This is a genomic window from Rhodococcus aerolatus (assembly GCF_054783215.1).
Genome location: NZ_BAAGQZ010000002.1, coordinates 57,096 through 111,422, shown reverse-complemented (window position 1 = coordinate 111,422; position 54,327 = coordinate 57,096). Strand labels below are relative to the sequence as shown.

53 protein-coding genes and 1 pseudogene (1 of these 54 cut by a window edge) are annotated in these 54,327 nt (G+C 75.6%); 21 read left to right on the top strand and 33 right to left on the bottom strand.

All coding sequences use genetic code 11. The features are described from left to right. From ACYVOF_RS01580 to ACYVOF_RS01555, 6 genes and pseudogenes are all read left to right on the top strand, one after another. Positions 1-310, top strand: a pseudogene (locus ACYVOF_RS01580) (PPE family protein); the annotation flags it as partial. Continuing rightward, positions 310-1,050, top strand: coding sequence for an ESX secretion-associated protein EspG (locus tag ACYVOF_RS01575; protein ID WP_460863665.1), 741 nt, complete (start codon positions 310-312; stop codon positions 1,048-1,050). The pseudogene ACYVOF_RS01580 and the gene ACYVOF_RS01575, both read left to right, overlap by 1 nt. Before the next feature lie 104 nt (positions 1,051-1,154). Continuing rightward, positions 1,155-2,036, top strand: coding sequence for a pyruvate, water dikinase regulatory protein (locus tag ACYVOF_RS01570; protein ID WP_460863655.1), 882 nt, complete (start codon positions 1,155-1,157; stop codon positions 2,034-2,036). Beyond that, positions 2,033-4,441: a phosphoenolpyruvate synthase gene (ppsA, locus tag ACYVOF_RS01565; RefSeq protein WP_460863653.1), complete on the top strand. Its 2,409-nt coding sequence runs from the start codon at positions 2,033-2,035 to the stop codon at positions 4,439-4,441. Before ACYVOF_RS01570 ends, ppsA begins: the two co-directional genes overlap by 4 nt. Positions 4,442-4,564: 123 nt before the next feature. Continuing rightward, positions 4,565-5,074 carry an LppA family lipoprotein gene (locus tag ACYVOF_RS01560; RefSeq protein WP_460863651.1) on the top strand — a complete coding sequence of 170 codons (510 nt, stop codon included), beginning with the start codon at positions 4,565-4,567 and terminating at the stop codon, positions 5,072-5,074. 23 nt (positions 5,075-5,097) lie between these two features. Next, complete coding sequence (locus ACYVOF_RS01555; protein WP_460863649.1) at positions 5,098-6,267, top strand: GDSL-type esterase/lipase family protein; 1,170 nt, start codon at positions 5,098-5,100, stop codon at positions 6,265-6,267. On the opposite strand, the gene ACYVOF_RS01550 is transcribed toward ACYVOF_RS01555, so the two are convergent. The 26 genes from ACYVOF_RS01550 to ACYVOF_RS01425 form a co-directional block, all read right to left on the bottom strand. After that, positions 6,268-7,701: an NADH-quinone oxidoreductase subunit N gene (locus ACYVOF_RS01550; protein WP_460863647.1), complete on the bottom strand. Its 1,434-nt coding sequence runs from the start codon at positions 7,699-7,701 to the stop codon at positions 6,268-6,270. Then, positions 7,698-9,197: a complex I subunit 4 family protein gene (locus ACYVOF_RS01545; protein WP_460863645.1), complete on the bottom strand. Its 1,500-nt coding sequence runs from the start codon at positions 9,195-9,197 to the stop codon at positions 7,698-7,700. The genes ACYVOF_RS01550 and ACYVOF_RS01545 overlap by 4 nt, the downstream gene beginning before the upstream one ends. Continuing rightward, on the bottom strand, positions 9,197-11,071 hold the full coding sequence (locus ACYVOF_RS01540) for a proton-conducting transporter transmembrane domain-containing protein (RefSeq protein WP_460863643.1): 1,875 nt from the start codon (positions 11,069-11,071) through the stop codon (positions 9,197-9,199). The genes ACYVOF_RS01545 and ACYVOF_RS01540 overlap by 1 nt, the downstream gene beginning before the upstream one ends. Further along, the gene (locus ACYVOF_RS01535) at positions 11,068-11,373 is read right to left on the bottom strand and encodes an NADH-quinone oxidoreductase subunit NuoK (RefSeq protein ID WP_460863641.1); all 306 of its coding nucleotides are present in this window, start codon (positions 11,371-11,373) and stop codon (positions 11,068-11,070) included. Before ACYVOF_RS01535 ends, ACYVOF_RS01540 begins: the two co-directional genes overlap by 4 nt. After that, the gene (locus ACYVOF_RS01530) at positions 11,370-11,927 is read right to left on the bottom strand and encodes an NADH-quinone oxidoreductase subunit J (protein WP_460863640.1); all 558 of its coding nucleotides are present in this window, start codon (positions 11,925-11,927) and stop codon (positions 11,370-11,372) included. Before ACYVOF_RS01530 ends, ACYVOF_RS01535 begins: the two co-directional genes overlap by 4 nt. An 11-nt stretch (positions 11,928-11,938) precedes the next feature. Further along, complete coding sequence (locus ACYVOF_RS01525; RefSeq protein WP_460863638.1) at positions 11,939-12,850, bottom strand: NADH-quinone oxidoreductase subunit H; 912 nt, start codon at positions 12,848-12,850, stop codon at positions 11,939-11,941. Continuing rightward, the gene (locus ACYVOF_RS01520) at positions 12,847-13,743 is read right to left on the bottom strand and encodes a hypothetical protein (RefSeq protein WP_460863636.1); all 897 of its coding nucleotides are present in this window, start codon (positions 13,741-13,743) and stop codon (positions 12,847-12,849) included. The genes ACYVOF_RS01525 and ACYVOF_RS01520 overlap by 4 nt, the downstream gene beginning before the upstream one ends. Continuing rightward, entirely contained in the window at positions 13,734-14,084 is a 351-nt protein-coding gene (locus tag ACYVOF_RS01515) for an NADH-quinone oxidoreductase subunit A (protein ID WP_460863635.1), read from the bottom strand. Before ACYVOF_RS01515 ends, ACYVOF_RS01520 begins: the two co-directional genes overlap by 10 nt. Next, complete coding sequence (locus ACYVOF_RS01510; RefSeq protein WP_460863633.1) at positions 14,081-16,300, bottom strand: heavy metal translocating P-type ATPase; 2,220 nt, start codon at positions 16,298-16,300, stop codon at positions 14,081-14,083. Before ACYVOF_RS01510 ends, ACYVOF_RS01515 begins: the two co-directional genes overlap by 4 nt. Beyond that, the gene (locus tag ACYVOF_RS01505; RefSeq protein WP_460863632.1) at positions 16,300-16,500 is read right to left on the bottom strand and encodes a heavy-metal-associated domain-containing protein; all 201 of its coding nucleotides are present in this window, start codon (positions 16,498-16,500) and stop codon (positions 16,300-16,302) included. Before ACYVOF_RS01505 ends, ACYVOF_RS01510 begins: the two co-directional genes overlap by 1 nt. 25 nt (positions 16,501-16,525) lie before the next feature. After that, positions 16,526-16,828 carry a metal-sensitive transcriptional regulator gene (locus tag ACYVOF_RS01500; RefSeq protein WP_460863631.1) on the bottom strand — a complete coding sequence of 101 codons (303 nt, stop codon included), beginning with the start codon at positions 16,826-16,828 and terminating at the stop codon, positions 16,526-16,528. Between the two features lie 167 nt (positions 16,829-16,995). Beyond that, positions 16,996-18,624, bottom strand: coding sequence for a nuclease-related domain-containing DEAD/DEAH box helicase (locus ACYVOF_RS01495; RefSeq protein WP_460863629.1), 1,629 nt, complete (start codon positions 18,622-18,624; stop codon positions 16,996-16,998). Between the two features lie 79 nt (positions 18,625-18,703). After that, on the bottom strand, positions 18,704-19,192 hold the full coding sequence (locus ACYVOF_RS01490) for an HD domain-containing protein (RefSeq protein WP_460863628.1): 489 nt from the start codon (positions 19,190-19,192) through the stop codon (positions 18,704-18,706). A 23-nt stretch (positions 19,193-19,215) separates the two neighbouring features. Then, positions 19,216-20,901: an ADP-ribosylglycohydrolase family protein gene (locus ACYVOF_RS01485; protein ID WP_460863626.1), complete on the bottom strand. Its 1,686-nt coding sequence runs from the start codon at positions 20,899-20,901 to the stop codon at positions 19,216-19,218. Then, positions 20,898-21,686 carry an ARPP-1 family domain-containing protein gene (locus ACYVOF_RS01480; protein ID WP_460863624.1) on the bottom strand — a complete coding sequence of 263 codons (789 nt, stop codon included), beginning with the start codon at positions 21,684-21,686 and terminating at the stop codon, positions 20,898-20,900. Before ACYVOF_RS01480 ends, ACYVOF_RS01485 begins: the two co-directional genes overlap by 4 nt. A gap of 120 nt (positions 21,687-21,806) precedes the next feature. Beyond that, a complete protein-coding gene (gene larC / locus ACYVOF_RS01475; protein ID WP_460863622.1) occupies positions 21,807-22,940 on the bottom strand; it encodes a nickel pincer cofactor biosynthesis protein LarC in 1,134 nt (377 codons plus the stop codon). After that, the gene (gene larB / locus ACYVOF_RS01470) at positions 22,937-23,587 is read right to left on the bottom strand and encodes a nickel pincer cofactor biosynthesis protein LarB (protein WP_460863620.1); all 651 of its coding nucleotides are present in this window, start codon (positions 23,585-23,587) and stop codon (positions 22,937-22,939) included. Before larB ends, larC begins: the two co-directional genes overlap by 4 nt. Beyond that, a complete protein-coding gene (larE, locus tag ACYVOF_RS01465) occupies positions 23,587-24,384 on the bottom strand; it encodes an ATP-dependent sacrificial sulfur transferase LarE (protein ID WP_460863618.1) in 798 nt (265 codons plus the stop codon). Before larE ends, larB begins: the two co-directional genes overlap by 1 nt. Next, positions 24,381-25,676 (bottom strand): nickel-dependent lactate racemase, encoded by a 1,296-nt coding sequence (gene larA / locus ACYVOF_RS01460; RefSeq protein ID WP_460863616.1) that lies wholly within the window; start codon positions 25,674-25,676, stop codon positions 24,381-24,383. Before larA ends, larE begins: the two co-directional genes overlap by 4 nt. 47 nt (positions 25,677-25,723) lie before the next feature. After that, complete coding sequence (locus tag ACYVOF_RS01455) at positions 25,724-26,236, bottom strand: O-acetyl-ADP-ribose deacetylase (protein WP_460863614.1); 513 nt, start codon at positions 26,234-26,236, stop codon at positions 25,724-25,726. Beyond that, a complete protein-coding gene (locus ACYVOF_RS01450; RefSeq protein ID WP_460863613.1) occupies positions 26,233-26,784 on the bottom strand; it encodes a hypothetical protein in 552 nt (183 codons plus the stop codon). The genes ACYVOF_RS01455 and ACYVOF_RS01450 overlap by 4 nt, the downstream gene beginning before the upstream one ends. Positions 26,785-26,937: 153 nt before the next feature. Then, complete coding sequence (locus ACYVOF_RS01445; protein WP_460863611.1) at positions 26,938-27,747, bottom strand: SDR family NAD(P)-dependent oxidoreductase; 810 nt, start codon at positions 27,745-27,747, stop codon at positions 26,938-26,940. Positions 27,748-27,760: 13 nt separating this feature from the next. Then, complete coding sequence (locus tag ACYVOF_RS01440; protein ID WP_460863610.1) at positions 27,761-29,212, bottom strand: flavin-containing monooxygenase; 1,452 nt, start codon at positions 29,210-29,212, stop codon at positions 27,761-27,763. 70 nt (positions 29,213-29,282) lie between these two features. Then, the gene (locus ACYVOF_RS01435; protein WP_460863608.1) at positions 29,283-29,912 is read right to left on the bottom strand and encodes a TetR/AcrR family transcriptional regulator; all 630 of its coding nucleotides are present in this window, start codon (positions 29,910-29,912) and stop codon (positions 29,283-29,285) included. Positions 29,913-29,959: 47 nt separating this feature from the next. Beyond that, positions 29,960-30,763: an Fpg/Nei family DNA glycosylase gene (locus tag ACYVOF_RS01430; RefSeq protein ID WP_460863607.1), complete on the bottom strand. Its 804-nt coding sequence runs from the start codon at positions 30,761-30,763 to the stop codon at positions 29,960-29,962. A 37-nt stretch (positions 30,764-30,800) separates the two neighbouring features. After that, complete coding sequence (locus tag ACYVOF_RS01425) at positions 30,801-31,631, bottom strand: DUF1206 domain-containing protein (protein WP_460863605.1); 831 nt, start codon at positions 31,629-31,631, stop codon at positions 30,801-30,803. A gap of 107 nt (positions 31,632-31,738) precedes the next feature. On the opposite strand from ACYVOF_RS01425, the gene ACYVOF_RS01420 reads away from it, so the two are divergent. From ACYVOF_RS01420 to ACYVOF_RS01380, 9 genes are all read left to right on the top strand, one after another. After that, entirely contained in the window at positions 31,739-32,272 is a 534-nt protein-coding gene (locus ACYVOF_RS01420) for an LppP/LprE family lipoprotein (protein WP_460863604.1), read from the top strand. A 40-nt stretch (positions 32,273-32,312) separates the two neighbouring features. After that, entirely contained in the window at positions 32,313-33,011 is a 699-nt protein-coding gene (locus tag ACYVOF_RS01415; protein ID WP_460863602.1) for an NUDIX hydrolase, read from the top strand. Further along, positions 33,008-35,149 (top strand): hypothetical protein, encoded by a 2,142-nt coding sequence (locus tag ACYVOF_RS01410; protein WP_460863600.1) that lies wholly within the window; start codon positions 33,008-33,010, stop codon positions 35,147-35,149. Before ACYVOF_RS01415 ends, ACYVOF_RS01410 begins: the two co-directional genes overlap by 4 nt. Beyond that, positions 35,146-36,102: a uridine-preferring nucleoside hydrolase UriH gene (gene uriH, locus ACYVOF_RS01405; protein ID WP_460863599.1), complete on the top strand. Its 957-nt coding sequence runs from the start codon at positions 35,146-35,148 to the stop codon at positions 36,100-36,102. The genes ACYVOF_RS01410 and uriH overlap by 4 nt, the downstream gene beginning before the upstream one ends. Beyond that, a complete protein-coding gene (locus tag ACYVOF_RS01400; protein WP_460863597.1) occupies positions 36,099-36,980 on the top strand; it encodes a ribokinase in 882 nt (293 codons plus the stop codon). The genes uriH and ACYVOF_RS01400 overlap by 4 nt, the downstream gene beginning before the upstream one ends. Positions 36,981-37,057: 77 nt before the next feature. Continuing rightward, positions 37,058-37,717, top strand: coding sequence for a dimethylsulfonioproprionate lyase family protein (locus ACYVOF_RS01395; protein WP_460863595.1), 660 nt, complete (start codon positions 37,058-37,060; stop codon positions 37,715-37,717). 67 nt (positions 37,718-37,784) lie between these two features. Then, on the top strand, positions 37,785-39,089 hold the full coding sequence (locus tag ACYVOF_RS01390; protein ID WP_460863593.1) for an HNH endonuclease signature motif containing protein: 1,305 nt from the start codon (positions 37,785-37,787) through the stop codon (positions 39,087-39,089). Positions 39,090-39,138: 49 nt separating this feature from the next. Then, positions 39,139-39,771 (top strand): pyridoxamine 5'-phosphate oxidase family protein, encoded by a 633-nt coding sequence (locus ACYVOF_RS01385; RefSeq protein WP_460863592.1) that lies wholly within the window; start codon positions 39,139-39,141, stop codon positions 39,769-39,771. After that, positions 39,768-40,628: an MOSC domain-containing protein gene (locus ACYVOF_RS01380; RefSeq protein WP_460863590.1), complete on the top strand. Its 861-nt coding sequence runs from the start codon at positions 39,768-39,770 to the stop codon at positions 40,626-40,628. The genes ACYVOF_RS01385 and ACYVOF_RS01380 overlap by 4 nt, the downstream gene beginning before the upstream one ends. Here ACYVOF_RS01380 and ACYVOF_RS01375 read toward each other — a convergent pair. Continuing rightward, a complete protein-coding gene (locus ACYVOF_RS01375) occupies positions 40,615-41,241 on the bottom strand; it encodes a class I SAM-dependent methyltransferase (RefSeq protein WP_460863588.1) in 627 nt (208 codons plus the stop codon). The two genes, ACYVOF_RS01380 and ACYVOF_RS01375, sit on opposite strands and share 14 nt — an antisense overlap. Before the next feature lie 87 nt (positions 41,242-41,328). Here ACYVOF_RS01375 and ACYVOF_RS01370 point away from each other — a divergent pair, with 87 nt between their 5' ends. Together ACYVOF_RS01370 and ACYVOF_RS01365 are read left to right on the top strand one after the other, a co-directional pair. Then, positions 41,329-41,844 carry a GtrA family protein gene (locus ACYVOF_RS01370; protein WP_460863586.1) on the top strand — a complete coding sequence of 172 codons (516 nt, stop codon included), beginning with the start codon at positions 41,329-41,331 and terminating at the stop codon, positions 41,842-41,844. A gap of 32 nt (positions 41,845-41,876) precedes the next feature. Beyond that, entirely contained in the window at positions 41,877-43,826 is a 1,950-nt protein-coding gene (locus ACYVOF_RS01365; RefSeq protein WP_460863584.1) for a DEAD/DEAH box helicase, read from the top strand. Here ACYVOF_RS01365 and ACYVOF_RS01360 read toward each other — a convergent pair. Further along, a complete protein-coding gene (locus ACYVOF_RS01360; protein ID WP_460863582.1) occupies positions 43,823-45,049 on the bottom strand; it encodes a cation:proton antiporter in 1,227 nt (408 codons plus the stop codon). The genes ACYVOF_RS01365 and ACYVOF_RS01360 overlap by 4 nt on opposite strands. Positions 45,050-45,090: 41 nt before the next feature. Continuing rightward, complete coding sequence (locus ACYVOF_RS01355) at positions 45,091-46,035, bottom strand: quinone oxidoreductase family protein (protein ID WP_460863580.1); 945 nt, start codon at positions 46,033-46,035, stop codon at positions 45,091-45,093. Positions 46,036-46,105: 70 nt separating this feature from the next. Between ACYVOF_RS01355 and ACYVOF_RS01350 the strand changes: the two genes are divergently transcribed. Beyond that, positions 46,106-49,081, top strand: coding sequence for a DEAD/DEAH box helicase (locus ACYVOF_RS01350; protein ID WP_460863663.1), 2,976 nt, complete (start codon positions 46,106-46,108; stop codon positions 49,079-49,081). Beyond that, positions 49,074-49,796: an SWIM zinc finger family protein gene (locus ACYVOF_RS01345; protein WP_460863578.1), complete on the top strand. Its 723-nt coding sequence runs from the start codon at positions 49,074-49,076 to the stop codon at positions 49,794-49,796. Before ACYVOF_RS01350 ends, ACYVOF_RS01345 begins: the two co-directional genes overlap by 8 nt. A gap of 145 nt (positions 49,797-49,941) precedes the next feature. Here the strand turns inward: ACYVOF_RS01345 and nicT are convergent, their stop codons facing one another. The 3 genes from nicT to ACYVOF_RS01330 form a co-directional block, all read right to left on the bottom strand. Continuing rightward, positions 49,942-51,069 carry a Nickel transporter NicT gene (gene nicT, locus ACYVOF_RS01340; protein ID WP_460863576.1) on the bottom strand — a complete coding sequence of 376 codons (1,128 nt, stop codon included), beginning with the start codon at positions 51,067-51,069 and terminating at the stop codon, positions 49,942-49,944. 124 nt (positions 51,070-51,193) lie between these two features. Beyond that, the gene (locus ACYVOF_RS01335; RefSeq protein WP_460863575.1) at positions 51,194-51,712 is read right to left on the bottom strand and encodes an LppU/SCO3897 family protein; all 519 of its coding nucleotides are present in this window, start codon (positions 51,710-51,712) and stop codon (positions 51,194-51,196) included. Positions 51,713-52,209: 497 nt separating this feature from the next. Beyond that, the gene (locus ACYVOF_RS01330) at positions 52,210-53,184 is read right to left on the bottom strand and encodes a helix-turn-helix domain-containing protein (protein ID WP_460863573.1); all 975 of its coding nucleotides are present in this window, start codon (positions 53,182-53,184) and stop codon (positions 52,210-52,212) included. 121 nt (positions 53,185-53,305) lie between these two features. Between ACYVOF_RS01330 and ACYVOF_RS01325 the strand changes: the two genes are divergently transcribed. Beyond that, positions 53,306-53,692: a hypothetical protein gene (locus tag ACYVOF_RS01325; protein ID WP_460863571.1), complete on the top strand. Its 387-nt coding sequence runs from the start codon at positions 53,306-53,308 to the stop codon at positions 53,690-53,692. After that, entirely contained in the window at positions 53,689-53,892 is a 204-nt protein-coding gene (locus ACYVOF_RS01320; RefSeq protein WP_460863570.1) for a hypothetical protein, read from the top strand. Before ACYVOF_RS01325 ends, ACYVOF_RS01320 begins: the two co-directional genes overlap by 4 nt. A 6-nt stretch (positions 53,893-53,898) precedes the next feature. On the opposite strand, the gene ACYVOF_RS01315 is transcribed toward ACYVOF_RS01320, so the two are convergent. Next, positions 53,899-54,327, bottom strand: partial view of an iron-containing alcohol dehydrogenase family protein gene (locus tag ACYVOF_RS01315; protein ID WP_460863568.1) — the 3' portion only. The gene runs 717 nt beyond the window's last position; 429 of the gene's 1,146 nt are visible here — the last part of the coding sequence; its start codon lies off the right edge, out of view — the gene reads right to left on this strand; the stop codon is at positions 53,899-53,901.

Here is a 54,327-nt window from a genome sequence, read left to right as displayed (position 1 = left end):
CAGCGCCGGCGGGCGCGGCTCTTTCGGCCCCGGGGGCTCGGGGACGGGCAGCGGCTCGTCGGGCACGCGGGCGCGCGGCGGCTTCGGCCCCGGCGGCTCGGCCGCGGCGGGCGAGGGCGCAGTCGGCGGCGGAGGCACGGCCGCGGGTGGCCGCGGAGCCACCGGTGCCCCGATGGGCATGGGCGGCGGACGCCGCGGCGGCGGGGACGACGACGAGCACCAGACGCCGGAGTTCCTCAAGACCGTCGACGCCTTCGGCGTGGAGCAGCTGGTCAGCCCGCCGGTGATCGGTGGGGACCCGCCGCGGTGATGCTCCCGCCCGCGCGGATCAGCCTGCTCGCCCTCGACGTCATCTGGGAGCACCTCGACCTCGGGGAGCGGCCGACCCCGCTGATCACCGCCTCCCCGGGCGCCACGTGGACCGAGCGCAACGCCCTGGTCGAGCAGACGTGGGACGAGCTGGCCGGCATCGGCTGGGTCCGGCAGGGCCGGCTCACCGGCGAGGTGTGCGACCTGTTCGCCCTGCTCGCCCGTCCGGCCCGGGAGCTCTACGGCTGGGCCGGCACGCAGGACGGACCGGCCACCGCGCGGCTCGTCGCCAGCCGCGGTGAGGACGCGGTGCTAGCCGACGTCGGACCCGAGACCGTCGAGATCCGCGGGATCCGGGTCGGGAACGCCGCCGAGTCGCTCGTGGACACCTTGCCCGTCCTGCGCAAGGCCTCGGGCTCACCGCTGAACTTCCCGGCCGACGCCCTCACCCAGGCCCCCGCCCCCACCGGGATCCTCAGCACCAACCACGGCTCCACCACCCTCGACCGGGTGCACGCCGTCTTCGCCCGGCCGCGGCTCGGCGGCGCCCAGCTCTACGCCGCGCACCGCGACGACCTGGGCAAGCGCACCCGCAACCCCCGCAAGATCACCGTCCTCGACACCGTCGACGGCCGCTGGAGCATCCGGGAGCGCAACGGCGACGGCGAGCTGTGGCTCTCGCTGGTCCCCACCGACCGCGACAGCCTCGTCCGCGCCGTCGTCGAGCTCGGCGCCGGCTGACCCGTCGCCGACGTACGTCCTGCACAGACCCTCCGGGAGACACCACCACGAGCCCCGGCCGCCGGCCCTCCCCGACCACACACCCGCGCGGCTAAGGTCCGGTCGTGGACAACGGGAGCAGCAGCGTCATCCCCGTGTTCTTCCTGTCCGACTCCACCGGCATCAGCGCCGAGACGATGGGCAACGCCCTGCTCATCCAGTTCCCCGAGCTGCAGTTCGACCGCACCCTGATCCCGTTCATCTCCACCGTCGAGCAGGCCCGCGAGGTCGTCGCCCAGCTCGACGAAGCCATGGCCGGGCCGGTCCAGCCGCTGGTGTTCACCACCGCCGCGGTCGACGAGGTGCGCGAGGAGCTGCTCAAGACCACCGCGCCGATCATCGACTTCTTCGGCCTGCACATGGGCAAGGTCGAGGCCCAGCTCGGCGTCCGCGGGCTGCACGAGTCCCGCCGGCTGCACGGGGTCGGCGACGTCCGCCGCTACAACGACCGCATGGCCGCCATCGAGTTCGCCATGGAGCACGACGACGGCCTGGGCACCCGCGGCCTCGACCGGGCCGACGTCGTCCTCATCGCCCCCTCGCGCTGCGGCAAGACCCCCACCGCGATGTACCTGGCCCTGCAGCACGGGCTCTTCGTCGCCAACTACCCGCTGGTCGACGAGGACCTCGAGACCACCGACCTGCCGCGGCCCATCCGGGACCTGCGCAGCAAGTGCTTCGGCCTCACCACCACCGTCAGCCGGCTGCACCGCGTCCGCCAGGAGCGCCGGCCCGACTCCCGCTACGCCTCGGAGCCGCAGGTCCGCGCCGAGCTGCGCGCCGCCGACGCCATGTACTCCCGCCACCGGCTGCCCGTCGTCAACACGTCCGCGTCCTCCGTCGAGGAGATCGCGGCCGTCGTCATCCAGACCCTGTCCCGGGAACGTCGGCTCGCCGCCGAGGCCACCGCGGCCAGGACCCGCTCGAGGAAGGACCCCACCCCATGAGCACCAGCACCGACAGCACCTCGGTCACGCCGCCGCCGGACGACGCCGACAACGTCCGGTGGTTCTCCGAGATCGGCCTCGCCGACCTCGAGGACGTGGGCGGCAAGAACTCCTCGCTCGGGGAGATGATCTCGAACCTGGCCGACGCCGGGGTGAGCGTGCCGGACGGCTTCGCCACCACCGCCGCCGCGTACCGCCGCTTCCTGGGCGACACCGGCCTGGCCGAGCGCATCTCCGAGCGGCTGCGCGCGCTGGACACCGAGGACACCCGAGCCCTGGCCGAGGCGGGCAAGGAGATCCGTGAGCTCGTCGTCGCCCAGCCGTTCCCGGAGGCGCTCGAGGCCGACATCCGTAGCGCCTACGAGCAGCTCGTCGGGGGCGACGAGGAGGCCTCGTTCGCGGTCCGCTCCAGCGCCACCGCGGAGGACCTGCCCGACGCCTCCTTCGCCGGGCAGCAGGAGACCTTCCTCAACGTCCGCGGCATCGACGCGGTGCTCCAAGCCATCCGGGAGGTCTTCGCCTCGCTGCACAACGACCGGGCCATCGCCTACCGGGTGCACCACGAGTTCGACCACGACGCCGTCGCCCTGTCCGCCGGGGTGCAGCAGATGGTGCGCTCCGACGTCGGCGCCTCCGGGGTCATGTTCACCATGGACACCGAGTCCGGCTTCCCCGACGCCGTGTTCATCACCTCCGCCTACGGCCTCGGCGAGGGCGTGGTGCAGGGGGCGGTGAACCCCGACGAGTTCTACGTCTACAAGCCCGCCCTGCGCGCCGGCCGCCCCGCCGTGCTCAAGCGCAGCGTCGGGGAGAAGGCCACCAAGATGGTCTACACCGACGACGCCGCCGTGGGCCGCTCCACCGCGTTCGTCGACGTCGACCCCGCCGAGCGGGTGCGGCTCTCGCTGACCGACGACGACCTCACCGAGCTGGCCCGCCAGGCGCTCAAGATCGAGGAGCACTACGGCCGCCCCATGGACATCGAGTGGGGCAAGGACGGCCGCGACGGGACGATCTACATCCTGCAGGCCCGGCCGGAGACGGTGCAGTCCCGCGTCGGCACCACCTCCGAGCGCTACAAGGTCACCGGCAGCGGCACCACCATCATCGAGGGCCGCGCCATCGGGCAGAAGGTCGGCGCGGGCGCGGTCAAGGTGATGACCGACCTCGGGCAGATGCACGAGTTCGACAAGGGTGACGTGCTCGTGGCCGACATGACCGACCCCGACTGGGAGCCGATCATGAAGCGGGCCAGCGCGATCGTCACCAACCGGGGCGGGCGCACCTGCCACGCCGCGATCATCGCCCGCGAGCTGGGCATCCCCGCCGTCGTCGGCACCGGCTCGGCCACCCGCGAGCTGGCCGACGGCCGCGAGGTCACCGTCTCCTGCGCCGAGGGCGACACCGGTCTGGTCTACGACGGCCTCGTCGACTTCGAGGTCACCGAGACCAAGCTCGACGACATGCCCGAGATCCCCACCAAGATCATGATGAACGTGGGCACCCCGGAGCAGGCGTTCTCCTTCTCGCGGCTGCCGCACAACGGCGTCGGCCTGGCGCGGCTGGAGTTCATCATCAACCGCCAGATCGGCATCCACCCCAAGGCGCTGCTCGACCTCGACACCCTCGACGGCACGCTGCGCCGCGAGGTGGAGGAGCGCATCGCCGCCTACCCGTCGGCGCGGGAGTTCTTCGTCGACCGCGTGGCCGAGGGCGTCTCGATGATCGCGGCGGCCTTCGCGCCGGAGCCGGTGATCGTGCGGATGAGCGACTTCAAGTCCAACGAGTACGCGAACCTGCTCGGCGGCGAGGTCTACGAGCCCGACGAGGAGAACCCGATGCTCGGCTACCGCGGGGCGTCGCGGTACCTCTCGGAAGACTTCGCCGAGTGCTTCGCCATGGAGTGCGAGGCGCTCAAGCACGTGCGCGACGACATGGGCCTGACCAACGTCAAGATCATGATCCCGTTCGTCCGCACGGTGACCGAGGCCAAGGGCGTCATCGAGCTGCTGGGGAAGAACGGCCTGGTCCGCGGGGAGAACGACCTGCAGGTCGTCATGATGTGCGAGCTGCCCTCCAACGCGGTGCGCGCCGGGGACTTCCTGGAGCACTTCGACGGCTTCTCCATCGGCTCCAACGACATGACCCAGCTGACCCTGGGCCTGGACCGCGACTCCGCCCTGGTCTCCGCCGGGTTCGACGAGCGCGACCCCGCGGTGCTGCGCATGCTCGAGCTCGCCATCACGGCGTGCCGGGAGCGCGGCAAGTACGTCGGCATCTGCGGGCAGGGTCCGTCGGACCACCCGGACCTCGCGGAGTGGCTGCTCAAGCAGGGCATCGAGTCGATGTCGCTGAACCCGGACACCGTGGTCGACACCTGGCTGGCGCTGGCCAAGCTGGGGTGAACCGGCCGGGGATGGTGCTGTGAGCAGTCTGTACAGAACGTACGTTCGGTACATCGTCGTCTGACACGCCCGTGACGCGGGCCCGCCGGCGCCGTACGGTCTCCCCACCCCCGGGAGGTCCGGATGCCGATCCCAGCCGCGCGCGCTGCCGTCGCGACCTGCTGCGCGCTGGGCCTGCTGGCCGGGTGCGACACCGCGACGCCGGACCCGCGGACGGCGGACCGGTCCGCGCTGGCGTCCCGCACCCCCGTCGACCAGGCCGCCGCGACGATGAACGCCACCCGCCGCGAGCTGCTCGCCGTCGTGGCCACCACCGCGGGCGGGCTGGACTGGACGGTCACCGACGGCGGCCGCTCCCTGGAGTGCCTGCCGCCGCTGGACGGCCTGGGCGGGCTGGCCCGCGAGCTGGGTGACAGCACGAGCGCGGCGGTGCTCACCGTGTGGCCGGCGGTGCTGGCCTCCGCCGAGCACTCCGCGGCGTCCAACGGCTACGACGAGGTGGAGCTGCTCGTCGACCGCGCCGACGCCCACCGGGTGCGGTTCACCGCCGCCGACGGGGGCTGGCTCGACCTGGCCACCGACGCGTCGGGCACCACGGTCCGCGCCACCACGGGGTGCCACCCCCTGGGGTGAGCAGGTCCTGCGAGCATGACGCGGTGCGCGCGCTGCTGGTCCTGCTGGCCGCGGTCCTCGTCGGCTGCAGCCCGGCCCCCGCACCCGCACCGCCGGTCCCCGCCGCGGCCCCGGACACCGCGGGGTGGACGGGCAGCTGGGCCACCGCGGCCACCGTCCCGGGCGACGACGGCCTCGCCGCCGACGGGTTCAGTGGCACGACGCTGCGCCAGGTGGTGCAGCTCTCCCTGGGCGGGCCGACGCTGCGGCTGCGGCTGACCAACGCGTTCGGCACCACCCCGCTGTTCGTCGCCGCAACCACCCTCGGCCTCGCCGCCGGCGGCCCGACCGTCGCGGCCACGTTCGGCGGGTCCGGCGTGGTGACGGTGCCCGCCGGCGAGGAGATCGCCTCCGACCCGGTGCCGCTGCCCGCCCCCGACGGCGCCGACGTCCTCGTCACCACCGCCCTGCCCGGCCCCACCGGCCCGGCCACCCAGCACCCGGGGGCGGCGGCGACCACCTACGCCGGCACCGGGGACGGGTTCCGGCCGGTCAGCACGTCCTGGTACTTCCTGGCCGGCATCGACGTCCCCGCCCCGGGCACGGCCGGCGCCGTCGTCGCCCTGGGGGACTCCATCACCGACGGGGTGGGCTCCACGGCCGGAGCTGACCGCCGCTACCCCGACGCGCTCGCCGCCCGGCTGCGGGCCGCGGGGCTGCGCCTGGGGGTGCTCAACGCGGGCATCGGCGGCAACGAGGTGCTCGCGGACCGGGGCACCGCCGGGGAGGCGCTCGGGGAACGGCTGGAGCGCGACGTGCTCGACGAGCCGGGGGTGCGCACGGTGGTGCTGGTGGAGGGCATCAACGACATCGCCCGCTCCCGCGGCGCGGTCGACCCGGACGCGCTGACCGACGCCTACACCGCCGTCGCCGCCCGGCTGCACGAACGCGGGGTGCGCCTGGTGCTGGGCACGCTGACGCCCTACGGCGGCGCGGCCGTCGCGACCCCGGAGGGCGAGGCGGTGCGGCAGGCGGTGAACACGTGGATCCGCGGCTCCACCGTGGCCGACGCGGTGGTCGACCTCGATGCCGCGGTGCGCGACCCGGCCGACCCGACGCGGCTGGCCTCCGCCTACGACTCCGGCGACGGCCTGCACCCCGGCGACGCCGGGTACGCCGCGATGGCGGCCGCGGTGGACCTCGCGACGCTGTAGCTACCGCACGAACGGCGGGGTGCCGCCGGCCACGTCGAGCACCACGCCGCCGGCCAGCCCGAGCAGCACCGACACCACCGCGCCCAGCAGCGCCGCGGCCCGCGCCCACGGCAGCGGGGTGCCGACCACGGCGGCGTCGCTGGGCCCGGGCCGGAACACCGGCACCAGCCACCGCAACGTGTACCCGAGGCTGGCCACGGTGGCCACGGCCGCGACGACGACGAGCCAGCCGAGCCCGCCGTCGGCCGCGGCGGTGAACACCGCGACCTTGCCCGCGAACACCGCGGTGGGCGGGGTGCCGACCAGCCCGAGCAGACCCACGGCCAGGGCCAGGGCCAGCCACCGGTGCTCGCGGACCAGGCCCCGGTAGTGCGCCAGGGTCGTCGCCCGCGGCAGGGCGCACACCACGGCGAACACCGCCAGGTTGGTCACCGCGTATGCGGCCAGGTACAGCGCCAGCGACGGCAGGGCCTGGCCCGTCCGTCCCGCGACCGCCACGGCCATGAGCACGAAGCCGACCTGGCTGACGGTGGAGTAGCCCAGCAGCCGGCGCACGTCGTCCTGCCCCAGCGCGGCCAGCGCCCCCAGCAGCATGCTCGCCGCACCGACGACCGCGACGGCCAGCGACCAGTCCACACCGGACTGTCGCAGCGGGACGGCCAGCAGCCGGGCCAGGGCCACGGCGGCCCCGAGCTTGGGCACGGTGGAGGTGAACGCGGCGACGGGGGCGGGGGCGGCCTGCACCACGTCGGGCACCCAGAAGTGCAGCGGCACCGCGCCGAGCTCGAAGGCCAGAGCGGCGAGCACGGCGACGACCCCGACCACGACCGTGACCCGCGCCGCCCCGGGCAGGGTGGTGGCCAGGGTGGCGTAGTCGGTGCCGCCGCCCGCCCCGAGCAGCAGCGCCACCCCGACGAGCAGGAGCACCCCGGCGAGCGCGCCGAGCAGGTACTGCTTGAGCGCGGCCTCGGTGCCGGCGGACGTCCCCCGGTACCCCGTCAGGGCGTAGAGCGGGACGCTGAGCAGCAGGAACGCGGCCACGACGACGAGCAGGTCCGACGCCCCGCCGAGCACGATCGTGCCCAGTGCGGCGAGCAGCAGCAGGACCACGACCTCGGTCTCGCGGCGGTCCCCGGCGATGGTGTCCCCGGCCAGCAGCAGGGTCAGCGCGAGCGAAGCCAGGACGACGAGCCGGGTGACGCCGAGGCCGGGGTCGATGGCGTAGGTGCCCTCGTAGACGTACCGCGCGGGCTGGGTGAGGGCGACCGCGGACGGCACCGCCGCCCCGGCACAGATCGCGACCCCCCAGATCCGCACCCAGTACTGCCGCTGCCGGGGCAGGAACGAGCCCGCGAGCAGCCCGGCGACGGCGCCGAGGACGAGGACGAGCTCGGGCAGCAGCGCCGAGACCACCTCGGGGGCGTCGGGTCTCACCGGCTCACCAGGCCGACGATCGTGGTGGACGCGGGGGCGATGACGTCGAGCACCAGCGACGGGTACACCCCGAGCACCACGACGAGCGCCAGCAGCGGGCCCACGGCGAGCACCTCGGAGCGGCGGACGTCGGGGAACGTGGTGCCCGGCGGCACCGCCGCCGGTCCGGTGAGCAGGGTCTGCAGGGCGCGCAGGAACAGCGCGGCGGTGACGACGATGCCCAGCACGGCGATCGCCGCCGCGACGGGGGCGGTGGCGAGGCTGCCGGTGAACACCTGGAACTCGGCGGCGAACCCCGAGAGGCCGGGCAGGCCGAGCGAGGCGAACGCCCCCAGGGCGAGCAGCCCGGCGAAGCGGGGGGCGCGGCCGGCCAGCCCGCCGAAGGCCCGCAGCTCGTACGTGCCGCCGCGCTCGTGCAGCACGCCGGCGAGCAGGAACAGCGCCCCGGTGACGAGGCCGTGGCTGACCATCTGCAGCACCGCCCCGGAGACGGCGACGCTGCGGGCGTCGAGGTCGGCCGCGGTGCCCAGCCCGGCCGCGCCGACGGCGAGCACGACGTAGCCCATGTGGTTCACGCTGGTGTAGGCGATCATCCGCTTGAGGTCGGTCTGCGCGAGGGCGACCAGGGCGCCGTAGATCACGGAGACGACGCCGACGACGACGATCGCCCAGGCCCACGCCCGCCACGCCTGCGGCAGCAGCGGCATCGCGATGCGGACGAACCCGTAGGTGCCCATCTTCAGCAGCACCCCGGCCAGGATGGCGGACCCCTCGGCGGGGGCGGCGGTGTGGGCCGGGGGCAGCCAGGAGTGGAACGGCACCGTGGGCGTCTTCACTGCCAGCCCGAGCAGGATCGCGCCCAGCACGGCGGCGCCGTGGACACCGCGGCCGGCGAGCGGGTTGGCCGCGGCCAGGGTGGGGATGTCGAAGGTGTGCGGGTCGGCGGCGAGGTAGAGGCCGATGAACCCGACGAGCAGGGCCAGCGAGCCGAGGAACGTGTAGAGGAAGAACAGCAGCGCGGCCCGGCGCCGCTCCCCCTGCCCCCACCCGGCGATGACGAAGTACACCCCGACGATGGAGAGGTCGAAGAAGACGAAGAACACCAGCAGGTCGAGGGCGACGAACAGCCCGAGCGAGACCGCCTGCAGGAACAGGAACAGCGCCGCGTAGCTGCGCAGGTTCTCCCGGCGCGGACCGGCGTAGACCGCGCTGGCCAGGAACAGCACGGCGGTCAGGGCGACGAGCGGCAGGCTGGTGCCGTCGACCCCGAGGTGGACCCGGCTGCCCACGGACGGGATCCAGGCGACGTCGACCTCGCCGGCGAACCCGCTCGGCGGTGGGGTGCGGACGAAGCGGACCCAGGTGACGACGACGAGCACCACCTCGACGGCCGCGGTCCCGGTCCACAGCAACCGGACGGCCCGGTCGGGGACCGCGGGGGCGGCGAGCAGGCCGAGGGTGACGAGCAGGGGCAGCACGAGCAGGGCGACGAGCATCAGCGCACCGCCACGAGGAGCACGACGAGGACCACGAGCGCGACGACCGCCTGGGCGTAGTAGGTGTGGAGCTGGCCGGTCTGCAGCCGCCGGGTGAGCGCGCCGAGGCGCCGGGTGGCCGCGGCGGTGCCGGTGGCCAGCCGCAGGGCCGCGGGCTCGGCGCGGCGGTCGAGGGTGGTGGCGGCGGCGAGGACGCCCGGTCCGGCGGCGCGCAGCAGGCCGTCGGTGGCCCGGTCGTCGGCCCGCGCGAGCACCCGCGCCAGCGCGTCCACCCCGGCCCCGACCGACGTCAGCAGCGCGGTCGTCCCCACCCACTCCCGGGCCGCCCCCCGCATGTAGCGGGCTACCTGGCTCGAATCGGGGGTCTGGTCGACAGTTAGCCCGCTACATGCGGTGCGGCGACGGGGGCGGCGGCGGTCGAGGGTGAGGACGGCCGAGTCGACGACCACGGCGAGCACCCCGGAGGTGGCGAGCCCGGACGGCTGCGCCCACGGCCCGGGCAGCGCGTCGCGCAGCGGGGTCAGGCCCAGCAGCCCGAGCCCGGCGGCCAGAGCGGCGAGGACGACGAGTGCCACGGTGGTCGGGGTGCGCACGGTGCGGGTTCCCTCCTGCTCGGTGTCGGGGACGGGCCGGCCTGGGCTCAGCACCACGGCCAGCACGCGGGCGGCGTACCCGGCGGAGAGCGCGGCGGCGAGCAGCCCGGCCAGGTGCAGCAGGGTCGGCGCCTCGGCCAGGGCGGCGTCCTTGCCCACCCACAGCGCCAGCGGCGGCACCCCGGCCAGGCCCAGCGCCCCCACGGCGGCCGTCGCCCCGACCACGGGCCGCGCCCGCCCGGCGCCGCGCAGCCCGTCGAGGTCCTTGGTGCCCAGCGCGTCGAGCCACGTCCCGGCCACCCCGAACAGCAGCGCCTTGGTCGCGGCGTGGGCGACCAGCACGGCCGCTCCCCCGGCGACCGCCCCGGTGCCCGCGGCCAGCACGACGAACCCGAGCTGCGCGCACGTCGACGCGGCGAGGAGCTGCTTGAGGTCGGTCTGCACCAGCGCGACCACTCCGAGTACCGCCGCGGTCAGCGCCCCCACGCACGCCACGGGCAGCGCCCAGCCGGTGGCCTCGAGCAGCGGCGCGACCCGCAGCAGCAGGTACCCGCCCGCGGCGACCATGGCCGCGGAGTGCAGCAGCGCCGAGGCGGGGCTCGGCCCGAGCATGGCCCCGGAGAGCCACCCGGAGAACGGCAGCTGCGCCGCCTTGCCCAGGGCGGCCACGACTATCCCCGCGACGGCGACCTGCCCCCACCCGGTGCCGGCCAGCACGTCGAGCCCGGTCAGGGGCACGGCGGGGACCCCGGCCGCGAGGACGGCCCCGGCGGCGACGTAGAGCCCGACGTCGGCCAGCCGGGTGGTGAGGAACGCAGTCGTGCCGGCGGCCACGCGACGCCGCTCCCGCCACGCGTGCCCGACGAGCGCGTAGCTGCACGCGCCCATGAGCTCCCACGCGACGAGCAGGGTCAGCAGGGTCCCGGCGGTGACGGTGACGAGCACCGCGGCCAGGAACACCAGCAGCAGCCCGCCGAGGCGGCGCCGACCCTCCTCGGGCGAGCCCCACGCCAGCAGCAGCACGAGCAGCCCGGCGACCGTCGTGGTGAGCACCATGGTCGCGGACAGGTCGTCGACGGTGAGCACCACCGGCACCCCGGGCAGACCGCGCACCACGAGCGCCGGCCGCGTCAGCACCACCCACACGGCGAGACCGACCGTGACGGCGGCGGTCCCGACCGCGACCGGCAGCGCGGCCCGCTCCCCGCGGCCGGGGGCGAGCGCGGGCAGGAGCAGCAGTCCCAGGCCGACGAGGGCGGGGACGGCGACGAGCGCGGTCATCCCTGCAGGTCCGTGGCCACGTCGGTGGTGTCGGCGGCGCGGGCCCGGAAGATCGCGGTGACGGCGGCGAACCCGATGGCCATCTCCACGGCCATGGCGGCCAGGGCGACGAGGACGAGCACCTGGGCGTCGGCGCGGGCCGGGGAGAGGTGGAACCAGAAGGCGGCCGCGGCGACGACGACGGCGTTCACCACCAGCTCCAGCCCCATCATGATCATGACGATGGACTGCTGGGACAGCGCCCCGTACAACCCGATCGAGAACAGCGCCGCCGCCAGCAGCAGCGCGAGCTGCAACGTCATCGCCCCACACCCCCCGGGACCGGGTCCGACGGCACGTCCGCGTCGAGGTCGTCGCCGTAGCGGTCGTAGCGACCGCGGTCGGTGGCCAGCACGACGGCGGCGACGATGGTGGCGAACAGGCTCACCCCGACGACCATCATCACCAGCATCGTCGGGCCCATGATGGACCGGCCGAGCTGCAGCGTCGGATCCGCGGGCACCTCCCCGGCCCGGTCCGGCCAGGGCACCAGCAGGGCGCCCCCGCCGAGCAGGACGAACGAGCCGACGGAGATCGTCATCGCCCCGGACTTGTTGTGGTACATCTGCATCGGCATCAGCCCGGCCGGGTTCATCATGTACAGCAGCATGAACACGGCCATGACGGCCATCTCCATGACCATCATGAGCACCACGACCACACCCAGGTAGCTCAGCCGCAGCAGGGCCAGGTCGACCCCGACGAACGCGAACGACGCCAGCAGCGCGTAGGTGGCCCGGGCCATCGAGCTGACCCGGAACACCAGGAACGCGGTGACGACGGCGCCCAGCGAGCACACCCAGGCCAGCACGGTCACGGCCCCGCCGCTCACAGGACCACCACCGCGACGACGGCCGTCTGCGCGACCGCCAGCGGCAGCAGCCACACCCACGCCTGCTCGGTGAACCGCTCCACCCGCACCTGCGGGCCCCGCGCGCCCAGCCACACCAGCAGGGCGAGCACGCCGACGGCCTTGACCAGGGTCCACAGCCAGCCGGGCAGCAGCGGGCCGGCCCCACCGCCGAGGAACAGCGGCCCCGCCACCAGCGCCATCGCGGCCAGCAACGCCGCCCGCCCGGCGCGCAGCAGCAGCTGGTCGACCCCGGCGAGCTCGGCGCCGACACCCCCGGCGGCGTCACGGCCGAGCGGGGAGGCGAACGGCCCCCAGGTGCTGAGGCCCAGCGCGGAGAGCAGGTACACCGCGAACGCCACCGGCATGAGGACGACGAACCACACGGGGTGCTGCGCGCCGGCGACGTCGGCCAGCCGCAACGACCCCGCCCCCGTGGCCGCGGTGATGAGCGCGAACATGTGCGGCAGCTCGTAGGCCAGGCCCTGGGCCAGGAACCGGTAGCCACCGACCAGGCCCCACGGGCTGTTCGAGCCCCACCCGGCCAGCCACAACCCGGCCCACACCCCGACGTCCGCCAGGTTCACCACGACGACGCCGACGGTCGAGTCGAGGACCACGTGCCCGCCGAGGGGGACGACGGCCGCGGCCAGGACGGCCGAGCACAGCAGCAGCACGAGCCCCAGGCGGGCGAGCAGCACGTCGGCACCGGGGACCCGGCGGGGCTGCTGCACCAGCAGCCGCGCCGTCTCCCGCAGCGGTGCCAGGGGGTCGACCCGGCGTCCGGCGTCGCGGGCCACCAGGACGCCCTGCCCGGACGCGGCCAGGACACCGAGCACAGCGACGGCCACGGGCACCAGCACCACCGTCCACACCGGCCACGCGGTCACGCCGGCACCCCCACCCGGTACGGGTCGAGCGAGGCGACGACGACCCGCGCGGTGGCCAGCTCGGCGCCGACGACGAGCGCGGCGGGGTCGGCGGTGGGCAGCGGGGCGTCGGCCCCGGCGGCGACGTCGAGCATGCGGAGCAAGCGGTCACGGGCGTCGAGACCGTCGTGCACCCCGAGGCCGCGGGTGGCGGCGTGCAGCCGCCGGGAGCCGCGCAGCCGACGGGCGAGCGCGTCGACACCATTGCCCCCGTCGCGGACCACCTGGGCGCGGCCGGCCGCGCCGTCCCAGCCGAGCACGAGCAGCAGGGTGGCCAGGGCGTCGAGGGCGAGCACGCGGGGGTCGTCGTCGACCGCGACCGCGTCGTCGACCGCCACCACCGCGGCCTCTTGCACCACGTCGCCCTGGATGGCGACGTCGAGCCGCAGCCCGGCGGGCCAGGCCGTCAGGGCCGGGCCGAGGCTGACGTGCAGCTGCTCGAGCCCGAGGCCGTCGCGGTCCGGGGCGCTGCCGGCCATGTCCAGCGACCCCGGCATGTCCCCGTCCTCGGGGCCCGCGCTGCGGGCGGCGTGGTCGTCGCGCTGAGCGGCGGTGTCGGCCAGCAGGTCCCGGGCCTCGGTCAGGGCGTCGTCGACCTGGGACGGGTCGTCGACGAGGACGCGGGCGCGGGGGGTGGGCAGCTGGTCGAACACCACGTCCAAGGCGGCGGTCAGCTCGGGCCCGGGACGACCGCAGGCGACGAGGACGTCGGCGCGGGCGGGGCTGTCGACGGCCGTCCAGCCGCGGGCGCGCAGCGCGGCCTCGACGGCGAAGCGGGTGCGGTGCGCGCCAGGGGCGGCCACCACCAGCGGCCGGGGCGTGGCGAACCGGCGCAGGGCCGAGCTCAGGTCCACCGCAGCGCCCCCTCCCGCCAGGCGTAGGCGACGCCGGCGAGCAGGACCAGCAGGAACCCGAACATCTCCACCACGGCCTTGACGCCGACCTCGGACACCACGAGCGTCCACGGGTACATGAAGACCATCTCCATGTCGAAGGCCAGGAACACCATCGACACCGTGTACCAGCGCACGTGGAAGCGGGAGACCGCGTGCTCGGTGGGGCCGATCCCGGACAGGAAGTGGTAGCGGCGCAACGGCTCCCGCGCCACCCGCACCGCCCGGGCCGCACCGTAGAGGCCGGCGACCCCGGCCAGGACGGTCGCCAGCAGCAGCCCGAGCGCAGGGAGGCCGTTCACGCGGTGACCGAGCGGAACCGGCGCAGCCGCAGGCTGTTCGTCACTACGAACACCGAGGAGAACGCCATCGCGGCCCCGGCGATCATCGGGTTGAGCAGGCCCAGCGCGGCCAGCGGGATCGCGGCCACGTTGTAGGCGAACGCCCAGAACAGGTTGCCCTTGATCGTGCTCAGGGTGCGCCGCGCCAGCCGGATCGCGTCGACCGCGGCCCGGAGGTCCCCGCGGACCAGGGTGAGGTCGCTGGCCTCGATGGCGACGTCGGTCCCCGTGCCCACGGCCAGGCCCAGGTCGGCCGTGGCCAGCGCGGCCGCGTCGTTGACGCCGTCGCCGACCATGGCGACCACGCGTCCCTGCGCCTGCAGCGCGGCGACCACGGCCACCTTGTCCTCGGGCAGCACGTCGGCGTGGACCTCCTCGATCCCCACCTCGGCGGCGATCGCGTGGGCCACGGTCGCGTCGTCCCCGGTGAGCAGCACCGGCCGCAGGCCGAGGCCGCGCAGCTCCGAGACCGCCTGCGCGGACGTCGGCTTGACGGTGTCGGCCACGGCGAGCACCCCGCGGGCGCGGCCGTCCCAGGCCACGACGACCGCGGTGCGGCCCTGCTCGCGGGCGGCGGTGAGCGCGGCCTGCAGCTCGGCGGGCACGTCGTCGACCAGGCTGGCCCGGCCCACGGTGACGGTGCGGCCCTCGACCTCGCCGCGCGCGCCCCGGCCGGGGAGGTTGGTGAAGCCGCGGACGGCCGCGTGCTCGGTGTCGGCGATGGCCCGGGCCACGGGGTGCTCGGAGCCGGACTCGACGGCCGCGGCCCGGCGCAGCACCTCGTCGCGGTCCTCCCCGTCGGCGGGCACGACGTCGAGCAGGGTCATCCGGCCGGTGGTGACGGTGCCGGTCTTGTCCAGCACCACGGTGTCGACCTGCCGGGTGCTCTCGAGGACCTCGGGGCCCTTGAGCAGGATGCCGAGCTGCGCGCCGCGGCCGGTGCCGACCATGAGCGCGGTCGGCGTGGCCAGCCCGAGCGCGCAGGGGCAGGCGATGATGAGCACGGCGACGGCGGCGGTGAACGCGGCCTGCCCTCCCCCGCCGGCGAGCAGCCACACCACGAGGGTGCCCAGGCTCAGCGCGATGACCACGGGCACGAAGACGGCGGCGACCCGGTCGGCCAAGCGCTGCACCTGGGCCTTGCCGTGCTGCGCCTCCTCCACGAGCTGCGCCATGCGGGCGAGCTGGGTGTCGGCGCCGACCCTGGTGGCCCGAACCACGAGCCGCCCGCCGACGTCCGTCGTCGCCCCGACCACGGCGTCCCCGGGACCGACCGCGACGGGCACGGACTCGCCCGTCACGGTGGCGGTGTCGACGTCCGCGGTGCCGTCGACGACGACGCCGTCGGTGGCGATGGTCTCCCCGGGGCGGACGACGAACTCGTCCCCGACGCAGAGCTGCTCGACAGGCACCCGGGTCTCCCGGCCGTCGCGCAGCAGGGCGACGTGCTTGGCCCCGAGCTCGAGCAGCGCGCGCAGCGCGGCCCCGGAGCGGCGCTTGGCGCGGGCCTCGAGGTAGCGGCCCGCGAGGATGAACGTGGTGACCCCGGCGGCGGCCTCGAGGTAGATCGCGTCCGAGCCGCCACCGGCGGTGAACGAGAAGCCGTGGCGCATGCCGATCATCCCGGCGTCGCCGAGGAACAGGGCGTAGAGCGACCAGCCGAACGCGGCCAGCACCCCGACCGAGACCAGGGTGTCCATCGTGGTCGCGCCGTGCCGCAGGTTGGTCCACGCCGCACGGTGGAACGGCAGCGCGCCCCACACGACGACGGGCGCAGCCAGGGTGAGCGAGAGCCACTGCCAGCCGCCGAGCTGCAGCGCCGGAACCATGGCCAGCAGCACCACGGGCACGGTGAGCAGCGCGCTGACCTGAAGCCGCTGACGCAGCGGGTCCTGCTCGGGCGCAGCGGGTCCCGTCTCGGCGTCGGGCTCGGGGGGCAGCGCGGCGGAGTACCCGGCGTTCGCCACGGTCTCCAGCAGCGCGTCGGTGGTCACCGTGCCGGCGTAGCGGACGCGGGCCTTCTCGGTGGCGTAGTTGACGTCGGCGGTGACCCCGTCGAGCTTGTTCAGCTTGCGCTCGATGCGGTTCGCGCACGAGGCGCACGTCATCCCGGTGATGGCCAGCTCGACCTGCTGGTCCTGCTCCGGGCTGGGGCGCGCCGTGGTCGGCGCCGCCATCAGGCCGGCGTCAGGTCGTAGCCCGCCTCCTGCACGGCGGCCTGGACCTGGTCACGGTGCACGTCGCCGTCGACGACGAGCTCGCCGGACTCCAGGTCGACCGAGACCACGGAGGCGCCGTCGAGCTCGTCGACCTCCTCGGTGACGGAGGCGACGCAGTGCTCGCAGGTCATGCCGGTGACGGTGTAGGTGGTGCTCACGGTGCTCTCCTCGTGGGTGGTGGTGCTAGCTGCGGATGAGGCGGGCGATGGCGTCGGAGGCCTCGCGGACCTTCTCGTCCTGCTCGGTGCCGCCGGCGCGCGCGGCCTCGACCATGCAGTGGGCCATGTGCTCCTCGAGGAGGCCGATGGCGACGGACTGCAGGGCCTTGGTGGCGGCCGAGACCTGGGTGAGGACGTCGATGCAGTAGGTGTCGGACTCGACCATCCGCTGCAGCCCGCGCACCTGTCCCTCGATGCGCCGCAGCCGCTTGAGCTGGTCGTCCTTGGTGCCTGCGTAGCCCGCCACGGCGCCTCCCTCGGTCGTCATCGCTACCGTACCCCCCTAGGGTATGCCCGCAACCCGGCCCGGCTGCGGCCACCGCAGAGTGCGCCCGACGCGGTCCGAGGTGGGGTCGGACACCGGAAAGTGCGCCCGTCGCGGGGCGAGGTGGGGGTCGAACACCGGACAGTGCGCCCGACGCGGGGCGGACGGGGTCAGGCGGCGCCGAGGCGGCGGGCCAGCTCGTCGCCGCCGACCGCGCGCACCACGTCCGGGTCGCCGCAGACGACGAGCTGGTCGCGTGCCCGGCTGAGCCCGACGTAGACCCGCTCGCGCAGCCGGGACGCGTCGGCCTCGGAGTTCAGCGCCAGCACCACCGCGCGCCGCTCGAGGCCCTTGAACCCGAGCACGTGGCCGTAGAACACCTGCTCGGCGTCCCAGAACGTGTCCCAGTACGCCTCGTGCCCCTCGGCCTGGCGCTCCACCTGCTCCGGGTGGCGGCTGCCCGTGGTGAGCAGCGCGACGTCGACCGGCTTCCACCTGTTCAGCAGCGCCTCGACGGCGTCGTCGGCGACGTCGACCGCATCGCTGGACTGGCACGGCAGGAAGGTCACGGCGGGGCCGTCCCCGCCCTGCAGACGCATGCGCTGGCCGACGAGCGGCGTGAAGGCCTCCGCGATGGGCCGGGTGTTGCGGATGTTCGCGTCGAGCACGAGCGGGACCAGCGGCACCGGCGGCGTCCCGTGCCGCTCGAACACCCGCTGGCCCTCGTCGGAGAACACGTAGAGCCCGCCCGAGTCCGGGTCGCGGAGCGCGGCGAGCAGCGGCGTCCACCAGGCGTCGGCGAAGTCCTGCGCCTCGTCGACGACGATGGCGTCGAACTTCTGCCCGTCGGTCAGCCGGTCGGCGAGGTCGGTCATCTCGGCCGGCAGCTCGTGCTCGAAGAACTGCGGCTGCAGCGCGGGGTCGCTGGGCGCCTCGGCCGACCCCCACCGCAGCCCGAGCTCGTGGAACTCCCCCACGTAGCCGGGGCGGTGCCGGCGCGACCACCCGGTGCACAGCCGGCGCAGGTACGAGGCAAGGCCGTGGGAGTAGCAGACCAGCGCGACCCGCAGGCCCTGCTGCGAGAGGCGGCGGGCCTGCTCGCACGCCAGGTACGTCTTCCCGCTGCCCGCGCCTCCGCGGACCTCGACCCGGTTGAGGTGACGGGTCGCCGAGAGGATCACCGCCTGCTGCTCGGTGAGCAGGTCGGCGGCCTCGTCGTTCTCCGCTGCGCGGGCGACGACGTCCCGCTGGGGCAGCGAACGCCCGGCGAGGGCTTCGCGGAGCGCGTCGACGTCGTCCTCGGTCAGGTCCCGGTTCGTCGAGTCCTGGTCGTCGAGGACGCGGCGCAGCAGCCCGGCGAGGTCGCCGAGCTGCGCGTGGTCGACCACCATCCACCGCGGGCAGTCGGGGGTCTCGAAGTCGTCGGCCAGCCGGCTGCCCGGGAGCACCACCACGTGCGCCCACCGGACCCGCCGCCCTCTCCACCGCGGGTGGCGGTCGAGGACCTCACGCAGCGCGTACTTGGCCGCCCTCACCTGACCCACCGGGTCGATCCGACCGTGCTGCTGCCGCCAGGACGTCCCGTCGTGCCACACCTCGCCGCCCTTGACCTCGACGGTGACGATGCCGTGGCCCTCCAGGGCGACCACGACGTCGATCTCGTGGTCCTTGCCCCGGTCGGTGACCCGCTGGCCGGCCACGAGCAGGTCTCCGTGGCCGCACTGGTCGACCAGGGCCTTCCAGACGACCTCCTCCGACCGGTTGGCCAGCCGCGGCTCCTCGGGCAGGCAGAACGGCACGCGATCACTCCTCACGTCGTCGGACGGCCCGATCCTGCCGCGCCGCAGACTCGGCCGGGACGGAACGGACAGACCGGCCTCAGGCGTGCAGGGCGTCGACCACCGACCGGTCCACTCCGAGGGCGTCCAGCGCGTGGGCGTACTTCCGGGCGAGCTCATCCCGCTTCGCGTCGTCGAGCTGGGCGGTGCGGCGCGGGTCGAGGTTGCTGGCGATGTCCGCGGTCTTGACGAGCCGGGCCACCGGGGTCTCGCGCACGTGGGCGTAGTAGTCGTCGGGCGGCACGTCGTCGGTGCGGGTGAGCGCGACGACGGCGTCGACGGCCCGCGCGGTGAACCCCGCCGCGGTGAGGTCGGCGGCCGTCACCGGGGTGTCCTCGACGACGTCGTGCAGCCAGGCCGCGACCACGGCGTCGCGCTGCACGTCCTCGTCCGCCTCGGCGTACCCGGGCAGCCGCTGCACCAGGTCGACGACCTGCGCGGGGTGGTCGATGTACGGCGCGCCGATCTTGTCGACCTGTCCCTCGTGGGCGCGGGTCGCGATGGTGCGGGCGGTCTCGATCTGGGTCACGGGCTCCTCCGTCGTTGGTGGGGTCAGTAGGTGAACGTCTCGTAGGAGATGGCGCGGGAGCGCAGCCACTCGGTCTCGCCGTGGGCGACGACGTCCTCGCCGTGGGCCTGGAGCAGGGTGAGCACGTCGTCCCCGGGAGCACCGCCGAGCGCAGCGACCACCTTCCCGACGTCGCGCACGGTGAGGAAGTACTCGTAGTCCTCGCCGTCGTCGTACAGGTGCTGGCCCTCGAGCTGCAGCTGCCCGTCCTCGAGCAGCCGGGCCCACACCGCGAGCCGGTCGCGGTCGTAGATCGTGACCTGCCGCGGCCGGTCAGGGGTCGCGGCCACCTCCGGCGCCCCGACCACGCTGCGCCACAGCTCCTCCCGCGGCCGCGCCCACGGCATCGCCGCGAGCACGTCCGCCGGGTCACGGCCGAGCAGCTGGGCGTAACGGGCGGCGACGGTGGGCGTGCGGCTGCGGCCCTCGACGCAGTGCAGCAGCACCCGCTTGCCCTCGTCGCGCAGCGCCCGCACCGTCGCCGCCGCGTCGTCGACCACGAACTCCAGGTTGGGGTTGGCGTGGTCGGCGTCGACGAGCCAGAACTCGACCCGCTCCCGGTCGCGCACCTCGGAACCCATGCGGCACAGCGCGACCTCGACGTCGTGGTCGTCCCGGTCCACCGCGTCCACGCCGCCGAGCAGCACCCCGTCGTCGTGCGGGTGGGTGGTGACGTGCCCGGTGTCGAAGCGGGAGTAGTCCACCCGGGGCGCCGACGGCCACCCCTCCCGGTCGTCGGCACCTCCCCGGGCGGCCCGGACGCCGAGGGCGACCAGGTCTCGGGCGGCCAGCCCCGGCCAGCCGTGCAGCACCCGGCGCCAGCGGGCCGGCACTGCGGACGCCCCCCACCGCGCGCCGAGCAGGGCCCCGGCGATGGCGGCCGTGGTGTCGGTGTCGTGCCCCGCGCGGACGCAGAGCTCGAGCGCGGCCTGCAGGTGCTCCGGGCCTGCGGCGTCGGCCCGGGTGATGGCCCACCACGCGGTCTGCAGCGCGTGGACCACCCAGCCGTTGTTCGCGAAGTCCGCCGGCTCGCCCTGCTCCGCCGTGTCGAGCAGCGGGCCCCAGTGCGCGTCCTCGTCGGGCCGGGTGGCCAGGTAGCCGCGCACCCCGTCGAACGTCGCGGTGAGCACCGCGTGGCGGACGGCGACGGACCACATCCGGCACGCCTGGGTGGCGCGCTCGTCGGCGTGCGTCAGCAGCGAGACGGCCGCGGCCGCGTCGGCGCAGGCGTCCTCGCTGCCCTCGAGGTAGCCCAGACCCACGGCGGCCGTCCGCATCAGGGACCCGTTGCCCCCGGTGCGCCCGGTGATCCCGGCTGCGGCCGCGGTCATGGCCGCCGCCGAGCCGGGGCGCTGGGAGAGCACCGCGCGGGTCTGGTTGCCGATGTCCTTCGGTCCGCCCGCGTACCACTCGTCGAACCCGGCGGCGACGGCGTCGAGCGCGGCGGGCGTGCGCAGGTCCTGGCCGTCGGCGACGACGCGGGCGACGGCGACGGCCATCGACGTGTCGTCGGTCCACTCGCCGGGTGCGAACCCGAAGGGCCCGCCGCCGATCATGTCGATCGTCGTCCCGGGGTCGGGGTGGGTGAACTCGTAGCCCGCCCCGAGCGCGTCGCCGGCGGCGGAGCCGAGCAGCGCCCCGGCCGCGCGATCGAGCACCTCGGGCCTCACGCCGACACCGCCTGGTGGGCGTGGTCGAGCACGCAGGTGTGCAGGGCCCGGCCCCGCCACTCCACGCCGCGGCCGTGCAGGCTGCCCCGCGAGCCGCGGAGCGCCCGGCCCTGACCGGCCCGACCGGTGGCCGTGAGGCCCACGCCGGCCGCGGCGACGGCGAAGCCGCGGGCGTCGTGGGACGTGGTGCGCCGGAGGGGCGCCCCGGCGGCGTCGCGGGCAGCGGCCGCCACCAGCTCGGCCCAGGCGGCGGCGAGCAGGTCGGGGTGGGCGAACAGCTCGAGGGCCAGCGGGCTGCCCCCGATGCCGACCAGCACCCCGGACTGCCCCGGCAGCGGATCGAGGTCGTCGACCGCGGGGGGCTCGGCGAGGCGGGCGTGCTCCTGGGCGACGCGGCGCCACACCTCGTCCTGCTCGGTGACGGCCCGGACCCGGGTGCTGGAGCGGCCGCCGGCGACGTGCGCCGTCGCGCCACCCCAGCGGTGCGGCTCGACGCAGCGGACCTCGACGTCGGTCTCGCGGCCCGGGGTGAGCAGGGCGGAGGTGACCGCGGTGCGGTCCTGCCAGCCGCCGCGCAGCAGCAGGCCGTCGAGCAGCAGCACCGGCAGCGGCGTGGTGGCGGTGACCCGCAGCCGCGGGACCTGCGGGTCGTCGAGCTCGCGGACGGCGACGGTGCGCTCGTCGGCCAGCGCCACGACCGGGCCGGGGGCGGTGGCGCGCCACACCGGGAAGAGCGAGAGCGGACCGCGGTGGGTCCCCGTGCCGACGTGCAGCGTGCTGGTCATGCCGTCCCCCTTAAGACTGTCGATGCGCTAACCATAAACGCACCCGTGCGCTTGGGTCAACCCCGGGGCGAAAAGCAGGCTTCCCGCCCCCAGGACGCCGCGGTGGGGGCGTCAAGCCTGCTATCTGCCCGGCGGGCGGGTGGCGACGGCGAGGACCTGCTCGGCCAGGGTGCGGACGGGGAGGCCCGTAGCCCGGCTCAGCGCCACCAGGTCGTCGTGCTCGGGCTTGCCGCGGTGCGGGCCCCACTTCACCCGCACCGTGCCGCCGTGCAGCGCGACCTCGGTGGTCTGCCGGGGCAGGGCGCGGCGGGTGACGCTGTGCCGGCGCACCCCGAGCGACCCGGTCTCGGCCAGCAGCCGGTCCTCGACGGCCCCCGCCGCGGCCTCGTCGCACAGGGCGGTGACGACGTGCGCGGGGCGGCCCTTCTTCCCCGTGACGGGCACCAGCCACGCGTCGCGCGCCCCGGCGCCGAGGAGCGCGTCGACCAGCAGTCCGAGCACCTCACCGGTGACGTCGTCCACCGTGGACTCGCACACCACCAGCTCGTCGGCCGCGTCCGGCACCGGCTCGCCCAGCACGGCGGGCAGCACGTTCGGCCGCGCCGGGGTGTCGCGGCCCCCGGCCCCGTACCCGCTGGCGCGCACCGTCATCGGCGGCAGCGGACCGTACCGGGTGCCGAGTGCGCGCAGCAGGGCCGCCCCGGTGGGGGTGACGGTCTCGGTCGGCTCGTCCACGCCGACGACGGGGACGCCCTCGAGCAGGGCCAGGGTGGCCGGGGCGGGCACGGGCAGCAGGCCGTGCGCGGCACGGACCGTCCCGTGGCCCAGCCGCACCGGCGCCGACCACACCTGCGTGACCCCCAGCGCGGCCACGGCCGCGGCCACCCCGACCGTGTCGACGACGGTGTCCACGCCGCCGAGCTCGTGCAGGTGCACCTCGTCCACCGACACCCCGTGGGTGCGGGCCTCGACCTCGGCCAGCGCGCGCACCGCGGCGAGCGCGACGGGCACGTCGGCCACCCGCCGCAGCAGCTCCGACGCCGCGCGGGCGGGGACGTCGTCGGCCACCACGACCTCGGCCCGCCGTGCCCGCAGCCCGTGGCGCTGCGTCTCGCCCACCCGGATCTCCCAGCCGGTGATGCCGGTGGCGGCCACGGCGGCCCGCACGGCGTCGACGGGGGCGCCGAGGTCGAGCAGGGCGCCCAGCAGCATGTCCCCCGAGATGCCCGCCACGGGGTTCAGCCAGAGGATCACCCGCGCCGCCGCAGGGCCCAGCCGAGGCGGTGCGCGGCCAGCGCCGCCCCGAACCCGGAGTCGATGTTCACCACCGTCACCCCCGCGGCGCACGAGGTCAGCATGGCCAGCAGCGCTGTCACCCCCTCCAGCGCGGCGCCGTACCCGGTGGAGGTGGGCACGGCCACGACCGGCGCGGCCACCAGCCCGCCGACCACGCTGGCCAGGGCCCCCTCCATGCCGGCCACCACGACCACCACGTCCGCGGCGCGCAGCTCGTCGGCGCGGGCCAGCACCCGGTCGATCCCGGCCACCCCGACGTCGCGGACCTGACTGACCTGCAGCCCGATGGCCCGGCCCACCGCCGCGGCCTCGGTGGCGACGGGCCCGTCCGCGGTCCCGGCGGTGACGACGACGACCCGCACGTCCCCCGCCGCCGCGGCCCGCCACACCAGCAGCCGCGCGGCCTCGTCGTAGGTGCCCCCGGGCACGTCGACCTGCGCGGCCACCTCGGCGGTGACCCGGCTGGCCAGCACCGGCCCGGTCGAGGAGCCGAGCAGGGCGCGGACCACGTCGGTGATCTCGGCCGGCGTCTTGCCGGGGCCGTAGACCACCTCGGGCAGGCCCTGGCGGCGCTCCCGGTCGAGGTCGGGGGTGGAGTGCTGCATCAGGCCGGGGTGAGCGGGAGCAGCCGGTTCATGCTCCCCGAGCGGAACCCGGCCAGGTCGAGGGTGGCGAAGGTGAACCCGGCGGCGCGCACCGCACCGTCCACCTCGGACCGCAGCGCCACGGCGCGGTCGACGTCCTCGACCTCCACCCGGGCGACGGTGCCGTCGGCGTGGGCCCGAACCCGGCAGACGTCGAACCCCAGGCGGTGCAACGACTCCTCGGCGGCCTCGACGCGGCCCAGCACCTCGGCGGTGACGGCGTCGCCGTAGGCCACCCGGGAGCTCAGGCACGCCGCGGCCGGCTTGGCCGCCGTCGCCAGGCCCAGCTCGGCGCTGATCGCCCGCACGGCCGCCTTGCTCAGCCCGGCGTCGACCAGCGGGAACACCGAGCCGCGCTGCGCCGCCGCCGCCTGGCCGGGCCGGTGGTCACCCAGGTCGTCGAGGTTGGTGCCCAGCGCCGTGCGCGCACCGAGCACGGCGGCCATCGGTTCGAGGGCGTCGAACAGGGCCGACTTGCAGTGGAAGCAGCGGGACCCGGTGTTGGCCACGTACTCCGGGCGGTCGAGCTCGTCGGTGGCCACCTCGACGTGGGCGAAGCCCTGCTCGCGGGCGAACGCCTTGGCCGCGGCCCGCTCGGACGCGGGCAGGCTGGCGGACACCGCGGTGACGGCCACGGCGCGCTCCCCCAGCACCCGGTGGGCGACGGTGGCGAGCAGTGCGGAGTCGGCCCCGCCGGAGTAGGCGACCAGCAGCCGGTCCTCCTGCGCCAGGCGGGCTTCCAACGCGGCCAGGCTCACGCCGGCACCGGTGCACTGACGTAGGCGATGGTCTGCGGGCCGTCGGGCAGCACGCACACCGTCGCGTCGGGGCCCACCCGCTCGAGCTCAGCGGCCACCGCGGCGGCGATGTCGGGGCAGTGCCCGAGGTGCGCGCTGGCCAGGTCGTCGGCGTCGAGGTGGTCGGTGTGCACGCTCACCCGGCTGTTGGCCAGCACCCGGGCCAGCACCTGCACCTGCCACTGGTCGGGCACGGTGCGCTCCCGGGCCGAGATCTCCGCCAGCAGCGCCTCCGGGGTGGGCGCGGAGGCCAGCACCTCGCGGAAGGACCCGTGGTCGGGGAAGCCGTCGCGGCACTCGGCGGCGCAGATGATGAGCCCGCCGGGCTTGACCACCGTGGTGGCCGCGGACATGCCCTTGACCGCCTGGTACAGGTTCTGGTCCAGCGGGAACCCGGAGTTCGTCGTCACCACCACGTCGAACAGCGCGGGCACCGGGGCCATGCTGATCTCGCGCACCGCCTCGCGGGCCGCGGCGTGCATGGCCAGGATCTCCCCGCCGAACGCCGCCACCACCTCCTGCTCGGTGTTGAGCGCGACGTCGAACGCGAAGGTGACGTCGGTGGCCGCGGCGATGGCGCGGACGTCGTCGTGCACCGGGTTGCCCTCGCAGACCGCCCAGGTGGCCTGCTCGGAGCCGATGCGGGCGGCGTCGTGCAGCGTCAGCACCGTCTCCAGGCCGGCCAGGCCGGGGGCGACGAGCTTGCCGCCGCCGGAGAACCCGGCGAAGAAGTGCGGCTCGACGAACCCGGTGGTGATGCGGACGTCGGCGTCGACCCAGCGGGCGTTGAGCCACACCGGGACCCCGTCGCCGAGGGTGCCCACCCAGCGCAGCGAGGCGTCGTCGCGGGCGTCGTGGTTGACGATGCGCATGGTGTCGACGAGGTCGTCGCCGAGCATCTGCCGCAGCTCCGCGTCGGTGTTGCCGCGGTGGGTGCCGGTGGCGACGAGCAGGGTGACGTCGTCCCGGGTGGCGATGCCCTCGAGCTCGGCCAGCAGCGCGCGGACCATGGCCTCGCGGGGCTGCGGGCGGGTGGCGTCGCACAGCGACACGGCGATGGACTGCCCGGGGCGGACGAGGTCGCGCAGCGGCGGGCCGGCGACGGGCTCGCGCAGGGCGCGGCGCAGCTCGGCGGCCGTGTCGGGGGCGGCCGGGGTCTCCTTCGGCGAGACGACGGTGGTGCGGTCGGCGGGGAAGGCGACGGTGAGCCCGGTCTGGCCGTAGGCGAGGCGGACGTCGATCGTGTCGGGCACGGGGTGGCTCCGATCTGTGGCGGGGACCACCCCACCCTGCCACGCGGTCAGCCGGGGAGCGCCGCGTGCAGTGCCCGCTCCGCGTCGGCCCCGAACGCCACCAGCACCACGTCGTCGATCCCGGCGTCGGACGCGCGGATCGCGGTGACGGCCTGGTGCACCGCGTCGTCGAGCGGCCAGCCGTAGACCCCGGCCGAGACCAGCGGGAACGCGACGGAGCGCGCGCCCAGCCCGGCGGCCACCTCGAGGCTGCGGGTGTAGCAGGAGCGCAGCGTGGCCGAGCGGTCCTCGTTGCGGGAGTGCACCGGGCCCACGGTGTGGACGACCCAGCGGGCGGGCAGGCGGCCGGCGGTGGTGGCGACCGCGTCCCCGGCGGGCAGGCCGTCGGGCAGCGTGGTCTCCCGCAGCCGACGGCACTCGGCGAGGACCTCCGGCCCGCCCGCCCGGTGGATCGCCCCGTCGACCCCGCCACCGCCGAGCAACCGCGAGTTCGCGGCGTTGACGACCACGTCGACGTCGAACGTGGTGATGTCGCCGGTGACGACCCGTGGCTCGGTCACGGGAACGACGCTGCCACAGCGGCGCGGAAGGCGGGGTGCGGGTCGTCGACTACCACCGCGGACCCGTCTAGCGCGGCGTGGGCCCCGGTGATCGACCGCATCGACACCCGTCCGGCGAGGAACAGCGACGCCACCAGCAGGCCCGCCCCGCCGAGGAAGGGGATCATCAGCCACGGGCTCGAGCCAGCTGCGACCGCGAGGACCAGGGCGACGACGACCGACACTGCGCCCACCCCCAGCGCCGACCGGACCACAGCCACCCTGCGGCGGACCCGTGCGGCGCACGTCTCGCACAGCGGCCACCCGACGGTCGCGATGTGCACGGTCGACGCGACGTAGTCACCGTAGTGACGCCACAGGGTCAGCGGTGTCATGCCGACGATGCTCCACCGGGACCTCGGGTGGCCGAGCACGTCCTTGTCCCACCGCACCACAGCCGTCTCGCCGTGCACGCTGCAGACCCCCACGGGGCCGAGGTCGACGCGGCGTCGCGTCCCGTCCGACGCGGCCGGGACGAGCACGGTCGGATCTGCCCGCTGGTCGGTCACGTGACCTCCCCGGTGGCCGCGCACGCCACCTCGGCCGGCGGGGAGGTCACGTCGAGCACGCGACCATGGTGGCCCGTGGGACGCCCGAGCGGGTGTTTTCACGAAAGCTGTGAACGGAACCTCGCCTCCTGGGTGCAGTAATCACACACAGCGCTAGCGGACGGGGTAGTCCTTGCGGCTGATGACCCGGCTCATGTCCCGCCACACCGCGCGGGCCATCCACTCCAGCGGCAGCACCCGGGCGCCCAGCCACGTCTTGCGCGAGCCCTGGCCGAACACGATGCGGCCCCGGCCATTGAGCACCGCGTCCGCGACGACGGTGGCGATCTCCTCGGGCTGGGTGCCGAAGTACTTGCCGGCGAAGTCCTGGCTGCCGGCCTTGCGGGCGATGTTGGTGTTGATGCCGCCCGGGTGGACCACGTGCACGCTGATCGGGCTCGTCACCAGCTCGGCGGCGAGCGCCTCGGAGAACCCGCGCACCGCGAACTTGCTGGCGCAGTAGTCGGTGTGGTTCGGCGCGCCGGCCAGGCCGAAGATGCTGGACACGTTGACGATCGCACCCTCGCCCCGGGCGACGAGCTGGGGCAGGAACGCCAGCGTCCCGTGGCGCACCCCGCCGAAGTTGACGGCCATGATGCGCTCGTACTCGTCCTCGGTGGTGGCCCAGGCGGGCGATCCGCTGCCCTCCACCCCGGCGTTGTTGATGACGACGTGCGCCCCGCCCAGCTCGGCCCGCACCCGGGTGGCGAAGGCGTCGGTCGCGGCGCGGTCGGACACGTCGTAGGTCCCGGTGATCGACCGGGTGCCCGCGGGCAGCAGCCGCTCGGTCCCGGCGAGACCGTCGGTGTCCACGTCGGACAGCGCCAGGACGGCGCCGCGGCCGGCGAGCTCGAGCGCGTACGCCCGGCCCATGCCGGACCCGGCGCCGGTGATGACGACGACCTTGTCGCGGTACGTCTTCACGGTGGGGCTCCTCTCAGGACACCAGGTGGTGCTCGGGGGTGAAGTTCTTGGCCTTGCGCCGAAAGGTGAAGCTGAAGCCGGGGAACATGGCCACGACGTGCCCGTCGCGGGACTGGTACCAGCTGGTGCACCCGCCGGACTTCCACACCGTGCGCTCCATCTCGGCGTGGATGTCGGTGGTGTACGCCTGCTCGGCAGCCTCGCTCACCTCGATGGTCGCGGCGCCGGACTGCCGCACCCGGGCGACGGCGCGGGCGATGTACTCCATCTGCGCCTCGATGACGAAGATGGCCGAGGTGTGCCCGATCCCGGTGTTGGGCCCGGTGACCAGGAACAGGTTGGGGAAGCCGGGCACGGTGGTGCCGAGGTAGGCCCGCGGGTACTCCGACCACCGATCCGCCAGCGTGACCCCGTCGCGGCCCGTGACGGGGTAGGGGATGACGCCGTCGGTCGCGTCGTAGCCGGTGGACCACACGATGAGGTCGAGGTCGAGCTGCTGCCCGTCGGTGGTGGTGATGCCCTCCGGGGTGACCTCGGCGATGCTGGATCCCTTGTCGTGCACGGTGACGTGCGGCTCGCTCAGCGCGGGGTACAGCGTGTTGGACAGGATGATCCGCTTGCAGCCGATGGTGTAGTCCGGGGTGAGCGTGGCGCGCAGCTGTGGGTCGGGCACCTGCTCGGCGAGCAGCTTCCGGGCGCGGCGGGCGGCGAGCAGGTCGAGGGCGCGGTGGGAGTACTTGAACCCGACGATGCGGGTCTCGAGGCTCCAGTAGATGGCCGTGCGGACGGCCTTGTGCACCCACGGGGACCGCATCAAGCGGCGCTGCAGCGGGGTGAAGACCCGGTCCGGTCGCGGCATCACCCAGTGCGGGGAGCGCTGGAACACGTGCAGCTCCCCCACGTCGGCGGTGATGGCGGGGATGACCTGGGCGGCGCTGGCCCCGCTGCCGACGATGGCGACCCGCTTACCGGTGACGTCCACCGAGTGGTCCCAGTCGTTGGTGTGGAACTGCGCCCCGGCGAACGTGTCCCGGCCCGGGAAGGGCGGCACGACGGGGGTGCTGAGCGGGCCGGAGGCGTTGACGACGAACTGGGCGTGGAACGTGCCGGCGGCCGCGGTGCTGACCTCCCACTCGTCCCCGGTCCACCGCAGGCCGGTCACCTCGGCGCCGAGCCGGGTGCGCTCACGCAGGCCGTGCTTGTCCAGCACGTGGTTCGTGTACTCCTCGAGCTCGGCCTGCCCGGCGAACATCTGCGTCCACGGGTAGGGCTCGAAGGACAGCGAGTAGAGCGGGGACTGCACGTCCACCGCGGCCCCGGGGTAGCTGTTCTGGCACCAGGTGCCGCCGAGGAAGTCGCGCCGCTCGAGGATGACGAGGTCCTCGACGCCCTGGCGCAGCAGCGTGGTCGCGGCCGCCTGCCCGCCGAAGCCGCTGCCGATGACCACCACGGTGTGCCTGCTCAACGCGCTGCTCCGATCTGACGACGTTCGATGCCCAATGATGCGACCCCGGAGCACGTGTGTCCACCGCAGCTCATCCCAGGACGGCCCGGCCCACCCCGACGAGGAACTGCGTGGCCGCGTCGACCACGTGCTCGGGCGGACGGCGGTAGCCCTCGAGCAGCCACACGGTGGCGACCTGGTTGATGCCCCCCACCGCTGCGAGGCCCAGCAGCTCCTCGTCGACCACGCCGAGGTCGCCGGCGGGGGCGGCCGCGCGCAGCACCCCGGTCATGAGGGCGGCGAACTCGCGCTGCGCGGCGGCGTAGGCCGCGTCGACCCGGGGGCTGACGCCGAGCACCTCGAGCCACACGACGCGGGCCAGCCGCGGGTCGGCGACCTCGGCGAAGAACCCGGCCACGCCGGCGCGGGCGGCGGTGGGCACGTCCGCGCCCGGGCCGGCCGCGGCCAGCCCCGCGGAGACGCCCGCGCGCAGCCGCTCCAGGCACTCGGCGTACACGGCGAGCAGCAGGTCCTCGGTCGTGGGGAAGCTCTCGTAGAAGTAGCGGTCGGTGACCCTCGCCGCCCGGCAGATGCCGCGCACGGTCGCCGCCCGGTAGCCGACGGTCCCGACGACCTCAAGGCCGGCGTCGAGGAGCTGGCGGCGGCGGCGGGCCACCCGGTCGTCGGGCGCCTCGCCGCCGTAGGACCGCCCTGCCGTCACGCCCCCATTAGACCTGTGAGCGAAACCTCGCGTCCTGGGTGCAGTAATCACGCACGGGGGGCCTGCTCCCGGCTGCACCACCAGGTGGTGCGGCCGCCGACGGTCGAGCGGCTCATGGGCGCACCGCAGCGCGGGCACTCGGCGTCGGCGTGCCGGGAGGAGATGACCTCCCCGGTGTGCACCCCGCCGTGGCGGATCGCGGCCCGGGTGGCGCGGCGCAGCACCCGGCGCAGCTCGTCGAGCTCGTCGTCGCTCAGGGTGTTGGCCCGCCGCGCCGGGTCCAGCTTGGCCTGCCACAGCGTCTCGTCGGCCAGCAGGTTGCCCACCCCGGCGAGCACGGACTGGTCGAGCAGCCGCGCCTTGAGCGGGGCCTTGGACCGGCCCACCCGCTCCCGGAAGTCGTCACGGCCGATCTCGGCGGCGTCGGGGCCCAGCGCGTCGACGTCGGGCTCCAGGCGCACCCGGCCGAGCCGGCGCTTGTCGAACAGCCGCAGCTCGCCGCCGTCGTCGAAGCTCATCCGGAACCGTGTCCACTCCGGCTTGTCCGCCTCGCGCGCACCGGGGGCGGTGTCCTCGCTGCGGCCGTCGGTGACCACGACGCGCCCGCCCATGCCGAGGTGGATGCCCAGGGTCGGGCCGTCGGAGCCGTCGTCGAGCACGGTGTCGCACCACATGGTCTTGCCGCGGCGGTGGGCGACGGTCAGCCGGCCACCGACCAGGGCGTCGGCGATGTCGCCGGGCGCGTGCGGCCGGCACTCGTAGGTGTCGGTGTCGTCGATCGCGGTGATGGTGCGGTCCAGCGCCTCCTCGACCACCTGGCGGGCGCGTTCGACCTCGGGCAGCTCGGGCACGAGCCCATCCTGGCGGGGTGGGCCGCGGTGCGCCCGGTCAGCTGGTGCGGTCGGGGAAGCGGGCCCGCAGGAAGCAGTAGCCGCCGAAGGCCAGGAAGCCGAGGGCGACGAGGGTCAGCAGCACGCGGCCGAACGGCGCAGCGAGGATCGTCGCCATCGCCCCGCCGAGCCCGGTGGCCTTGGACGGGTCGAACGTGACCGCCGCCCAGCCGAGCAGCCCCCCCACGACGGCGAAGGCGACCCCCTTCGCGACGCCCCCGGCGGTGCCGAGCGTCGAGACCGCCTCGCGCTGCGTCCGGGAGGCGTCGGAGAGGTCCACCTCGTCGAGGAAGCCCTTCATGACGGCCTTGTGGACCTGGTAGCAGCCGACCCCGATGACCACGAGCGCGGCGACGCCCACGAGCAGCCGGCCGCCGGGCAGGGCGAAGACCCCGGAGGTCTGCCCCTCCTGCGAGCCGGAGCCGGACGCGTCGCTCGTCGCCGCGCGGCCCGCGGTCACCGCCAGGGCGAGGAACACCACCGCCTTGACCACGGCGCCGCCGACGCCGAGCACGGAGTCCTTGCGGTCCTCCCCCGACCCGCCGAGGCCGTCGACGTGGCGCAGCGCCTCACCGGCCTGCCACAGGGCCAGCGCCACGAAGCCGAGCGTCAGCACCCACAGCAGCACCCCGCCGCCGGGCTGCTGGGAGAGCTCCTCCAGCGCGCCCGCCTGGCTCGCCGCGCTGTCCGACCCCCCGCTGAGCACCAGCTGCATGGCGAGCCAGGCCACGAGCACGTGGACGATGCCGTAGGCCACCAGGCCGACGCGGGCCAGCGCCTGCAGCGCGGTGGAGTCCGCCAGCCGCTTCGCCCTGGATCCTGTGCTCACGGGTGCCTCCCAGCGCCGACCCGGACGGGCCGTGGGCCGCCACCCTGCCACGTCGTTGATCTTGGTGGTGCCTGCGGGCGACCCGGACGGAACGGTATCTTCCGGGCGTGGCGCGCAGGGGTGGTCAGGGGCTGGTCGTGGCCGTCAGCGTGCTCGTGCTGGCGGCGGTCGCGGTGCTCGCCGTGGTGCTGCTGCGCTCGGGCTCAGCCACCTCCGCCGAGCAGAGCACCAGCGAGGCGGGCGCGAGCACCAGCGGCTCAGCCGCGCCGGACGACGGGTGCGCCGTGGACCTCGCCGCCCCGGCCGTCACCGCCGCCATCGCCGCCCAGCCCGCCCCCGCCGACGGGGGCCGCTGGAGCGCCACCCCCACCGCAGGCACCTACCGCCCGTGCGCGGCGCTGTCCACCGCGGTCGTCACCACCACCGGCGGCCCGGGCACCCCCACCACGGCGGCGCTGATGTTCCACGACGGTGAGTACGTCGGGCCGGAGGCGAACCAGGTCTACGACGTCACCGGGGTGGACGAGGCAGCGAGCACCGACGACACCGTGGTGCTCGACTACCGCGGCCAGGACGGCCCCGCCCAGCTGCGCGTGCACTGGGACGGCAGCCGGGTCGTGCTGCTGCGCGACGGACCCTGACCTCCCCGGGCTTCGCCTGCCGCCGCGCTAACCTGCCGCCATGGCGTACCGGGACTCGAGCGGGCTCACCCTCGCCGACTACCCCCGGCCCTCGGTCGCGGTGGACGTCGCGGTGCTCACCGTCCGGGAGTCCACCCTGCACGTGGTCTCGGTGACCCGCGAGGAGCAGGGCACCCGGCTGCCCGGCACGTTCCTGCACCCCGGCGAGCGGCTCGCCGACGCCGCCGCGCGGGTGCTGCGCGACAAGGCCGGGCTGCACGACGTCGAGGTCCACCAGCTCGAGGTGTTCGACGCCCCCGACCGCGACGACCGCGGGTGGGTGCTCTCCGTCGGCCACGGCGCCGCGCTGCCGGCGGGCCGGGTCCCCGCGGGCACGTCGCTGCTGCCGCTGCCCGGGGGCCGCACCGACGTGGCCCTGCAGTACGACCACACCACCATCATCGAGCGCGCGGTGGCGGACCTGCGGGCCCGCTACGGCCGGGCCGTCGACCCCGACGGGCTGCTGCGCGAGGAGTTCACCGTCCTGGAGCTGCGCCAGGTCTACGAGGCGGTCTTCGGCCGTACCCTGGTGCGGGACACGTTCCGCCGCACGATGATCGACCACCTCGACGACACCGGGGAGCGGCGCAGCGACGGCCCCGGCCGACCGGCCGCGGTGTTCCGCCGCCGCCCCGGCTCGCTGCTGCCGCCGAGTGCGCACACCTTCCTCGTCGGCGGCCGGCCCGGGGACCTGCGGTGAGCGACGTGCGCCCCGCCTCCCGCCACGAGGCCGCGGTGCTGCGCGCCTGGGCCGACGTGGCCGTGCTGGCCCCGGTCCCGGTGCCCGGCACGGCCGTCCCGCTGCCGGACGCCCCGACCGGGCCCGGCCGCGTCCACCTGGCCTGCCTGCCCGCCACCGTGGTGCAGGGCTGGCTGCGCGCGGCCCTGCCCGAGACCGACGCCGCACCGTGGCCCGGCCGGGTGGGGCGCGCGTGCTTCGACCTCGACGACGCGGGGGCGCCCGTCCCCGGGTCCCTGCTGGTGACCCCGCTGCTGGACCTGGCCCACGCCCTCTACGCCAAGTCGGCCGGGATGGCGCTGGACGCCGGGCTCACCGACGAGGCCCTGGCCCAGGTGGCCGCGCTGGACGAGACGCTGCAGCGGGTGTTCGCCCGGCTCGCGCCCGGAGCCGACGTCCTCGGCACCTGCGCGGCCCTCGGCCGGGCGGCGCCCCGGGTGCAGCACCGGGAGGCGGGCGGCACCACCGGCACGCCGGTCGACCTGCTGGCCCCCGCCGGACCGCTGCCCGGGGAGGCGCTGCTGCCGGCCGAGCTGTACGACGCCGTCGACCACGGGGTCGCCCCCGCCCTCGCCCACCTGCTGGCGGGGCGGCCCGGCTCCCGGCCGGTGCGGCGCACCGACGTCGGCACCGTGGCCGGGCTCGCGACCCTGCTCTCCCCCGACGACCTGCCCCGCGCCGCCGCGCCGGGCCCCGCCGACCCGTTGCCCGTCCAGGTGGCCGTCACCGCCCTGCTGCGGGAGCGGGCCCCGCTGACCACCGTCGCCGGACGCGACCCGGGCCGCGTGACCGCGGTGCTCGACGGGCTCGTGGCGGGCCTGGCGCTCGAGCGGGCCGACGCGCTCGTCGCCGGCGGCACCCCGGTCGCGGCGCTGACCGACGACGGGGTGGTCGACGGGGTGGCCGGACGCGAGCTGGTGCTCGTCGGTCCCGCGCCCGACGACGTGCCCCGGCTGGTCGACGTCCTGGCCGAGCTGCGCGCCGGCGGCGGGCTGGACCGTGCCGCCGTCACCCCGGGTGAGTGGGGTCGGCGCCGGCACACCTTCGCCCTGGCCGAGCAGGCGGTCGCCGACGCGCTGCGGGTGCGGGCCGACGCGACGGGCGCCCGGTGGGAGCTGGCCGACCGGGAGGCCGACGCCGCAGCGGCCGACACCGCCCTGGGCCGGGCGCGGGAGGAGGTCGGCGCAGCGCAGCAGGCCGTGCTCGCCGCCGAGCTGGCCGAGTCCGAGACCGGGGAGGCCCTGGCCGCGGCCCGGACCGCCCGGGACGAGGCCACGACGGGGGAACCGCCGCGCCGCGCGCTGGGCCGTCGACGGGCCTGGGCGGCACGGGGAGTGGAGACCGAGGCCGCGCTCGCCGACGCCCACCGCGCCCGGGACGAGGCGCGCACCGCCCACACCGCAGCCCGGGTGACCGTGCAGCAGCGGGTGGCGGTGCGGGTCGCCGCCGAGCAGGCCGCCCGGGAGGCCAGGGAGGCCGCCGCGGCGGTGCGCGGGCGGACCCGCGCGGACGACCCGACGGTGGTCGACGAGGGCTGGTGGGCCCGGGACGACGCCGTGCGCCGGGCCGGCACCGCGTGGGTGGACGACGAGCTGCAGGAGCTGCGGGTGGCCCTCGCGGCTGCGGCGCAGCGGCTTACCGACGTGGCCGTGCGCGTCCTGCTGCCCCGGCTGCGGCCCCGGCTGCTCGGGGACGTGCCGCGCGACGCGGGCTTCTGGCAGGCCCTGGGGCTGGTGCACCCGGTGCTGCAGGTGGACCCGGACGACGCCGTGCGGCTGCTGGCCGGGGCGCCGGTCGACACCGTCGGGTGGCTCGCCCTCACCGGCGCGGAGACGGTCGACGCCGCCACCGCCGCGGCCCTGCTGCGCCGGGTGCGCCACGCGGTCGTCGTCGGGGCCCCGGAGGCCGCGGCGCCGACCCCCCTGCTGCCGGCGACGCTCGTCGCGCACCTGACCACCCGCCACGGTCTCGCGGCGGGCTGGGCGGGGACGGGGCTGCTGCGGCTCGCGCAGTCCACCGCCACCACCGGCACCGACGTCGACGGCACCTGGCAGGGCATCCCGGTCGACCCCGACCAAGACCCCGAGGACGACGAGTGACCGTGTCCCCGCGCAAGATCATCATCGACTGCGACCCTGGCCACGACGACGCGGTCGCCCTCGTCCTCGCCCACGGCAGCCCCGCCGTCGAGCTGCTCGCCGTCACCACCGTCGTCGGCAACCAGTCGCTGGAGAAGGTGACCCGCAACGCCCGCGCGGTGGCCACGGTCATCGGGATGCACGACGTGCCGATCGCGGCGGGGTGCGCCCGGCCGCTGCTCGAGCCCACCCGCGCCGCCGGCCACATCCACGGCGAGTCGGGCCTCGGTGGGGTCGCGCTGCCCGAGCCGACGGTGCCGCTGGACCCCCGCCACGGCGTCGACCTCATCATCGAGACGGTGATGAGCCACGAGCCGGGCACGGTGACGCTCGTGCCCACGGCGACGCTGACCAACGTGGCGATGGCCGCCCGCAGGGAGCCGCGCATCGTCGACCGGGTGGCCGAGGTGGTGCTCATGGGCGGCGGCGTGCGGCGCGGGAACGTCACGGCCAGTGCGGAGTTCAACATCATCAGCGACCCGGAGGCCGCGCGCATCGTGTTCCGCGAGCCGTGGCCGCTGACCATGGTGGGCCTGGACCTCACCCACCAGGCGCTGGCCACCCCGGAGGTCACCGCCCGCATCCGGGACGTCGGCACCGCACCCGCCCGCTTCGTCGACGCGCTGCTCGGGTTCTACGGCGACGCCTACCGGGCCTCGCAGGGCCTCGGCGCGCCCCCGGTGCACGACCCGTGCGCGGTCGCCCGCGTCATAGACCCCACCGTCGTCACCACCCGGCGCGCCCCCGTCGACGTCGAGCTGACCGGGGAGCTGACCCGCGGGGCGACCGTGGTCGACCTGCGCGGCCCGGCACCCGAGGGGTGCACCACCTCGGTCGCGGTCGACCTGGACCGGGACCGCTTCTGGGACCTCGTGGTCGACGCGCTGGAGCGGATCGGCGAGGGCGGGGCGTGACCGGCCGGGTCGTGGTGGTCGGCTCGCTCAACGCCGACCTCACCGTGCGGGTCGCCCGGCTGCCGCGGCCCGGCGAGACCCTGACGGGCTCGGAGCTGGTGGTGGCCCCGGGCGGCAAGAGCGCCAATCAGGCGGTGGCCGCCGCGGTGCTGGGGGCGACGGTTTGCCTGGTGGGCGCGGTCGGCGACGACGAGCACGCGGCACTGCTCCTCGACCGCGCCCGGGAGTCCGGTGTGGACGTCACCGGCGTGGTCCGGCTGGCCGGGACCGCCACGGGCACTGCGGTCATCGTGGTCGACGACGCCGGTGAGAACACCATCGTCGTCTCCCCCGCGGCCAACGGTCGGCTGACCCCCGAGCACGTGAGTGACGCCGGCCTGACCGCCGACGACGTGCTGTGCCTGTGCCTCGAGGTGCCCGCAGAGGTCGTGCTCGCCGCGGCCCGGGCCGCGCGGGACGTGGGCGCCCGGGTGCTGCTGAACCCGTCGCCGCCGGACGGGCTGCCCGACGGGCTGCTCGAGCTGGCCGACGTGCTGGTGTGCAACGCCGGCGAGGCCGAGCAGCTGCTGGGCGGCGGCGACTGGGCCGGCGTGCGGGACGCCGCGCGGGCGAGCGGGGTCGCGACCACCGTGGTCACCCTGGGCGGCGACGGCGCGGTGGTGCTGGCCGACGAGGTCACCGCCGTGCCCACCGAGGCCGTGGACGTCGTCGACACCACGGGCTGCGGCGACGCGTTCCTCGGGGTGCTGGCCGCGCGCCTGGCCGCGGGTGACGACGTGCTCGACGGGTCCCGGACCGCCTGCCGCGCGGCGTCGCTCGCCGCCGGGGCAGCCGGGGCACAGTCGTCCTACGACAGCTTCGCGCGACTGCGCGGCTGAGCCACCCGGCGAGCAGGAGGCGTGCGCGTCATCCTGTCCCCGCACGCACGCACCCCGGCTCGTGGAGGAGACCTCTCGTGGCACGCCTGCAGGACTCGCCCCGGTTCCTCTACCTGGTCCGCGACTTCGACTCGCTGTACCGCACCGGCTCGGCGGGGGGCAGCGCCGTCATCCGCCGGCACCTGCGCCTGGTGCGGGAGACGATCTCCGACGTGGTCGAGGCCAACCCCACGGTCGTCCCGCGCGAGCCCTCCGACAAGCCGGTGGTCCACCACCTGCCGCGGGCGCTCGACGTGGGCGCGCGCGGCGCCCTGCCGGGGCTGAGCCGCAGCATCGAGCGGGTGGCCGACCAGCTGACGTGGGAGTGGGGGTACGAGAAGGTGCGGCCGTCGTTGGCCAAGAAGTACGCGTACTGCGAGATCGTCGGTCCCGCAGGACCCGTGGTGTCCCCGGACATCATCCTCGGCCTCGTGCTGTTCGCCCCGCGCACCACCTACCCGCAGCACCACCACCGCGACATCGAGGAGAGCTACGTCGCCATCGCGGGGGCGTGGTCGGAGAACGACGAGGCCGTGCACGCGCCCGGCTCGCTCATCCTCAACCGGGCGCACCACGAGCACCGCATCACCACCGGGGACTTCGAGCCGTGCCTGCTCGCCTACCCCTGGCTCGGCCCGCCGGAGCGGCTGAGCGCCCCGGGCATGACCTTCTCCCGGCGGCGCGTCAGGCCCGCCTGAGCACGGCGGCAGCCCGGGGCCGTCCGGGCGTCGGTTCTTGTCGGTCCCCGTGGATAGCATCGAACACGTGTTCGACATCATCGAGGCGGGGCAGGCGCAGGCGGCGGGTCTGCTGTCCGCGGCGGCTGCGCTGCACCGCGACATCGCCCGCGCGCAGCACGCGCAGGTGGTGGCGGTGTCGGCGTTCTGCCGGCTGCGGGAGGAGCTCGACGACGCCGACCCGACGGTGTCGGAGGTGACCGCGGCGCGGGCGCGGTTCGAGGCCGGGGAGTTCGCCCGCTCCGAGGTCGCCGTCGCCCTGGGGGTGTCGGTGGTGGCGGCGGGTCTGCTGCAGGAGCTGGGGGACGCGCTGGAGCACCGGCCGGCGTTGTCGGCGGCGTTCGCCGCGGGGGAGGTCGACCTGGCCCGGGTGCGGGTCGTAGTCGAGGCCACCACCGAGGTCCATCCCGACCTGATGGGGCAGGTCGACGAGGCGGCCGCCGCCGCCGCCCGGATCGCCCACGGGGCCGGGCTCGGGGCCCGGGTGGGTCGCATCGTGGCCCGCCTCGACCCCGCCGCGGCGACGCGCCGGCGGAAGGTCGCCGAGCTCGACCGGCAGGTCCACGTGACCCCCCGCCCGGACGGCACCGCCACCCTGTGGGGACGGCTGCGGGGACACGAGGCGCTGGTCCTGGACCGGCGCCTGGACCAGCTCGCCGACACGATGTGCCCCGCCGACCCGCGCACCCGCGCCCAGCAACGCGCCGACGGCCTGATCTCCCTGGTCTACGGCACCGAGATGGGCTGCGGGTGCGGCGGCTGTCACCGCGAGGCGGTGCTCCCCCTGCCCCGGGTCGAGCTCATCGTCGCCCCCGCCGACACCAGCACCAGCGCGGGCACCGGCACCGGCACCGGCACGGGCATCGCGGCCGCAGAGCTGATCGGGCACGGGCCCATCGACCCCACCCTCGCCGCGGTGCTGGCCGCCGCCGCCGAGACCGTCCGCGCCGCCACCCTCGTCAACGGCGCCCTGACCGCCACTCACCTCGTCGACCCCACTGCCTACCGCTACACCCCCGGCGCCGCCCTCGCCCGCACCCTGCGACTTCGCGACCGCACCTGCCGTTTCCCCGGCTGCCGGCGCCGTGCCACCCAGGCCGACCTCGACCACCTCGTCCCGTTCCGCCACGACGACCCCACCCGCGGCGGGCTGACCGTGTGGGACAACCTGTTCGCGCTCTGCCGCCACCACCACCGCGCCAAGACCCTCCGCGTCTGGACCTACCACCACCTCGGCGACGCCGTCCTGGAGTGGACCAGCCCCACCGGCACCACCCACACCACCAGACCACCCCCCATCCACGACACCGGCGACGACGACCCGCCGTTCTGAGCGGAAACCCCGGTGCGCCGGATCGTCGCGCCCTCGTAGCCTCCCGCCCATGAGCGGCTGGACCGAGATCACCGACCTCGAGACCCTCGTCGAGCTGGTCGGGGGTGAGCCCGGCGCGCGCGCCCGCGGCAAGGTCCGCTCCAGCCTGCTCGACACCGACCGGCAGTGGCTGGCGGCCTCACCGTTCTGCGTGCTGGCCACCGCGGGCGCCGACGGCACCGTTGACGCGTCCCCCAAGGGCGACCCCGCGGGCCGGCTCGTCCACGTCCTCGACGACCGCACCCTGGCCCTGGCCGAGCGCCCCGGCAACCGCCGCGTCGACGGCTACCGCAACATCCTGACCAACCCCCACGTCGCACTGCTCTTCCTCATCCCGGGCCGCGGCGACACCCTGCGCGTCAACGGCCGCGCCCGGCTGGTCAGCGACGCACCGTTCCTGGACACGATGGTCGTCCGGGGCCACCGACCCACGTTCGCGCTCGTCGTCGAGGTCGAGGAGGTGTTCTCCCACTGCTCCAAGGCGTTCCTGCGCTCCGAGCTGTGGGAGCCGGAGACGTGGGCCCCGCACGCCACCGTCCCCCGTCAGGCCGTGCTCGCCGCCGCGTCCGACACCACGGGCACGTCGCTCGAAGAGCTCGACGCCTACTACGGCCCGTCCTACGCCGACCGGCTCTACCGGTGATCGACACCGACCTGCCCCCAGGCGCCCCGGGCACGGCCGTCGTCCGCGGGGTCGCCGCCTGCCTCGCGTCGGCCCTCGAGGTCCCCGTGGCGAGTCTGCCCCCGGGCGGGGGCGACCTCGACACCGCACTCGGCACCTGGCGCACCTGGCTCGCCGGCCACGGCTCCGGCCTGGTCCCCGTCGCGGACCCGGCCCGGTTCCAGTGGGCGGGGTGGTGGATCGCCGTGACGGCCGACGACGTCGCCGTCCTCGCCTTCGGCACCCCGCCCGGGGTGGTCCTCAGCCCGCAGGACCCGACCCTGCTGGGCCGCGCCACCGCCGAGCTCGCCCTGGTGCGGGCCTGGGTCGTCGCGTCGCTCGACCCCCGGCTCGACCGTCCCCACCGCACCCCGACGCCCGGGCACGTCGCGGCGCTGGCGGTCGCCGCGGGCCCGGGGGAGCCGGTGCAGCGCCTCGACCACGCCACCGCCCGTGCGGGCCGCGGCCTCGACGGGGACCGCTACGCCGCCGGCACGGGCACCTTCGGCCCCCGCTCGGGGCCGCGGTCCGGCTACGACCTCACCCTGGTGGCCGCGGAGGCGCTGGAGCAGCTGGCCGCGGCCGGGCACCCGGTCACCTTCGAGGCCACCCGCCGCACCGTCCTCACCCGCGGCGTCGACCTCGACGCGCTGCTCGGCCGGGACTTCCTGCTCGGCGAGGTGCGCTGCCGGGGCGTGCGCCGCTGCGAGCCCTGCGCCCGCCTCGAGCGGCTGTCCGGCCCGGGCGTGCTGCGGCCGCTGATCCACCGCGGCGGCCTGCGCGTCGACGTCCTCACCGACGGCGAGGTCCACGTGGGGAGCCCGATCACCCCTGCCTGAGTGCCGTCACCGCCCACAGCGGGTCACCGCGGTGCCCGCGCGGCGTCCGCAGCTCCACCCGGGGCTCGTCGAACCCGCCCGCCGCGGCCAGGTAGCGCACCACGATCTCCGCCCGGCCCGGCTCGTCGGCCTCCAGCCAGCCCCGCACCGCCTTGGTCGGGAAGCACCGGTTGGAGAACGTCAGCGCCACCACCCCGCCGGGCACCAGCACCCGCGCGGCCTCGGCGAGCACCGCCACCGGGTGCACCAGGTAGTCGATCGACACCACGCAGGTCACCGCGTCGACGGAGGCGTCCGGCAGCGGCAGGGTGGGGTCGACGTTGAGGTCCTTCACGATCCGCTGCGTCGCGTCGGGGTTGACGTCGAGCTCGGCCCGGTTCATCCCCATCGCCACCAGCGACGCGGGCGGCTCGGGCAGGTGCGACACCCACGACGAGCACAGGTCCAGCACCCGGGAGCCGGCCCCGATGCCCAGCTCGCGGTACAGCGCGGTCACGGCGGCGATCGCGTCGTCGTCGATGTGGGTGACCAGCCGCACCGGGACGTAGAACTCGTCGTCCGGGCTCGGGTCGGCGCGGTCGAAGAAGCCGGGCGGGAAGTCGGGGGTGCTCACCGCACCAGCGCACCACGGCCCCGCCCCGACAGCCACCTCACAGCCCGCAGCCAGAACCGCCCCAGCCCGGCGCGCGAACGTACTGCTGTGACCACGACCGCTGCCCCGCTGCCGGGGAGCCTCGACCCCGCCGCGCTGACCCGCGCGGGCGGCGAGCTGGCCGGGCGCGCCCGGGCCGGGGTGCGGCTGGGCCGCGCCCTGCTGCTCGACGCCACACCCGCCGCGCAGCTGGCCCGCTACACCCTGGTCGGCGCCGTCACCTCGCTGCTCTACGCGCTGGTCTTCGTCGCCCTCGAGACCACCTCGGCGCTGGGCGCGACCGTCGCCGCCGCCACCGCGAGCACCGTCGTGGCCAACGAGCTGCACCGCCGGCTCACCTTCCACGCCGCCGCCACCGTCGGCTTCCTCGCCGGCCAGCTCGAGAGCGGTGGGCTCGCGCTGGTGGCGATCGCGGTCAGCGCCCTGGCCACCACCGCGCTCGGCGCGGTGGTCACCGACCCGTCCACGCTGCTGCGCATCACGGTGGTGCTGGGTGCCACCGGAGCGGTGGGGCTGGCCAAGTTCGCGGCCCTGCGCGGGGTCGTCTTCGCGCGCGGTAGGTGACGGGCGCCGGGCCCGATACCCTAGGGGCAACCATGAGCATGCCCGACACGCCGTCCCCCACCACTGCCACCGAGGTCGCCCTCGACGAGGCAGCCCCCGCCGCGACCGAGACCCCCGCCGCCGAGCTGCCGGTCCCCGTCCCCGACCAGGCCGCCGCCGACGCCCCCGTCCCGGCCGAGCACCAGCCCGAGCCACCGGCTGCCGCCCCCGCCGAGCAGCAGGCTCCCGCCGAGCACACCGCCATCTCCCCCACCGACGACGACGGCGGCCCCACCTTCGCCGACCTCGACATCGACGACCGCGTGCTGCAGGGCCTGCGCGACGTGGGCTACGAGAGCCCGTCGCCCATCCAGGCCGCGACGATCCCGCCGCTGCTGGCCGGCCGCCACGTCGTCGGCCTGGCCCAGACCGGCACCGGCAAGACGGCCGCGTTCGCCGTGCCGATCCTCAGCCGCATCGACCCCACCCAGCACCGGCCGCAGGCCCTCGTCCTCGCCCCCACCCGCGAGCTGGCCCTGCAGGTGTCCGAGGCGTTCGGCCGCTACGCCAAGCACCTGCCCCGGGTGAACGTGCTGCCGATCTACGGCGGCCAGGCCTACGGCCAGCAGATCTCCGGGCTGCGCCGCGGCGCCCACATCGTCGTCGGCACCCCGGGCCGGGTCATCGACCACCTGCAGAAGGGCACCCTCGACCTCACCGAGCTGCGCTTCCTGGTCCTCGACGAGGCCGACGAGATGCTGCGCATGGGGTTCCAGGAGGACGTCGAGACGATCCTCGCCGACACCCCGGCCGACAAGCAGGTGGCGCTGTTCTCCGCCACCATGCCGTCGCAGATCCGGCGCATCGCGGGCAAGTACCTCACCGACGCCGCCGAGATCACCGTGAAGACCAAGACGGTCACCCGCACCAGCACCCGGCAGCGCTTCCTGCGCATCCCGCACCAGCAGAAGCTCGACGCGCTGACCCGCATCTTCGAGGTCGAGGACTTCGACGCGATGATCATCTTCGTGCGGACGAAGTCGGCCACCGAGGACCTCGCCGAGCGGCTGCGCGCCCGCGGCTACTCCGCGGCCGCCATCAACGGTGACCTGGCCCAGGCGCAGCGCGAGCGCACCATCGGCCAGCTCAAGTCCGGCGCGCTGGACGTGCTCGTGGCCACCGACGTCGCCGCCCGCGGCCTCGACGTCGAGCGCATCAGCCACGTCGTCAACTTCGACATCCCGCACGACACCGAGTCCTACGTCCACCGCATCGGCCGCACCGGCCGCGGGGGCCGCGAGGGTGACGCACTGCTGTTCGTCACCCCCCGCGAGCGCCACCTGCTGGCCTCCATCGAGCGCGCCACCCGCCAGCCGATCGAGGAGATGCAGCTCCCCACGGTCGACGACGTCAACCAGACGCGGGTGGCCAAGCTGGCCGAGCAGATCACCCGGCACCTCGACTCCGAGGAGCTGCCGCTGTTCCGCCGCCTCGTCGAGGACTACGTGCGCGAGCACGAGGTGCCGATGCTCGACGTGGCCGCCGCCCTGGGCGTGCTCAGCCAGGCCGGCCAGTCGTTCCTGCTCAAGCCGGAGCCACCGCGCAAGGTCCGGGAGCGCGACGAGCGCCCGGCGCGGGACCGCGCGCCGCGCACGGACTCCGGCAAGGGGTCCGGCGGCAAGGGGTCGATCAGCAAGGGCCGCGGCGGGCCGTACGCGACGTACCGGATCAACGTCGGCAAGCGGCACAAGGTGCAGCCGGGCGCCATCGTCGGGGCCATCGCCAACGAGGGCGGCCTGGGCCGCGGCGACTTCGGCCACATCGACATCCGCGCCGACCACTCGCTGGTCGAGCTGCCCGCGGACCTCTCGGACTCGACGTTCGAGGCGCTCCGCGGCACCCGCATCTCGGGCAAGCTCATCGGCCTGACCCGCGACGACGGCTCCGACGGCCCGATCACCCCGCGCGAGAAGAAGCCCTACCGCGGGCAGGGCCCCCGCTAACGGCTCGCCCGGTCGTCCTCGCCCTGCTCGTCGAGGGCGGGGTCGTCCGGGTGGTCGTCGTCGGGGTAGGTGCCCAGCACCTGCGCCACGGGGACGTCGGTGGTGGAGTGCAGCGCGATCGAGACCACCACGGTGGCCACGATGAGCGCGAACAGCTGCTCGGACTGCTCCAGGTCGGACTCCAGCACGATGAGGCCGTAGACGACGCTGGCGAACCCCTTGGGCCCGAACCACGCCGCGGCGCAGCGCTGCGGGCGCTCGAGCCGGCTCCCGACGAGGGAGAGCAGCACCGGCAGCGGCCGGCCCAGCAGCAGGGCCAACGCGGCGAACACCCAGCCCAGCACCCCGACGTCGGCGACCACCGTGACGGTGACCAGGGTGCCGAACGCGAGCAGCGCGAAGTTCTTGGCCAGCTCCCCGAGCAGCTCCCCGGTGCCGGCGAACAGCTCCGAGGCCCGGGGGCTCACCGTGGCCAGGGTGATGCCGCCGACGAACGCGGCCAGGAACGGGTTGGCCCCCGTGGCCAGGCAGGTGGCGTAGAGCAGGGCGCCCACGGCGATGGGCCCGAGCGGGGCGAGCCGGGCCTCGACGCCGACCAGCGGCAGCCGCAGCAGCGCCGCCCCGACGAGCGGGAACGCGACCCCGAGCCCGACGCCCAGGGCGACCTCGCCGAGCAGCGTGCCCAGCTCGGTGGACTCCCCGGGCGGCCGGCCGCCGAGGGTGCCGACGAGCAGCAGCACCACCGGCAGGGCCAGCCCGTCGTTGAGCCCGCTCTCGATGTTGAGCAGGCTGCGCAGCCGTCGCGGCACGTCGTCCCGGCCGACCAGGGCGGCGGCGAACACCGGGTCGGTGGGGGCGAGCACCGCGCCGAGCAGCAGGGCGGGCACCCAGTCCAGCCCCACGACGTAGTGGGCGAGCGCGCCGACGAGCAGGAACGTCAGCGGCATCCCGACGAGCAGCGCCCGGGTGGGCTCGCGCCAGCGCCGCCGCAGCACCCCCAGCGGGGCCCGCTGCCCGTCGGCGAACAGCACGACGAACAGCGTCGCCCCGGCCACCTGGCGGGTGGTGGACAGGTCGAGCCGGTCCGCCCCGATCACCAGCGGCCCGGCGACGAGGCCGGCCACGAGGAAGACGAACGACGTGGAGAGCGGGCTGCGCTCGGAGAGCTCGGAGAGCAGGACGGCGACGAGCAGCGCGATCCCGAACGTCACCAGCAGCGCCACCCGGCGAGGCTAGGCGTGCCCGCCGGGTGGCGCCGACCAGGTCAGGGGACGAGCACGACCTTGCCGTGGGTGTGGCCGGCCATCACGGCCTCGTGCGCGGCCCGGGCCTCGGCCAGCGGGTAGGTCGCCTCGACGGTGACCTCCAGCTGCCCCTCCTCGACGTAGTCGACGAGCTCGAGGCGGGCCTTGTCGCGCAGCTCGGTGCCCGGGTCGGCGCCGGGGCCGCCGCCGAGGGCCTTGATGCCGTCGTCCTGCGCCCGTCCGAAGGCGGCGATGGTGGCGATGCGGGAGCGGTCCTCGACGAGGTCGAGCGAGACGTCGACCGCCTCGTCGGTGCCGATGCAGTCGATGGCGGCGTCCACCCCGTCGGCGGCGACCTCGCGGACCGCGTCGGCCAGGCCGTCGCCGTACTCGACGGGGACCACGCCGTAGCCCTGCAGCACGCCGTGGTTGCCGATGCTGGCGGTGCCGATGACGTTGGCGCCCAGCGCCTTGGCCAGCTGCACGACCATGAGCCCGACGCCCCCGGCGGCACCGTGCACCAGCACCGTGTCCCCCACCTGGACGTCGACGGCGGTGAGCGCGTGGACCGCGGTGGTGCCGGTGAGCATCAGCCCGCCCGCGGCCTCGAAGGACATCTGGGCCGGCTTGGGCACCAGGTCGGCGGCGGGGACGACGACCTGCTCGGCGGCCGCCCCGGTGACGCGGAACCCGATGACCTCGTCCCCGACCTCCCAGGCGCGGTCCGGGCCCTGGGCGCCCTCCCCCACGGCCGCCACCACCCCGGCCAGCTCCATGCCGACCCGCTGCGGGTACTGCCCGCCCGGGCCCATGGCCCCGCCGTAGAGCTTGTGGTCGACGGGGTTGACCCCGGCGGCGCGGACGTCGACGAGGACCTCGCCCGCTCCCGGCACGGGGGTGTCGACCTCCACCACGGAGAGGACCTCGGGGCCGCCCTCGCGGTCTGCCTGCACGATGCGCGTCATGGCAGGGACAACGCCGCGGCCGGGGCCGGGTAGTCCCGTCGGGGTGCCGTGCCAGGCTGGTCGCGTGGTGGTGGCGCACGGGCTCTGGTCCCCGGGGACGGGCCTGCTGCTGTGGAACCAGGCCGACGACGGCACCGTCGTCGAGGACCCCGGCCTGCTGCCCGGCCCGCCCGGGGCGTGGTCGGGCGCGCTGCGCGAGGCGCTGGCCCCCGGGGCGCTGCGCCGCCGCGTCGAGCTGGCCCTGCCCACCCGCGGCGGCCGCCCGCTGCTGCCCGGGGACACCCGGGAGGCGGTGCTGGGCTCCCACCGGGTCGCGGCGTCCGCGCTGGCCCCGCCCGACGCGGTCGACCTGCTGCTCGACGTGGCCGGCGAGCACGACCACGCCCTCGACCCGTGGCGGCTCGGGGCCGACCTGCGCTTCCTCGGCGAGCTGGTGGCCGGGCTGGCCCGGTGGGTGTGGTCGGGCCGGGTGGTGCCGACCCTGCGGGAGGTCGACGACGAGTGGTGGGCCGGCTGGACCCTCGTCGACGACGGCGGCACCCGCGGCTGGCGGCGGCGCGCGCTGCAGGCCTGGCCCCCGGTGCTGCGCGCCGAGCTGCGCGACGGCACCCCGCTGGCCGCCAACGCGGTGCTCGACGACCTGGTCACCGAGCTGACCGACGCGCTGGTCTCCTCGACGCTCGCGCTGAGCCCGGCCCGGGCCGACCCCGGCCCGCACCCGTGGACGCGGGCGCTGGACTCCGGCGAGCCCGTCGACGCCGGGGCCCGCGGGCTGCCGGTGCTGGCCGCGGCGCTCACCCAGTGGCGCTCCAGCGGCGCCGACGACGGGCCCGAGGTGCTGTTCCGGCTGCTCGAGCCCAGCGAGTCCGACCTCGACGACCTCACCGACGAGCCCGTCGACGGCGGGGCCGTCGAACCCCGCTGGCTGCTGGAGACCTGCCTGCGGACCGAGGACGCCGCGCCCGTGCCGCTGCGGACGCTGCCGGAGTCCCCGGAGCACGCCCGCCTCGCCCTGACCGCCCTGGGCGAGGCGATGACGGCCTGGCCGCGGCTGCGCGGGCTCACCCCGAACACCCGCGACCACGTCGTGGTGCTCTCCACCGCCGACGCGGTCGACCTCGTCGAGCACGGGGCGCTGGCGCTGCGCGAGGCCGGGTTCACCGTGCTGCTGCCCCGGGCCTGGGCGCGGGCCGACCCGGCGCTGCGGCTGCAGGTGGACACCCCGGACGTGCCCGCGGTGACCCCGGGGCAGCTCGGCATGGACGCGCTCGTCGACTACTCCTGGCAGCTGACCCTGGGCGGGGAGACGCTGAGCCCGGCGGCGATGCGCGAGCTCGTCGCGGCCAAGGCCCCGCTGGTGCGGCTGCGCGGGGACTGGGTGCGGGTCGACGCCGGGGTGCTGGCCAAGGCCGCCCGCTACGTCGCCGCCCACGCGGCCGGGGACGGGCCCGCGCCCAGCATGGGGGCACTGCTGGGCACCCTGACCGGGGCCGACCCGCCCCCGGTGCCCGTCGCCGAGGTCGAGGCACGAGGCTGGCTGGGGCGGCTGCTGGGCACCGACGGCGACACCCGGGTGCAGACCGTCGGCGCCCCCGCCGGGCTCGACGCCACGCTGCGGCCGTACCAGCAGCGCGGCGTCGACTGGCTCGCGTTCATGTCCGACCTCGGCCTCGGCGTCGTCCTGGCCGACGACATGGGCCTGGGCAAGACGGTGCAGCTGCTGGCCCTGCTGTGCCACGAGCTGCCGCGCGGCCCGGCCCCGACGCTGCTGGTGTGCCCGATGTCCGTCGTCGGCAACTGGCAGCGCGAGGCCGCCCGGTTCGCCCCGCACCTGCGGGTGCTCGTCCACCACGGCCCGGGCCGGCTGCGCGGGGAGGCGTTCACCGCCGCGGCGGCGCAGCACGACCTGGTGCTCACCACCTACGCCCTGGTCAGCCGGGACAAGGCGCTGCTGGCCGGCACCCGGTGGCGGCGGGTGGCACTCGACGAGGCGCAGCACGTGAAGAACGCGACCACCGCGCAGGCCCGGGCCGTGCGGGCGCTGCCCGCCGAGCACCGCCTCGCCCTGACCGGCACCCCGGTGGAGAACCGGCTCGAGGAGATGCGCAGCCTGCTCGACTTCGCCAACCCCGGGATGCTCGGGTCGGCGCAGGGCTTCCGGGCGCGGTTCGCGGTGCCCATCGAGCGGGACCGCGACGAGCGCGCCCTGTCCCGCCTGCGGACCGTCACCCAGCCGTTCGTGCTGCGCCGGCTCAAGACCGACCCGGCCATCGTCCCGGACCTGCCCAGCAAGTTCGAGATGGTGGTGCGGGCCAACCTGACCCCCGAGCAGGCCTCGCTCTACCAGGCCACGGTGGACGAGATGCTGCGGACCATCGCCGAGTCCCAGGGCATCCAGCGCAAGGCCCTGGTGCTGCAGACGCTGACCCGTCTCAAGCAGATCTGCAACCACCCGGCGCACTTCCTGGCCGACGGCTCGGGCGTGCTCCGCCGCGGCGCGCACCGCTCCGGCAAGCTCGCGCTGGTCGAGGACGTGGTCGAGGCCGTCCTCGGCGACGACGAGCGCGCCCTGCTGTTCACCCAGTTCACGCAGTTCGGCGACCTGGTGGGGCCGTGGCTGGCGGAGCGGTTCGGCGTCGAGGTCCCGTTCCTGCACGGCGGGGTGAGCAAGGCCGGGCGCGACGCGATGGTGGCGGACTTCCAGACCGGGGCCGGGGCGCCGCTGCTGCTGCTCTCCCTCAAGGCCGGCGGCACCGGGCTGAACCTCACCGCGGCCAACCACGTGGTGCACCTCGACCGGTGGTGGAACCCGGCGGTGGAGGACCAGGCCACCGACCGGGCGTTCCGCATCGGGCAGCGCCGCGACGTGCAGGTGCGCAAGCTGGTGTGCGTGGGCACGGTCGAGGAGCGCATCGACGCCCTCGTCGCGGGCAAGTCCGAGCTGGCCGACCTGGCCGTGGGCGACGGCGAGGGCTGGCTGACCGAGCTGGGCACCGACGAGCTGCGCACCCTGCTCACCCTGGGGTCGGAGGCCGTCGGTGGCTGAGCGCGCTGGGGGCCGGACGTGGTGGGGGCGCCTGCTGGCCGACCGGGTCGGCGGGCTGGTCGACGAGGGTCGGCTGGCGCGGGGGCGTTCCTACGCGCGCAGCGGCAAGGTGCTGGGGCTCGACCTCTCGGGCCCGCGGGTGGTGGGCACGGTCGCGGGCAGCGAGCCGCGGCCGTACTCGGCCACGGTGTCGTTCACCCCGCTGCGCCCGCCCGACGCCGACGCGCTGCGCGAGGCCGTCGCGGCGGACCCGGCCCTCGGGGCGACCCTGCTCTCCGGGGTGATGCCCGACGAGCTGGTCGACGACCGGTTCGGGCTCTTCCCCACCCACCGCAGCGAGCTCGACGTCACCTGCACCTGCCCGGACTTCGCCTCCCCGTGCAAGCACGCCGCCGCCGTCCTGCTCACCCTCGTCGACCGCGTGGACGCGGCCCCCGCCACCCTGCTGCGGCTGCGCGGGCAGGACGTCGACTCCCTCGTCGGGGTGGCTGCCGGTGAGGAGACGGAGTCCGACCTGGCCGACCTGGTCGACGACTTCTTCTCCCCCCGCGCCGCGCTGCGGCCGACCGAGGTGCGGTTCCGGCCCGTGCTCGACGAGCTCGACCCGGGGGTGCTGCGTCAGGCGCTGATGAACGGCCTGCCGTCCGGGCCCGTCGGCGCGCCCGTCAGCGCCGCGGTCGCCTACCTGCAGGACTGCTACCGCCGCCTCGGCTGAGCCCCGGCCTGCCCCAGCGCCCCCTGCCGCGCCGGGCGCACTTTCCGGTGTCGAACGGCCGCCCGGGCCGCACCGGGCGCACTATCCGGTGTCGGGCGGCCGCCCGGGCCGCGCCGGGCGCACTATCCGGTGTCGGGGCGACGGGTCAGGAGTGCTCGGGGGCCCCGGTGGCGAGGCCGGCGGTCCAGCGCTGCTCGACGCGGCCGTACTTCCACACGCCGACGGCCACGAGCCACGTCACCACGAACAGCCCGACGATCGCGTAGCCCACGTTGTTCAGGTCGAGCGACCCGACCACGGCCAGCGGCCCGGAATCGATGCCCAGCTTCTCGGTGAGGATCGACACCAGCTCGATGACCCCGATGATGAGCGCGACGGCGACCGACAGCGCGGTGATCGTCATGTTGTAGAACACCTTGCGCACCGGCTTGGAGAACGCCCAGCCGTAGGCGAAGTTCATGAAGCAGCCGTCGATCGTGTCGAGCAGGCTCATGCCCGCGGCGAAGAGGACCGGCAGGGTCAGCACCGCGTACCAGGGCAGGGCGAACGCGGCCGCACCCCCGGCGAGCACGAGCAGGCCCACCTCGGTGGCGGTGTCGAAGCCCAGGCCGAACAGCAGGCCGACGGGGTACATGTGGCCGGGCTTGCGCACGGCGCGGGTGACGCGGCCGAGGATGCGGTTCATCGCGCCGCGGTTGTCGAGCTGGTGCTCCAGGGCCGCCTCGTCGAACTCGCCGCGGCGCATGTTCCGGAACACCTTGACGATGCCGACGAGCACCACGAGGTTGAGCAGCCCGATGAGGACGAGGAACACCCCGGAGACGCTGGTCCCGATCAGCCCGGTCGTCTGCTGCAGCGTGGACGAGTCGTCCTCGAGCTGGCCGGCCAGGGCGCGCACGCCCAGGGACAGCAGCACCACCAGGCCGAAGACGATCGAGGAGTGGCCGAGGGAGAACCAGAACCCGACCGAGAGCGGCCGCTTCTCCTCCGCCATGAGCTTGCGGGTGGTGTTGTCGATGGCGGCGATGTGGTCGGCGTCGAACGCGTGCCGCATGCCGAGCACGTAGGCGGTCAGGCCCAGGCCGACGCCGAAGACCTGCCCGTTGCCGACGTCGTAGCTGGCGGGGGCGACGATCCCGGCCAGGACGCCCCAGCCGACCACGTGCAGCAGCAGGACGAAGCCCGCCATCCCCAGCACCGAGGTCCACTCGGCCCGGGTCAGCGAGGCCCTCACCCGGGCGACCCGGGTGGGGCGCTCGACGGTCGTCGTCATCGGTGCCTGCTCTCGTCGTGCCCCGCCGGGACAGCGGTCCCGGCGGGGCTGACGCTAGAGCGCACCGATGCTTGGTGCAAGACAGTTGCAACGACGTGGCACCCGCAGCGCGGCGGGCACCAGGTCAGGCGTCCGGGGCGACCAGGCAGTACGTCCGTGCCGGGTCCGGGTAGGCGATGGCCGCACCCAGGACGGGGCCAAACTGGTCGCACAGCGACGGGTCGTTCTGGCCGTCGGCCCGCAGCCCCACCTTCGCGTCGGCGTCCGGCGACGAGCAGTCGGCCTCGACGGCGACCGAGTACAGGCCCGTCAGCCCGCCGTAGCAGGTGCCCTCGGCCAGGTTGGCGACGAGGCACAGCGTCGACTTCGCCGACCCCGCGGTCTTCGTGTAGGTCAGGTAGTCCTCGGTGGGGCACGTCGCGGTGCCGTCCGAGGTGCTGGCGACCTCGTAGAGGCCCGTCGGGTCGCTGCAGTCCACCTTCTCGGTCTCGGTGTCGGTCGCGCTGGCCGAGATGACGTGCAGGCACTCACCCTTGCTCGCCTCGGGTGCGACCGCGTCGTTGTTGCGCAGCTGGGTGTAGCCGACCCGCACGCCGATGACGACCAGGACCACCAGCAGCGTCACCGCGATGCGCTTGCCCACCGAGCGGCCCTTGGGCGCGGGACCCCCGGGACCGGGTCCACCCGGTCCCGGTGCACCCGGTCCCCCCGGGCCCGGTGGGTACTGCCCGGGCTGACCCCCACCCGGTGGCGGGCCGTAGCCACCCTGGCCTGGCGGCGGCCCGTACTGCCCCGACTGACCGGGCGGCGGGCCGTACTGCCCCGGCTGTCCCGGCGGGGGGCCGTACTGCCCCGGCTGACCGGGCTGCCCGGACTGTCCCGGCGGGGGGCCGTACGGGCCCTGCCCCCCTGGTGGCTGGCCCTGGCCCGGTGGCGGTGTGCTCACGGCGGTTCGTCCCCCTCGTCGCAGGTGCGGTGCCGGGACTGTATTGCCCGGGTCGCGCTCCCGGGGTCGATTCGCCGGGACTCGCCCGACCACCACCCGACCGCGCCGCCGCTGCCCGTGATCACGAGGACACCGGGGTCGTCCGGGCCGGGGACCGGTGCGCCGAGGTCCTGGTGAGCACCCCGGGCCGGGGCTCAGACCGCGGCGGCCTCGGCGGCGGGGCCGCGGAACGAGCGGCGGTACGCCTGCGGCGTCGTCCCCACCCGGCGGGTGAAGTGGTGGCGCAGCGTCGTCGCCGCGCCCAGGCCGGAGCGACGCGCCACCTCGTCGACGGCCAGGTCGGTCGTCTCCAGCAGCAGCTGCGCGCCGGCCACCCGCTGGCCGAGCAGCCAGGCGTGCGGGGTGGACCCCGTGGTGGCGCGGAAGTGGCGGGCGAAGCTGCGCGGCGACATCAGGGCGCGGGCGGCGAGCTGGTCGACGCTGAGGTCGACCTCGAGGTGCTCCTGCGCCCACGCCAGCACCGCGTGCAGGCCGGACGCCTCGTCGAGCTCGGGCACGGAGTGGGTGGCGAACTGGGACTGCCCGCCCTCGCGGTGCGGCGGGACGACCATGCGCCGGGCCACCGCGCTGGCCACGGCGGCCCCGTGCTCGCGGCGCAGGATGTGCAGGCAGGCGTCGATGCCGGCCGCGGTGCCCGCGCTGGAGAAGATCGGGTCGTCGTCGACGTAGAGCACGTCGGGGTCGACGGTGACGGCCGGGTACCGACGCTCCAGGTCCTCCGCCGAGTGCCAGTGGGTGGCGACGGTGCGCCCGTCGACCAGGCCGGACGCGGCCACCACGTACACCCCGGTGCAGTGGCTCATCACCCGCCCGCCGCGGGCGACGGTGTCGCGCAACGCCTGCAGGACCACCTCCGGCGGCCGGACGTCGGGGTCCTCCCAGCCGAGCACGCAGACCAGGTCGGCCGCGGCGAGCCGCTCGAGGCCGTGCTCGACGAGGATCGTCAGGCCCGTGTCGGTCCGCACCGGGCCGGGCTCGGCGCCGACGACGGCGAAGTCGTACGACGGCAGCCCGTCGGCGGACCGGTCGAAGCCGAACACCTCGGAGACCACCCCGAGCCCGAAGGACCCGACGCCGTCGTAGACCAGGGCGACCACGTTGCGCAGCACCGCACCATCATGGCAGGAAGTTGTCGACACGGGTCAGAAGTGCCACTCGTGCGGGGGACGGACGGGGACGACCGTGGTCGGCGGGGCCCCGGACCGCGGGCCCGTCGCGAAGGAGGACACCATGGCGCAGCTGACATCTCGGGGCACCGACCCGGCGCGGACGGGGGTCGCACCCGACGCGCGCGCGGCGCTGGCCGCGCTGGCCGAGGAGACCGCCTCCCTGCCCGACGCGCCGGCGGCCCGGTGGGCGCTGGCCGCGGCGGTCGTCGAGCTGGAGACCGCGCTCGGCGCCGGGCTGGGACCGGCCCACGCCGACCCGCTCGTGGTGCTGCAGCGGCGGTGGGCGCGGCTGCACCGCCTCGCCGGGCGGGCGGCCCCCGGCACGGTGGACCCGGGCCGGGTCCGGTTCCTGGCGGCCACGCTGCGAGCCACCACCCCGGCGGCGTGCCGTCCCAACCGGACCCGCCGCACGCGGCGCGGGCTGCGCACCGCCGTGGCGGGCTGGTGAGCGCGGGCGTGCTGTCCCTGCTGCTCGTCGTGCTCGGCACGCTCGGCGTCCTGGTCGCCGTCGGTCGCGCCGCGACGCCCGCGCCGGACCGGCCCCCGCTGCGGACGGTGCGGGCCCTGGACGTGGGCCGCGAGGCCCGGCGGGGCTGGCGACGGCTGGTGGAGCTGCACGAGCGCGCCACGCCGACCCGCTGGACGTGACGGTGCCTAGCCGAGCGCGTGGACCAGGGCGGTGAGCTCCGCGGCGTCGGGCACCCGGGGGGCGTTGCGGGTCACCGGGTCGGCCAGGGTGCGGGCGACGAGCTGGTCGACCCCCGCCCCGTCGAGGCCGCGGGCCCGCACCCCGGGGGGCAGCCCGACGTCCGCCGCCAGTGCGACGACGAGGTCGACGGCGTGGTGCGGGGTGACGGCGCCGAGCGCGGCCGCGGCGTCCGCGCCGGCAGTGGGGTCCGCACCCACCCCGAGCCGCAGCGCCGGCCCGGCCACGGCGGCCAGCGCCACCCCGTGCGGCGTGCCCGTCAGCGCGGTGAGCGAGTGCCCCAGCCCGTGCACCAGCCCGAGCCCGCTCAGGGTCAGCGCGCGCCCGGCCAGGTTGGCACCCAGCAGCATCGCGGCGCGGGCGTCCAGGTCGGACCC

Excerpts from the sequence above, each read along its gene's own strand:
- ACYVOF_RS01575 (WP_460863665.1), top strand. The coding sequence starts at position 310 with ATGCTCCCGCCCGCGCGGATCAGCCTGCTCGCCCTCGACGTCATCTGG.
- ppsA (WP_460863653.1), top strand. The coding sequence starts at position 2,033 with ATGAGCACCAGCACCGACAGCACCTCGGTCACGCCGCCGCCGGACGAC.
- ACYVOF_RS01560 (WP_460863651.1), top strand. The coding sequence starts at position 4,565 with ATGCCGATCCCAGCCGCGCGCGCTGCCGTCGCGACCTGCTGCGCGCTG.
- ACYVOF_RS01545 (WP_460863645.1), bottom strand. The coding sequence starts at position 9,197 with ATGCTCGTCGCCCTGCTCGTGCTGCCCCTGCTCGTCACCCTCGGCCTG.
- ACYVOF_RS01540 (WP_460863643.1), bottom strand. The coding sequence starts at position 11,071 with ATGACCGCGCTCGTCGCCGTCCCCGCCCTCGTCGGCCTGGGACTGCTG.
- ACYVOF_RS01535 (WP_460863641.1), bottom strand. The coding sequence starts at position 11,373 with ATGACGTTGCAGCTCGCGCTGCTGCTGGCGGCGGCGCTGTTCTCGATC.
- ACYVOF_RS01510 (WP_460863633.1), bottom strand. The coding sequence starts at position 16,300 with ATGGCGGCGCCGACCACGGCGCGCCCCAGCCCGGAGCAGGACCAGCAG.
- ACYVOF_RS01500 (WP_460863631.1), bottom strand. The coding sequence starts at position 16,828 with ATGACGACCGAGGGAGGCGCCGTGGCGGGCTACGCAGGCACCAAGGAC.
- ACYVOF_RS01480 (WP_460863624.1), bottom strand. The coding sequence starts at position 21,686 with ATGACCAGCACGCTGCACGTCGGCACGGGGACCCACCGCGGTCCGCTC.
- larB (WP_460863620.1), bottom strand. The coding sequence starts at position 23,587 with ATGCAGCACTCCACCCCCGACCTCGACCGGGAGCGCCGCCAGGGCCTG.
- ACYVOF_RS01415 (WP_460863602.1), top strand. The coding sequence starts at position 32,313 with ATGGCGTACCGGGACTCGAGCGGGCTCACCCTCGCCGACTACCCCCGG.
- ACYVOF_RS01385 (WP_460863592.1), top strand. The coding sequence starts at position 39,139 with ATGAGCGGCTGGACCGAGATCACCGACCTCGAGACCCTCGTCGAGCTG.
- ACYVOF_RS01365 (WP_460863584.1), top strand. The coding sequence starts at position 41,877 with ATGAGCATGCCCGACACGCCGTCCCCCACCACTGCCACCGAGGTCGCC.
- ACYVOF_RS01355 (WP_460863580.1), bottom strand. The coding sequence starts at position 46,035 with ATGACGCGCATCGTGCAGGCAGACCGCGAGGGCGGCCCCGAGGTCCTC.
- nicT (WP_460863576.1), bottom strand. The coding sequence starts at position 51,069 with ATGACGACGACCGTCGAGCGCCCCACCCGGGTCGCCCGGGTGAGGGCC.
- ACYVOF_RS01325 (WP_460863571.1), top strand. The coding sequence starts at position 53,306 with ATGGCGCAGCTGACATCTCGGGGCACCGACCCGGCGCGGACGGGGGTC.